This is a genomic window from Noviherbaspirillum autotrophicum (genome assembly GCF_000818395.1).
Lineage (GTDB): Bacteria > Pseudomonadota > Gammaproteobacteria > Burkholderiales > Burkholderiaceae_D > Noviherbaspirillum > Noviherbaspirillum autotrophicum.
In genome coordinates, this window is record NZ_JWJG01000028.1 from 3,138,692 (window position 1) to 3,196,145 (window position 57,454).

Below are 57,454 nucleotides of genomic sequence, written 5' to 3' on the forward strand. Positions count from 1 at the left end.
GGCGATGGTGCCGAGCGCACCGCCCAACGCCAGTGCGCCGACGTCACCCATGAATACCTGCGCCGGATGCGCGTTGTACCAGAGGAAGGCCAAGCCGGCGCCGGCCAGTGCGCCGCAGAAGATCAGCAGCTCGGCCGAACCCGGAATGTAGGGAATGAACAGGTACTTTGCATACACCGCGCTGCCAGTCAGATAGGCGACCAGTCCGAGCGCCGAGCCGACCATCACGGTCGGCATGATGGCGAGCCCGTCCAGGCCATCGGTCAAGTTGACCGCATTGCTGGAGCCGACGATTACGAAGTAGGTCAGCGCGATGAAGCCCCACACACCGAGCGGATAGCTGATGGTTTTGAAGAAGGGCACGATCAGGTCGGCCTTCGGCGGCAAATCGAGGCTGAAGCCGGACTGCACCCAGGCGACGAACAGCTGCCACACCTTGGTGTTGGTCGGCGCCGACACCGAGAACGCGAGATATACCGCGGCGATCAGGCCGATCAGCGACTGCCAGAAATACTTTTCGCGCGAGCGCATGCCTTCCGGGTCCTTGTAGACCACTTTGCGGTAGTCGTCGACCCAGCCGATGGCGCCGTAGCCGAGCGTGACCACCAGCACGATCCAGATGAAGCGGTTGCTCCAGTCGGCCCACAGCAGCGTGGAAATGCCGATCGAGAGCAGGATCAGCGCACCGCCCATGGTCGGCGTGCCGGTCTTGATCAAGTGGGTCTGCGGGCCATCGGTGCGCACCGCCTGGCCCACCTTCAGGCGGGTCAGCATGCGAATGACGGCCGGTCCGGAAATCAGGCCGATCGCCAGCGCGGTCAGCGTTGCGAAGACGGCGCGAAAGGTAATGAAGTTAAAGACCCGCAGCGCACCGAGATCCTGGTGAAAATATTGTGCTAGCCAGAGCAGCATGTCAGTGAGCTTCCTGTACTGATGATTCTTGATTGACGAGGTGCTGAACCACGCGCTCCATCTCCATGAAGCGCGAGCCTTTCACCAATACCGTGGAGCCGGCGCTCGCCAGCTTGTCGACGGCCGCATTGAGCGTGGCGACATCGGCGAAGTGCTCCGCATCCGCGCCGAAGGCCTCGACGCTATGGCGCGCCAGGTCGCCCAGCGCCAGCATGTGCTCGATGCCGCGGCTTTTCGCGTAGGCGCCGACCTCGGCGTGGTATTGCGGTCCTTCGTTGCCGACCTCGCCCATGTCGCCCAACACCAAAAGGCGCGGTTTCGCCGCGTTGGCAAGCACATCGATCGCCGCGCGCACCGAATCCGGATTGGCGTTATAGGTATCGTCGATCACCAGTGCGCCGCAGCGGGCAGCCTTGCGTTGTAGGCGGCCGTTGACCGGGGCGAATGCCTCCAGTCCGCGAATCACCGCATCGACCGGGACGCCGACAGCCAGCGTGCAGGCGGTGGCGGCCAATGCGTTGCACACGTTGTGCTCGCCGGCTGCGGCCAGCTTCACTTGAAAGGTAGCGGTGCCAGCCCGGATCGAGAGATCGCTGCCAAAGTCGTTCGCCTGCCACGCGCAGGTAACGTCGGCGTCGTCTGACAGGCCGAAGGTCTTCACCTTCCGCCCCGCCGCGAAGTCGCGCCACAGCGGCGTGTACTCGTCATCTGCCGGGAACACCGCAGTACCGTTTTCCGGCAGCGAGCGCAGCACGGCGCCGTTTTCGCGGGCGACCGCTTCGACGCTTTCCATGAATTCCTGGTGTTCGCGCTGCGCGTTGTTGACCAGTCCTACGGTGGGCTGCGCAATCGCTGCCAGCTGCGCGATCTCGCCCGGATGGTTCATGCCCAGTTCAATCACTGCCGCTTGATAGGAAGCATTGAGACGAAACACGGTGAGCGGCACACCGATATCGTTGTTGAGATTGCCGCGGGTGGCCATGCAGCGCTCGGCGCCGAAGGCGGCAGCCAGAATCGATGCGATCATTTCCTTGACCGTGGTCTTGCCGTTGCTGCCGGTGACGCCGATGACCGGCAAGGCAAACTGGCGACGCCAGTAGGCAGCGATTTCACCCAGAGCGACGCGCGTATCCGGCACCACCAGCGCCGGGATAGCGAGCCCTTCCGGCACGCGCTCCACCACCATGGCGGCGACGCCCTTAGCCGCCACTTCGTTCAAAAAGTCATGCGCATCGAAACGCTCGCCGCGCAAAGCGACGAACAAATTACCAATAGATACAGCTCGGCTGTCGGTCGACACGCCGTCGAACTTTGCATCCGCCGCAGAATCGCTGACATTCGCGATCGCGGCGCGCGAAATCCATGGCTGAAGTGCAGCCAATGATGATTTCATTAATGATTCCCCTTCATCGTTACTCGTGCAGCCAACGCCAGAGCGGTATGGTCTGCATCCAAAAAAGGCAATCTCTTGCCCTTTATTTCCTGATACGGTTCGTGGCCCTTACCGGCCAGCAGAACCACATCGTTTTTCCCTGCATGCCGCACCGCCCACAAAATCGCGGAGGCGCGGTCCTCGATCACGTGCAATGCATCCGTTGCCAGAGCCTGCGTGTCGATGCCTTGGACAATCTGCGACAGAATAGTTGCCGGCTCCTCGCTGCGCGGGTTGTCGCTGGTGACGACGATATGGTTCGCGGCTTGCGCCACACGCCCCATCTGCGGGCGCTTGCCCGGGTCGCGGTCACCGCCGCAGCCGAACACGCACCACAGTTCGCCGTTCCGCTGCTGCGCCACCTGGCGCAAGGTCGCCAGCGTCTTTTCCAGCGCATCCGGCGTGTGTGCGTAATCGATCACGACCAGCGGTGCATCGTCGCCGCCCAGCTGCTCCATGCGGCCCGGGACCGCAGTCAGTGCTTCGAGCGTCTCGGCCGCTGCCTTGAAGACAACGCCCCTGGCCAGCAGCACGCCGAAAATGCCGAGGACGTTACTGACATTAAATTGGCCGACAAGTTGCGTCTTTATTTGAGTGGAGCCATCCGCACAATCCAGCTTGAATGTGGTACCGCCATGGCTGGTGCGGATCTCGCTCGCGCGCAGAACCGCGATGCCGTCGATCTCCCGCTCCGCGACTGTATAACCGGTGACTGGCAGTTGCGGCCTTGTCTTCTTCAGGTGGTCGACCAGGCGCAGGCCCATGTCGTCGTCAAGATTGATCACCGCATGTTTCAATCCCGGCCAGTCGAACAGCATTTTCTTGGCCGCTTCGTAGGCCGCCATGTCGCCGTGATAATCGAGGTGATCCCGCGTGAAATTGGTGAACAAGGCGACGTCGACATGCATGCCGTCCAGGCGTCCCTGCTCGAGGCCGATCGACGATGCTTCGATTACAAGCGCCGTAGCGCCCGCATCGCGCAGGTCCGCCAGCTTGCGCTGCAACAGCACGGCGTCCGGCGTCGTATAGCCGGTATTGGCGAGCCCGTCGTGAGCGCCGCGTCGGTACAGTCCGACGCCGAGCGTTCCGATCACGGCAGTCGGCTCGCCCAGCCGGGACAAGGCGTTGCCGAGCCATTGGCTGCACGAAGTCTTGCCGTTGGTTCCGGTTACGGCAACGGTAAACATGGCGGCATCGGGCTTGCCATAATATGTATTTGCAACCGGGCCGGCGACCTTCTTCAGGTTGCGCACCGCCATGTGCGGCACATTCCAGGCATCGTTCCACTGGAAGCCGTCAGCTTCGAAAATGACCGCCTTGGCGCCCCGCTGGATGGCGCTTTCAATGTAACGCCGGCCATCGGCAGCGTCACCCGGATAGGCGAAGAAGACGTCGCCAGCCCGGATGGTGCGCGAATCGGACGACAGTTGCGCCGCCGGCGCCTCGATGTCGAGCCAAGTGAGGATATTGGTTACGGAAGCAGTCACAGCCAGCATCACAGGCTCTCCTTCACGCTCTCGGCGGGAATGATGATGTCGGTTACCGACGAATCGGGCGCAACGTTCATTGCACGTAACGCGTTTGCTGCAATCGCGGAAAATACCGGCGCGGCCACATCGCCGCCGTAATGCTGTCCGTTCGACGGCTCGTCCACCATCACCGCGATGACGATGCGCGGGTTGGACACCGGCGCGAAGCCGACGAAGGAAGCGACATATTTGTTCACGTAGCGCCCGCCGGCCAGCTTGTAAGCGGTGCCGGTCTTGCCGGCGACGCGGTATCCCGGCACCTGCGCTTTCGGCGCTGTTCCGCCCGGACCGGTCACGCTTTCCATCATGGCGCGCATGTCGCGTGCCGTTTTTTCGCTGATCACGCGCTGTCCGGCGGACGGCTGGTCCATTTTTTGAAACGACACCGGAATCAGGTCGCCGTCGCGCGCGAAGATCATGTACGAATGCGCCATCTGGATCAGCGACACGGAAATGCCGTGGCCATAGCTCATGGTGGCTTGCTCGATGGGTCGCCACGATTTATAAGGCCGCACGCGGCCTGCCACTGCGCCGGGAAAGCCCAGCTTCGGCTGCTGCCCGAAACCGACCGTGGTAAACAAATCCCACATTTCCTGCGGCTGCATTTGCAGCGCGAGCTTGGCGGTGCCGACGTTGGAGGATTTTTCGATGATCTGGGACACGGTCAGCGGCCCATGCGGGTGCGCGTCGCCGATGGTGGCGGTACCGATGGTCATCTTGCCGGGCGCGGTCTGCACGACGGTATTGGGAGTCACGCGCCTCGTTTCCAGCGCCAGCGCGACCGTAAACGGCTTCATCGTCGAGCCCGGCTCGAAGGTGTCGGTCAGCACGCGGTTGCGCAGCTGCGCACCGGTCAGGTGAGCGCGGTCGTTCGGGTTGTAGGTCGGCATATTGACCAACGCCAGCACCTCGCCGGTCTGCACGTCAAGCACCACGGCGCCTGCGGCTTTCGCATTGTGCTTTTCAACCGCCGCCTTCAGCTGCGAGTAGGCGATGTACTGGATCTTGCTGTCGATTGACAGCGTCAGGTTCTTGCCGTCGTGCGGCTCGCGGATCGCCTCGATGTCCTCGACGATGTGGCCGAGACGGTCCTTGATCACGCGGCGGCTGCCGGTCACGCCTGCCAGGCTCTTCTGAAAGGCCAGTTCCATGCCTTCCTGCCCTGCATCCTCGACGTTGGTGAAACCGACCACATGCGCCATCACCTCGCCTTCCGGGTAGAAGCGCTTGTATTCCTTGCGGGTTGCGATGCCGGAAATGCCGAGCTTGAGAATCTTGTCGGCCGTGTCCTGCTCGACCTGGCGCTTCAGGTAGACGAATGTGCGGTCGGAATCGAGCTTCTTGTTCAGTTCCTGGTCGCTCATCTCAAGCAGGCGGGCCAGCTCGCGCAGCTTTTCCCTGGGCGCGTCCTGCACGTCCTCGGGAATGGCCCAGATCGCCTTGACCGGCACCGAGGATGCGAGCACATGGCCGTCGCGGTCGGTGATCTTGCCGCGCGTGGCGGGCAACTCCAGCGTGCGCGCATAGCGCGACTCGCCCTGTTTCTGCAGGAAATCGGTGGAAACGCCTTGCAGATAGAGCGCCCGGCCGGCCAGGGCGGCAAAGCCGGCGAATAGCGCGAACAACACGACGCGCGAACGCCAGACCGGCAGCTTGACGGCCAATACCGGGCTGGCGGCGAACGGAACTCCCTTGGCGGCGGCGGCGCGCGTCATTTGCCCCCCGTCGTCAGGTACTGGGTACGATCCGGCGAGACTGCCACCATGTGCAGGTCGCGCCGAGCGTTAGCTTCGATGCGAGCGTGCTTGCCGAGCGTGGATTGATCGAGCTGAAGCTGCGCCCACTCGATATCGAGCTGCCTGGCGGCGGCTTGGGCACGCTCCAGTTCGATGAACTGGCGCCGCGCCTGGTACTGCGAATTCACCAGCGACAGTGCGCACAGGACGACTGCGAACGTGAGAATGAACGTAATGCGCCCGCTCATCGCGCGCCTCCGGCTGGCAGGCGTTCCGCGACGCGCATGATGGCCGAGCGGGCGCGCGGGTTTTCCGCGACTTCGGCCTCGTCAGGCTTCATCTTGGACAAGAGCTTCAGATCGGGCTGCGGCAGGTCCACCGCACGAATCGGCAGGCGACGGTCCGGCTGCGGCGCGTTGGCTTTGGATGCCATGAAGCGCTTGACGATGCGATCTTCCAGCGAATGAAAGCTGATCACAGCCAGTCTCCCCTGCGGGCCCAGTTTTTGAAATGCGGCCTCTAGTCCTATTTCGAGTTCTTCAAGCTCTTTATTGATGAAAATCCGGACAGCTTGAAAGGTACGAGTGGCCGGGTCCTTACCCTTCTCGCGGGTTTTAACGGCGCGTGCCACGATCTCGGCAAGCTGTCGTGTGGTTGAAATTGGCTCGATTGCCCGGCGAGCTGCAATCGCCTTTGCAATCTGAAGAGCATACCGTTCTTCCCCATAATCTCTGATCACCTTTCCGATCGTCTGTTCGGTTTCCGTCGCCAGCCACTGTGCTGCCGATATGCCGCGCGTGGTATCCATGCGCATGTCGAGCGGACCGTCAAAGCGAAAACTGAAGCCCCGCGCCGCGTCGTCTACCTGCGGCGAAGAGATTCCCAAATCCAGCAAAATCCCATCCACCCGCGCGATGCCGCGCGCTTCCAGCGCCTCGCCCATCGTCGCGAAACTGTCATGCACGATCTCGAAGCGCCTATCCGAGATCTTTTCCGCCGTCGCAATCGCGTACGGATCCTTGTCGAACGCGATCAGACGGCCCTTCTCACCGAGGCGCTGCAAAATCAGCCGGCTGTGTCCGCCGCGGCCAAAGGTGCCGTCGACATACACGCCGTCGGTTCGCGCGCCCTCGATCGCTAGCGCATCGACCGCTTGTTCCAGCAGCACCGTACGGTGCTGCATTTCCGGCACCGCTTGTTGATTACTCATATCGGGCCGTCAGAACGAAAAATCGCTCAATACATCAGGCATGCCGTTGGCCACCGCCTGCGCCTCGTTCTCGGCGAGCTTTTCGGCATCCCAGATCTCGAAATGACTACCCATGCCAAGCAGCATCACGTCGCGCTTCAAGCCGACGGCTGCGCGCAGCTCCGGCGAAATCAAGATGCGGCCGGCCGTATCCATTTCGACATCACATGCATTACCCAGGAAAATCCGCTGCCAGGCGCGAGCCGACATCGGCCATGCGGCGATTTGCTCGCGATGGTTTTCCCAGACCGGACGCGGGAAAAACAGCAAACAACCATGCGGGTGCTTGGTCAGCGTGACGCGTCCTTCGCATTGAACCGTCAAGGCGTCACGATGCCTGGCCGGAATCGTCATCCGTCCTTTCGCATCGAGATTCAACGCTGAAGCGCCTTGAAACACCCTGATTACCCTCGTGGTTGTTGTCTGTTATTTATCTTCTTGCATCATGGTCTTACAAGGCTTTGGATTGTCGCCCCACAAAACCACACTTTTTCACACTGTCGCCCACTTTAGAGTATGGTTTTTTTGCGGTCAAGTAATTTCAGATTACGGAAATCTGATTTTTCCCAATGAAGTCAATGACTTAGCGCGTTTCATTCGAGCAATACCACCACTGATTTCCTCAAATAATTAAGCACTTAGCGTAGATACTGAAGGTAGTGCGTTAGATGTACACATGTGTTTGTCTAAGCGACAACAGTTGCGTAAAAGCAAAACTGCTTTGGAAGTCGAGGATGGGATCTTGAAATTGCCTTGAGGCATTAGGATTCGGAACCGGGGGGTTAGTTCAATCGGTCCAGCGGGTTTGCTATTGGCAATGACAAGGAGCCACGACGGCCCAGCCCGGCATCAGCAAAAGATGTGAAGTTGATATGCGAATCAGGAATGCGGCGGAGTTGGTCGAACCTTCCGCACTCTAGATTGCTCAGTGCAATCACTCAGTACGATGTGTCCTTTGTGCAATTATTCAGATCGCATCGACCGGAATTTTTAAATAGCGGATGTCGTTGCCCTCCGGTTCTGGCAGTTGCCCGGCGCGCATGTTGATCTGCACCGAGGGCAGTAGCAATACCGGCATGTCCAGCGTGGCGTCCCGCGCAGTACGCATGGCGACGAATTCGTCTTCACTGATCCCGTCGCGTACATGGATGTTGGCAGCGCGCTCGTCGGCAACGGTGCAAACGAACTGCACATCCCGCCCGCCAGGCTGATAGTCGTGGCACATGTAGAGCTTGGTGTGCGGCGCCAGGCTGAGCACCTTGTTGATGGAGCGGTAGAGCGTACGCGCATCACCGCCCGGGAAATCGCAACGCGCCGTGCCATAGTCAGGCATGAACAGCGTGTCGCCGACGAAGGCAGCGATCTGGTCGCCGTCATTGACCACATAGGTCATGCATGCCGGCGTATGGCCGGGGGTATGCATCGCGCGGCACCACAGGCGGCCGATCGCGAACGTCTCGCCGTCGGCGAACAGATGATCGAACTGGGCACCGTCACATGCAAAGCAGGGGCCGGCGTTGAACAGCTTGCCGAATACCTGCTGGACTTCGGTGACATGACGGCCGATACCGACCTTGCCGCCAAGGCGCCGCTTCAGATAAGGCGCCGCCGACAAGTGGTCCGCATGCACATGCGTTTCAAGTACCCATTGCACCTTCGCCTGCAGTTCGCGCACGCGCGCAACCAGCCTGTCGGCGCTGGCGGTACCGGTGCGACCCGACTTCGGGTCGTAGTCCAGCACGCTGTCGACCAGCGCGCACTGCCCGCTGCTGCGGTCGAGCACGATGTAGCTGACGGTCGAGGTTGTCGGGTCGAAGAATCCTTCGACATGCAAGGCGCGCACGGGGCTCATTGCAGGTCTCCTTTATGTGAATGCGGGGCTGCCGGAAAATGTATTTGCAAGACGCGTACCACACGAAACAGGCCCGAAACCGCCGGATTACGGCACCGCAGCACCTGTTTTGCTGCGGTGCCGCTGACAGTGACAGTGATTCTTGACAGTATTGGCAGTTGGCGGCAGAGTGGGACGAAAGGAGCTGTCATGAATACCGAACCGTCCCTGCCGGTTGTCGCCGGCCCCGCGCTGCGCTCGGCGCCACAGGTGCAGGCCCTGATTTCCTATCTCGAGCAGGAGGCGCAGCCGATGATCGTACTCGACACCGAGTACAACATCCTTGCCGCCAACACGGCCTACCAGCGCCAGTTCGGCACCGCCGACAAGCCCTACATCGGGCACAAGTGCTACCGCGTCTCGCATCACTACCACGTGCCCTGCGACCAGGCGGGCGAACATTGCCCGATGAAGAAGGCGTTCGAAAAGCGTGGCCCGGACCGGGTCCTGCACATCCATCACACGCCGCGCGGGCCGGAGCATGTCGACGTCGAGCTGCGCCCCATCCTCGATGAGCAGCGCGAGGTGGTCGCCTACGTGGAGCGGCTGGCGGTGGTGCGCAACGCGTCGGCGCGCCCCAGCGCCGAAGGCCTGGTCGGGCGTTCGGCCGCGTTCAACGCGGCGCTGTCGGCATTGCAGCGAGTGGCGCCGTCGATGCTGCCGGTACTGTTGCAGGGCGAATCGGGCACCGGCAAGGAATTGTTCGCGCGTGCGGTACATGAAGCGAGCGAACGCGCGCATGGTCCGTTCGTGGTGGTGGACTGCTCGGGCCTGACCGAAACGCTGTTCGAAAGCGAATTGTTCGGCCACGAGAAAGGTTCTTTTACCGGCGCCAATGCGCGCAAGCACGGCTTGGTCGAAATGGCGCAGGGCGGTACCCTGTTCCTCGACGAAATTGGCGACGTGCCGCTGGCGATGCAGGTCAAGCTGCTGCGCCTGATCGAATCCGGCACGTTCCGCCGCGTGGGCGGGCTGGAGACGCTGCACGCCGACTTCCGCCTGGTGTCGGCCACGCACAAGCCGCTCAAGGCGATGATGGCCGATGGCCGCTTCCGGCAAGACCTGTACTACCGCATCAGCGCCTTTCCCATCCATCTGCCGGCCCTGCGCGAACGTAATGACGACATCCCGCTGCTGGTGAACTCGATGCTTCAGCGTAGCGCCGCCGGCAAGGGAAAAATCACGCTCGACCCGGCCGCGATGCGGCGCCTGCAGGCGTACGACTGGCCGGGGAATATCCGCGAGCTGCGCAACGTGCTGGAGCGCGCGCTGCTGTTTGCCGACGACCGCGTGATACGGCTCGAACATCTGCCCACTGACTTGCATCCGACGGTGGGCGCGCCTCCCACTGCCACCTTGCAGGGCATGACGACCGCCGGGGCACCGGCGGACGAGACGTTGAGGCAGGCGTTGAGGAGCTTTAGCGGAACACGCCGCGAGCTGGCCGCGCATCTGGGCATGAGCGAACGTACGCTGTACCGGCGAATGAAGGCACTCGGGCTGGCGTAGATCGCGCCTTCCGCACGGCGCATCGGCTACACCGCGCCGAATAACGCGATCATTGCGGACGACACCATGCCCAAGATCAGCGGCGCCAGGGCAGCCGGTCCTGCCATGCTGGCAGTGCTGGCAGCATGGCAGATCGCGCTGGCAGGCCCGTATACCGCATCGGCTGCCGGATGGCGACGCCTGCCCCGCAAAACAAAGGCTTGCACGCTGCCGGAGCGGGCAACTGGATGTGGCACGCATGTTGCCTATAGCCATAAAGGAATAGGATTTCGATGACAGGAGCAACATGAACGACACCACACAACCCGATCGCGGGCGGCGCGCGCTGCTTATCGCCACCGGCGCGGCCGCCGGCATCCCCGCACTGGGCGGCGCCGGCGCGATGATTAGCACGCTGCAGCCGTCGGAACGCGCAAAGGCGGCAGGCGCACCGGTTGAAGTCGACATCGCCGACCTCGCGCCCGGCCAGATGAAAACGGTCGAGTGGCGCGGCAAGCCGGTGTGGATACTGCGGCGTACGCCGGACATGCTGGCTTCATTGAATAGCACCGTCGCCCAGTTGGCCGATCCCGGCTCCACGCGCAACCCGGACGAAATGACGCCGGCGTACGCACGCAATGCGCACCGCTCGATCAAGCCGGAAATCCTGGTCGCCATCGGCATCTGCACCCACCTCGGCTGCTCGCCGACGGAAAAGTTTTCCCCGGGCGCGCAACCATCGCTGCCAAATGACTGGGCCGGCGGCTTCCTGTGCCCCTGCCACGGCTCGACCTTCGACCTGGCCGGGCGCGTGTTCAAGAACAAGCCGGCGCCGGACAATCTACCGGTGCCGCGCCACATGTATGCAAGCGAAACCAAGATCGTGATCGGCAAGGACGAGCTCGGCGAAGCGTGAGGACCTGACGGGAGCAAAACATGACAACCAAAGAACTCAAATCGATTCCGATCCACCCGGCCGAGGCGGCGGTGGTCGAGCGCAGCCTGTACGAAGTGCGCAGGAAAATCTATCCGCGTGCGGTGCACGGCTGGTTCGCGCACTGGCGTTGGGCCATGGTGGGGTTCACGCAGCTGATTTTCTACGGCCTGCCCTGGCTGACGTGGAATGGCCGCCAGGCAGTGCTGTTCGACCTGCAGGCACGCAAATTCCATATCTTCGGCCTGATCCTGTGGCCGCAGGATTTCATCTACCTGTCGGCGCTGCTGGTGCTTTCCGCACTGTCGCTGTTCTTGTTTACCGCGGTCGCCGGCCGGCTGTTCTGTGGCTACGCCTGTCCGCAAACGGTCTATACCGAAATCTTCATGTGGATCGAGCGCAAGATCGAAGGCGATCGCTCGGCCCGCATCCGGCTCGATGGCGAGTCGTTCTCGTTGCGCAAGCTCGGGCTGAAATCGGCCAAGCACGCATCCTGGCTGGCAGTGGCCGGCTGGACCGGGTTTACCTTCGTCGGCTACTTCACGCCGATCCGCACGCTGGCGCTGCAGGTCGCCGCGTTCTCGCTGGGGCCGTGGCAGACTTTCTGGATATTCTTCTACAGCTTCGCCACCTACGGCCAGGCAGGCTTCATGCGCGAGCAGGTGTGCAAGTACATGTGCCCCTACGCGCGCTTCCAAAGCTCGATGTTCGATAAGGACACGCTGATCATCACTTACGACGCCGAACGCGGCGAGCCGCGCGGCGCACGCGGCAAGAAAGCCGACCCCAAGGCACTCGGGTTGGGCGCCTGCATCGACTGCAATGTCTGCGTGCACGTGTGCCCGACCGGCATCGACATCCGCAATGGCCTTCAGTATGAATGCATCGCCTGCGCAGCCTGCGTCGACAGCTGCAATGAGGTGATGGAAAAGATGGGCTATGAAAAGGGCCTGATCCGCTACACCACGCAGAATGCGATGGCCAATAAATGGAGCCAGCGCGCGATCTGGCGCCATGTGCTGCGCCCCCGCACGCTGGTCTATACCTCCATCCTGCTGAGCATTCTGTTCGCGGCCGGCCTGTCGCTGGCGCTGCGCACGCCGCTCAAGGTGGACGTCATCCGCGATCGCGGCATGCCGCGCATGATGGATGACGGCGCGATCGAAAACGTGTACCGCTTGCAAGTGATGAACACCGACGAACAGCCGCACCGGTTCGTCATCACAGTCAACGGGCCAACCGGGATTACGGTTTCCTCCGAGCCGACGTTCGAGATGCCGGCCGCCGCTACCCGCGCCGTACCAGTGCGCGTCACGCTGCAGCCGAGCGCCACCGAAGCCGGCTCCACGCCGATCCGCTTCACGGTGCGCGACATGGAGCGCGCCGACGTGTCGGTCACGGAGAAAGCGGTATTTTTGGTGCCGAGGTAAACCGGAGCGCGGCCGGCAAGGTAACCGGCCGGCCGCGCCTTGCTACACGAGCTTGTGGCGGTCGCCGATCTGCGCCTCGTAGGTCAGGTTCTGCAGTGCCATCTCCTGCGTGGCATCCAGCGCGACGAACTGCACGCCGCATACATGAACGTCAGACTTGCCAGGCGCTGCCTTGCGCACCCCGGTGTTACGGATCCGGGCTTGCGCACTGATCGGCACTTCGTGATTGCCCGGCTGGATCTGCAGCGCGAACGACAGGACGACCATATCGTCCTTCTGCCCGACTTCCTTGGCCGCTTCCAGCAGCGCGCCGGTGATGCTGAGATTGTCGATACGGACCGGCAATTTCCCTGCACTTTCCCCTCCGGTGCCGCTTGTGCCCGGCGTGATCGTTGCCGGAAGATCGACCTTGACCCGCATGGCCATGCGCAGGCTGGCAGCACGCACCGCTTTCGGGAAGGAGAGGTGCGCATAAAAATACGGATGCATGAATACCCGCTCGACAAACGTGTTGAACGAGCAGACCTTAACCCCGGTAAATACCCGGATCGTCAGCTTCTCGCCCTCATGGAATGACATGAGGACGCTGTGCTCGGTGGGGATCTTCACCAAAATGTATTCGTCTTTCACATAGCCGATGAGCGTCGTGAAGTACTGTGCCGGCTTCTGGTCGCGCACCACCAAGATCTGCAGCCGGGTGCCGACCTGCAGGTTCATCTCTTCAAATGCGATAGAAGAAAAGTTATTCGTCGCGAAATTATTCATGTCGTCGGCTCCCTTCCTGCATTCCGTTCAATCCGTTCTTGCATCTACGCGCCGGCACATTCCACCCGGTTGCCTCCCGCAGCCTTCGCCGCATGCAGCGCCTTCTGTGCATGCGCAAGCAGATCCGGGATCGATTCACCCTCGCGCAACACGGCCAGGCCGATGCTGATGGTGCACGCCGGCGCCCCTCCGGGACCCGACGCGAACCCGGCCGGTGCGGCCGTTTTTGCTACTCTCGCCCTCAATCGTTGCGCGATTTTCAACGCCGCCGCCGGTCCGGTTTGCGGCAGCAGCGCGGCGAACTCCGCAGCGCCCATGCGCGCAAAGCAATCCGTGGACCGGAATACCCCGTCGGCCAGCAGGGCGACATTGACCTTGACTTGGTCGCCGGCAGCGTTGCCGAATGCCGCTCTGAGTGCTTGCATGCGGTCGACTTCGATCATCAACATGCTCAGCTTTCTTCCCGTGCTCCTGCACCGTACCCATTCGCGCTCGAGTCGTTCGAGGAAGATCTCCCGCGTCAGCGCCCCGGTCAGGAAATCCCGGCTGGCCGCATTTGCGGCATGGATGAGCATTCGGTCGTGCACCATCATCATCGAGCCAAAGGTTAGAGTCGGCAAGACCAGCGCGCCGGCCGAGATAAAAAAAACACTCCATGGCGAAGGTTGCAACAGCGACGACACCGCTCCCGATTGCGCCACATGGACTACCGCCCGAACAGCATTACCGAGCGCAAATATCGTCGCAGCGCTGACCGTAAAAAGATAGGGATAGCGAGAATGTCCCGCGCCCTTTGCTTGAAAAACCGTACCGGCTATCGAGGCGAGTACGACGGTCTGGAACGTCGAAACAGCGATGGTCCTGAGCGCGAACGAATCGTACTTATAATGGAACAGCGCAATTGCGACAGTGAAGAGGACGAGCGACACAGCGTATACGGTCATCGACGCGGGAGGGCCGCTGAAACGCCGGAAGCCAGCCAGCGTGGCCAGTGTAGCTAACGCATAAGTCGCGTTTGCCGCCTCGTAGGCGAGCAGCGGCGGCAACTGGCGCCCCAAGGCATACAGGATGAATGAGGCAAAGCCCACCGCATTGGCCATCATCCATTCCGCCACGCCCGGTTCATCCCGCCGGTCAAGTGCGGAAAGGACGACCAGCATCAGGATGCACAGGCACGCGGAAACCAGGAAGATGCCTGACAAGACGGTCATGGCGGCGCCCTACGCAACGTTCTGTTTCATTGCGTCCAGCAGCTCCATGAAGCGTTCGGCCGGCACCGGTCGGCCGAACAGGAAGCCCTGGAAATGCTTACAGCGGTTAGCGAGCAGGAATTCGAGCTGATCATCCGTTTCGACGCCCTCGGCAATCACCTGCAAATCGAGCGTATGGCTCATGTTGATGATAGTCTGGACGATTGCCGCATCTCCGGTGTCGATGACCAGGTCGCGCACGAAGGACTGATCGATCTTGACCTGATCCACCGGCAGGCGCTTCAGGTAGGACAAAGACGAATACCCGGTGCCGAAGTCATCGAGTGCGAAGGTCACGCCCAGTTCGCGCAGCTCATGCATCTTGCTGATCGTGTCGTCGATGTCACCGATGATCATCGTCTCGGTCATCTCCAGCTTGAGCCGGGCCGGGTTCGCGCCGCTTTCGGACAGCGCGGCGCGCACCATCGGCACGAAGCCGGGCTGGCGGAACTGCTTGGCGCTGACGTTGATCGCAATTCCCAGGTGGCTGGTTTCCGCCTTGCTGCCCCAGGCCGCAAGTTGCGCGCAGGCGGTCTCGAGCACCCATTGACCGATCTGATAAATCAGGCCGGTTTCCTCGGCGATTGCGATGAATTTCCCCGGCAGCACCATCGGTTTCCCCGGGGGGTGCCAGCGCAGCAGCGCTTCCGCGCCGACGATTTCATGCGTTTCGTTAACCTGAGGCTGGTAATACAGCTCGAAAGCCTTGCTCGCGATCGCGTCGCGCAAGCCGGCTTCCATCGCCGCCTTTTCATTCAGTGCCGCCTGCATTTCAGCACTGTAGAACCGGCAGGTATTGCGCCCCGCTTCCTTGGCCTGGTACAGCGCGATGTCGGCCTGCTTGAGCAGGACATCGAACGGCTCCTCGTGGCCACGGAAGCGGCTGATGCCGATACTGGGCGTATTGCGATAGTCGGAGTCCGCACCCTTGAGCGTATACGGGCAATTGAGGGTGGCGAGGATTTTTGCCGCCACCGTGTCGATCTGCGCCGCCGCGATCTTCTCGTCGGCACTCAGGTCGGGCAGCATCACGACAAATTCGTCACCGCCCAGGCGCGCCACCGTGTCGCACTCGCGCACCGAGGCCGACAGGCGCTGCGCCACCTGGATCAGCAACTGGTCGCCGACGTCGTGCCCCATGGTGTCGTTGAGCGTCTTGAAATGATCAAGGTCGATCAGCATGAGCGCCCCATAGTGGCGGCTGCGCGCGCTGGCGGCCAGCACCTGCGAGACGCGATCCATCAGCAGCCTGCGGTTGGGCAGATTGGTGAGCGGATCGAAAAAGGCGAGATTGCGGATCTGCGCCTCTGCATTCTTGCGCATGGTGATGTCGGAAAACGCGCTCACATAATGGGTCACGCGCTCCTGCTGGTCTTTCACTGCGGTGACGACCAGCCACTCGGGATACACCTCGCCGCTCTTCTTGCGGTTCCAGATTTCGCCTTCCCAATGCCCCTTCAGTTCGATGGCGTGCCACATCTGCCGGTAAAATTCCGGCCCCTGGCGCCCGGACCTGAGTATGGCCGGCGTCTTGCCCATCACTTCGGCGGCACTGTAGCCAGTCAGTTCCTCGAAGGCGCGGTTGACGCGCAATATCGTTCCCTGCGCATCGGTCACCATCATCCCCTCCTGGGATTCGAAGGCAACCGCCGCCACACGCAGCTGTTCGTCGGCGATCTTGCGTTCGGTGACGTCGGTAATGGCACCATGCCACAGCAGGCTGCCGTCCTCGAGCCGCTCCGGCCGCGCGTCGCCGAGCAACCAGCGCACGCCGCGCTTGGGCAGTATCACGCGATACTCGTGATGCCAGGGCTCGAGCGTCCTGGCGGAGGCGCGGATCGAGGCAGTGACGCCTTCGGCATCGTCGGGATGGTGACGCGCCGAAATGGCGGAGGCGTCGTCGCGCACTTGTTCCGGGTCGAGCTCGTAGATCTCCCACAAGGCCTGGCTGACAAAAGGCGCCGTCGCGCGGCCGTCCGGATACACGCGGTACTGGAAGATCACGCCCGGCACATGCGACGACAGCTTTGCCAGCAAATCATGGCTTTGCCGCAAGGCGCGTTCAGTATTCTTGCGCGCGGAAATGTCCTGCTTGACACCGACAAAATGCGTGATGCCGCCGGACGCTGACATGACTGGCGCAATCACCAGTTCTTCGTTGTACAGGCTGCCATCCTTGCGCCGGTTGACGAGCTCGCCGCGCCAGGTCTTCCCGCACAGGATGGTTTTCCACATCGCGTTATAAAAGCTGGCGTCCTGCTGCCGCGACGAGACGACCTCGGACACGCGGCGCCCGAATACTTCTTCCCTGCGGTAGCCGCTCAGCTCTTCGAAAGCGCGATTCACCCACTCGATCTCGGCCTTGGTATTGGTGACCACTACCGCGTTGCCGACCGCTTCCAATGCTACGACGCGCAGGCGGTTGCGCTCTTCGCTGGATCGGATGGCTGCGGTGGCGCTTGCCCGCTGTCGCATCCCCATGATCAAGAAGTAGGTGAACAAGCCGAGCAGTACCGAGCCTGCCATCCCGACAACGACAAGCATGTCCCGTTGCTGGTAATACGGCGCGAGTATGGCGTCCACTGCCGCACCAACGGTCACAACTAGGCCAAAATCGCGGAGGTGGCGCCAGGCGAAAATTCGCTCGATGCCATCGGTCTTCGCCTTGATCTGAAAGCTGCCGCTCTCGGCCGCGCCGGGAGCCAGAAAGGGCCGGCCAGCCAAGGTCTTGCCCATGCCGATTTCGGGATGCGGCGACCTGGCAAGTATTTCTCCCGACGACCTGACCAGCGCGATCACGTCGCCCTGACGCGTGGCGAGCGTATCGTAGAAACGCCCGAAGTACTCGGGCGCAATGGACATGACGATGACACCCCGGAAGCGGTTGCCCGGCCCAAGGATCGGCCGGGTGAACTGGATCGACCAGCGGTTGGACACGCGCCCCAGCACCGGCTTGCTGATGAACAGCTGGTCCGTGCGCCGCTCCTGATGCACGCGGAAATGCTCGCGGTCGGCCAGCGAAACGGGTTTACTCTGAGTGTCGAGACTGCTGTAGACCAGCATGCCGGCAGCGTCGATCACCGCGACCTGAAAGCTGATTTCCCGGACAAAGTAATTTTGCTGACGATGCACCGCGTCATGGAATTCGCCGGGATTATGGGTCCAGGTCTCGCGCAGCGACAACAGGGACAGGTCGATGCCGCGCACCGACGCCTTGATCTGCTCTGCGAACGCACGTGACAGGTTGGTTGTATCGCTCCTGGCGACTTGCGTGATCTGAGCGCGGGTGGACTGGAGCTGGAGGTAAATCGCGCCCCAGATGCAAACCAGCAGCAGCCCGAACAAGGCCAGCAACTGATTGACGGGATTCGATAATAGACCGATGTACCCCGGTGATCCCTGAGCGGCGTTGGGTTTCGGTTCGACAGTCATCTATGGCGCATTTTCTTTAACGTTGTCCGCGCCGGCAATGATTCGTCGTATTCACATACTAACGATCACAAAATTGAGAATACTTATGGTGCGGTGCGCTTTTATCCTATAGACAACAAGAAATAATAAAATTGACTCAAGTCAAAACATCCCGAAGAAATTCCGGTTAGCACAAGGCGAAATCACGGTGCCCGCCAGGCACGTATTCCCGGCCTTCACTGCGCTTCAGTCAGCTGCACATACAGGCGCGGTAAGACTTCCGGCAGCATCGCGGCATCCCTGACCACGACATAGCCGCTGGCGCCGAACAGGTGCGGCAGATAGTCGCCGGCCTGCTCGTCGATGGTCACGCAGAACGGCGTCAGTCCGAGGCGGCGCGCTTCCTGGATCGCCACGCGCGTATCTTCCACGCCATAGCGGCCCTCGTACTTGTCGAGGTCGTTGGGCTTGCCGTCGGTGAGGATCAGCAGCAGCCGGCGCGCCGACTTCTGCTTGGACAGGATCGCGGCCGAATGGCGGATCGCCGCGCCCATGCGGGTATAGAAGCCGGGCTTGAGTGCGGCCAGCCGCCCGCGGATGGTGCCGTTGTAGCGTTCGTCGAAACCCTTGAGCAGGTGGTAGCGCACGTTCTGCCGCCGCACCGAGGAAAAGCCGTACAGTGCGAAGCGGTCGCCGGTCGCCGACAGCGCCTCGCCGAACAGCAGCAGGCTGTCGCGGATCACGTCGATCACGCGCGCCGAATTGTTGATCCAGGCGTCGGTCGACAGCGACAGGTCCGCCAGCAACAGGCAGGACATGTCGCGCGACTGGTTGCGGCTGTCGATGTACAAGCCGGGCTCGCCGACAGGTACGCCGCTGGCCTTTTCCGCCGCATAGCGCACGCAGGCATCCATGTCGAGGTCGCTGCCGCTGGCTTGGGCACGCAGGCGCGAACGCTGCGGCGCGAGCGCCTGGAACTGGTTGCGCAGGCGCTTGGCCGTGCCGCGCAGTGCCTGTGGCAGGTCGCACGGCTCGGCATCGCGCGCCACCAGCATTTGCAGGCTGCAGTGCGCCGGCTGCATCTGCTGCTTGCGGAAATCCCATTCCGGCAGCGGGATGCCGTCGGCCAGCACCAGATCGTCGTCCGCTTCGGCCGGCAGGTCGAGATCGAAACGGATGCGGCTGGACGTGGTCTTGCCGTCGTTGGCTACGCTGAGGAAATCGAGGTCATTGGCCGCCCGCGCGGCATCCTCGTTGTCGTCCTCGTCGAGCGCGCGGTCGACCTTGACGTATTCGGCCCAGGAAAACAGGCTTTCGGCGCGGAACAGCAGCATGAACGGGCTCTTGTTTTCGGGCACGTCCACCGATTGCGCGCGGCGCTTGCGCGCCTCGGCGTCCTTCTGCACCTTGCTGCCCTCGGGTTGCTGCGGCTCGCCCTGGCCTGCCTTGCGCGGCTCGCCGCCTGCCGTCGGCGGTTCCGGATGCAGCCAGAGCGGCACCGGTGCGGGCTGCTCCCTGCCAAGAATGAAGGTGTCGATCGAGCCGGGTTCGCGCAGCGCGGCGCGGATGGTGTTTTCAGCAGCGGCAGTGGCCAGCTCCATGCCAGCCGGGTCGGGCCGCCGCGCGATTTCTGCGTCGACCAGCTTGCGATAGCGCACCGCCAGGCCGGGCAGCGCCTGCAGCGTTGCCAGCGTCGCCTGCTGGTTGCGCACGATCCAGCTCGCGTGGGGCGCCACGTCGTGCGCCGCCAGTGCGATCAGCCACAGGTAGAGTTCGCGGTTGAGCGCGCGCTCCGGGAATACGTCGATCGACAGCGGCAGATACAGCGTCGCCTCGTCAGCCCAAGCCAGTTCCACCTTGTCGCCGATGCCGGCGATGCGCTCCAGCCAGCTGCGGCGCGCGCCCTGCGTGGTAGCCGTGCCGGCGCGGATGCTCAGGCCGGCGTCGCCGCCGAGCGCGCGGAAGAAGATCGGCGCAATGCGCTCCATTTCCTTCAATTCGACGCGCTCCTTCGGAAAGCCGCGGTAGGCGGTGCGCGTGATCAGCTTGTCCCACAAGCCTCCGACGAATTCTTCCATGTCAGTGCTCCTTGTCCGTTGAGGCCGCGTCGGCCGGAACGCTCTTGAGCATGATCCGGCGCGCCGCGCCTACGTTGAATGCGGCTTCCGATTCGGCGCGCATGTCATGCACCCAGTTCAGCAGCGTACCGGAAGGGTTTTCTTCCTGCGTGTGCTCGCAGGCGTCGACGCACTGGCCGCACTGCACGCACGCAAACATCATGCGCTTGACGTTGCGCGGATTGAGCCGCATCGGGCAGACGTGGTCGCAGGCGGAAAAGCAGGTGGAGCAATCCTTGGCGCGCTCGCGCTTGAAGCCGACCACCATCGCCTTGTCGTTGGCCATCCATGCCAGGCTCTGGAACAGGCCGATGGCGCAGGCGTAGCGGCAGAACAGGTGGCGCGCGAACATGAATTCGATGAAGAACGCGATGCTTGCCGCGGACAGGAAAATGGTCTGGTTGCGCGTCGGCGTGCCGTGCCACAGGTTGCCGTAGATTTCAGCCGGCGGCAGCAGGTAGGTCAACAGCACCACCGCCCACAGCATCGCGCACAGGATCACCAGCGGCAGCACGGCAAACCACCAGATCGCATCCGGCTTGGTTTCGCTGCCGTCGGGATTGCGGGCCGGTACTTGCTTCTTGTCCCACAGGCTTTGCTTGCCGATAGCCCGGCGCAGGGTCTGGTTGATGGTTTCGACGATCGAAAAGTGCGGGCAGAGCCAGCCGCAATACAGCCGTCCCCATTTCCAGCTGACGTAAATCAGCGTGCCGCCGATGCCCAGCAACGGCAGGAAGCCCCGCAGCACCAGGTTCAACGCCGCCTGCGCGGGACTGGCGCGTCCGGCGACGAAGTCGTCCAGCCCGAGCGTCCAGTCGAGGCCGAAAAAAATGAAATGCTTGACGTTCAGGTCGAGCCGGAAAATGTCGAAGATCGGCGCAAAAATGAACAGCAGGAAAAAACCGGCCTGCGTGATCTGGCGCCAGCGCTGCACCGGCAGGCCCAGCCAGCCGGCCTTTCTGGTGCCGACGTGCGGGGCAACAGCAGGGCCGGTGGACGGCAGCGGGCGTGCGGCAGTCGGTTTCATCGCCCGAACGTGGCCTTGATGACTTCGAGCAGCGCCGTCGCGGTATCGGCATCGTCGGTCAGCGGCTCGACCAGCGCTGCCTCGCAGGCTTCCACCGGATCGCATCCGGCCTGCATCAGGCTTGCGGCGTAGACCAGCAGGCGCGTCGATGCCGCCTCTTCGAGGTCGTGGTCCTTCAGCTGGCGGAAGTGCCCGACCAGCGTCACCAGCTGCTTGGCGCGCATCGCGTCGATGCCGGTTTCTGCCATCACGATCTTCTGTTCCAGATCGGCCGGCGGGAAGCCGAAATTGATTGCGACGAAGCGCTGGCGGGTGGACGGCTTCAGGCTTTTCAGCAGGTTCTGGTAGCCCGGGTTGTAGGACACCACCAGCATGAAGTCGTCGGGCGCCTGCAATTCCTCGCCGGTGCGTTCGATGGGGAGGATGCGGCGGTCATCGGTCAGCGGATGCAGCACCACGGTCGTGTCCTTGCGCGCCTCGACCACTTCATCCAGATAGCAGATGCCGCCCTGGCGCACGGCGCGCGTGAGCGGGCCATCCGACCAGATGGTCTGCCCATCGCCGATCAGGTGGCGGCCGACGAGGTCGGCGGCGGTCAGGTCATCGTGGCAGGCCACCGTGATCAGCGGGCGCGCCAGGCGCGCCGCCATGTGCGCAACGAAGCGCGTCTTGCCACAGCCCGTCGGCCCCTTGATCAGGAGCGGCAGGCGATTGCGGAATGCATATTCGAACAACGCGCATTCATTGCCGACCGGCTGGTAAAACGGGATATCCAGCACGGCCTGCAGTCCGGGAGCGGTGATGTCGTTCATGTCATTTCTCCGATAGTCAATTGAGTGCGGCGCGCGGCATGTTGAACCGGCATTAGCGGAAGGCATAGGTAATGGAGCCTACCACGACGACCAGCCAGCCGAGCACCAGCCAGCGCCATGGTCCGGCGATGCCCTGCAGGGCCATGAAGCGATCGATCACGATTCGCCCCTTGACCAGCGTTGCCGCCAGCACGGGAAGGATGATGGCGCGCCCGGACATGCCGAACTCCGCCAGGCCGAATGTCACTGCAGTCAATGCCAGCAACATCATCCACTGCAAGGTCGCTGCTTTTTGTGCGTTCATGATGAGCTCAGTGCAATACGTAAATCAACGGGAACAGGATGATCCAGACCAGATCGACCATGTGCCAATAGGCGGCGCCGGTTTCGACGCCGGCATGCTCGCTCGCGCTATAGCCGCCGTTGCGCGCCTTCAGGGCGATGGCGGCGAGAATCACCATGCCGAGAATGACATGCATGAAATGGAAGAAGGCGAGTCCGAGGTAGAACATGTAAAAGGTATTGGTCGACATCGTGATGCCTGCCTCGACCTTGGCGGCGAATTCGATCACTTTCAGCACCACGAAAATACTGCCGCATCCCAGCGCGGCGGCCAGCCAGCGCGCGCAGATTCGGCCATCATTGTTGCGGATCGCGGCGGATGCGCGTACCACGAAATAGCTGCTGGTGATTAACACCACGGTATTGATTGCGCCGCTCACCCGGTCCAGCTCCAGCTGGGATGCGTTGAACAGCTCGACGTTGCGCGCTCGCGCAAACGCATAAGCAAGGAAGAAAATGCCAAATACAAGCAGTTCGGCAAGGATGAAGCACCACATCGCCAAGTCGCCCGGCAATGCGCGGTCCCGCGCATGTGGTGCAGAAGGTAAGGCAGTCGTAGTCATTTTTTGAAACCCGCCCGGTTGGTTCCGGGCGGGTTGAGAGGATCAGAGAGGATTAGGCCGCAGCCGCGTCCTTGCCCTTGATGAAGAAGCTAGCGATGTACAGCAGCAGACCGGCGAAGAACACGAGACCGGAGAATTCACGCAGCCAGTAGAAGATCGACAACTGGTCCTGCGTTGCCATGAACGACATCGGCGTCGAGGCCACGCGCTGCAGCCAGACTTGCAGGATACCTGCGGCGGTCAGGAACAGCGTGATCAGCACCATCGCGATGGTCATCATCCAGAATGCGGCCATTTCAACTACCTGTGCGGCACGGCTGTTGGCGGCACGGCCACGCAGCAACGGCATGACATAGCTGATCATGGTCAACACTACCATCGCATAGGCGCCGTAGAACGCCATGTGGCCGTGGGCAGCGGTGATCTGCGTGCCGTGGGTGTAGTAGTTCACCGGAGCGAGCGTATGCAGGAAGCCCCACACGCCTGCGCCGAGGAAGGCCATCACGCCGGTACCAAGCGCCCACAGAACGGCAGCCTTGTTCGGATGCTCGCGGCGGCGACGGTTCACCATGTTGAATGCGAATACGGTCATCATGAAGAACGGAATCGGTTCCAGAGCGGAGAACACGCTACCCCACCATTGCCAGTATTCCGGTGCGCCGATCCAGAAGTAGTGGTGGCCGGTGCCGAGCAAGCCGGAGATCAGCGACATCGCGATGATCACGTACAGCCACTTTTCGATCACTTCGCGGTCCACGCCGGTTACCTTCACCAGCACGAAAGCCAGCAACGAACCCAGGATCAGTTCCCACACGCCTTCCACCCAGAGGTGAACGACCCACCACCAGTAGTACTTGTCCTTGACCAGATTGGTCGGGTTGTAGAACGAGAACAGGAAGAAGATCGCCAAGCCCCACAGGCCAACCATCAAAACCAGGCTGATGCTGGTCTTGCGGCCGCGCAGCACGGTCATGGAGAGGTTGTACAGGAAGCCCAGCGCGACGATGACGATGCCCACCTTGGTCGGCAGCGGCTGCTCGAGGAACTCGCGTCCCATCGTTTCCAGCAGATCGTTACCGGTAAGTTTAGCCAGCGTTGCGTACGGCACGGCCAGGTAGCCGACGATGGTCAGCGCGCCGGCGACGAGGAAGATCCAGAACAGCGCCAGTGCCAGCTTCGGGCTGTGCAGCTCGCGCTCCGTTTCCTCCGGGATCAGGTAATACGCGGAACCCATGAAGCCGAACAGCAGCCACACGATCAGCAGATTGGTGTGCACCATCCGCGCCACGTTGAACGGTATGGCCGGGAACAAGAAGTCTCCGACGACATACTGCAGGCCCATGATGAGGCCGAACACGATCTGCCCAAGGAAGAGGCCGATCGCCGCGATGAAATAAGGCTTCGCGACTGCCTGAGATTTATATTGCATACGATTCTCCTGCTGTGTGCATTTTTTGACTTGATCCTTTGATTAACCCTCGATATTCGGCGGCCACTTGGCGGTATTGATCTCGGAGGTGTACTTCAGGAAGTTCACCATGTCGTCGAGTTCCGCGTCGGTCAGGTGGAATTGCGGCATCTGACGGCGGCCAGGAGCCCCGGTCGGTTGCGACTTGATCCAGGCCTTGATGAATTCCGGGCCGCGGCGCTTGTAGACGTTGCCAAGTTCCGGCGCAAAGTAGGCGCCCTCGCCCAGCAGGGTGTGGCAGCCGATGCAGTTACGCGTTTCCCAGATGTGCTTGCCGCGCGCTACAGAGTCGGTCAGATTGGCGCGGTTATCCCGCTTGGGCAGCGTATTCATCGTGTCGAACGTCATGGCGACGAACAACAGGAAGAAGAACACCGCACCGCCGTAGAAAATATTTCTGGCGGTCGATTTGGTGAAGGCTGAGCTCATTTGGTTTGATTCCTTTCGTCATGGTCCGCGATTGATGCCTGCGGTGGTGTACCTCTGCAGCTGGCGATGCTCGGTCGTGCGCTGCACCCTAAATAAAACATCTATTTAAAATGAATTATATATTTCAAATGCATCTTTTTCCAAGCGCTGAATGGGCATTTGCTTTCTCCTTTTGTTAAATAAACTTGTTGAAGTGCTGTAGGTGTGCGCGATGCACGGATCCGAATCAGGCAGTCACCGATATTCGGCAGACCGCACACCAGCCTTGCGGCGCATGTTCATTCAGGAGGGCCAAGTCCCGCGATGCGCAACGCTGCGAATACAGCGCTGCGGTCCTACGATCGACCTTTCTGCCTAGCTTGTTTTTTGCCTGGTCCATGTTCTCCTTCCCTGTAATGAATGCCATCGAGGTTAACGATTGCATGGCAGGCAATATTCATAAGATGTATTGTTGATGCACATTATGACTGCCTGCCTGCATGAAAAAACATGATCTAGATCAATTTAATCCGGGTGCCTCAGAATCCCGCCCAGAATCACGGTTTCATCAGGTTCGAATTTTTGATCCGACGCGCCCCACGCGCCGGCAATCACGCCCGCCCGTGTGGCCCGCCTGTGCTGCCCGCCCTCAGTGGCTGGTTCCCGCCGAGCGCGTGATCTTGTTGTACACGTTGTATTTGCCGGATGGTTTTTTCATCGGGATGCGCTTGACTTCCTTGAGCGTGCGCGCATCGTAGATCACCAGTTCGCCATCCATCTCCCAGATGCTGACCAATGCATATTTGCCATCGCGGGTGAATTCGGTATGGGCGGCCACCTTGCCGGGGCTGGGACGCAGCTGCGCGACGACTTCGAGCTTTTGCTTGTCGATGATCTGAATGACATCGCGGTCCTTGCTGCCGTTGAATACGTCGACCCAGGCGTATGGTGTGTTCTCATGGCTGCGCATGAAAAAGCCGGGCCCGAGGGTCTTGATGTGCTTGACGGTTTGCCAGGTCTTCATGTCGATGACGGTGACCTCGCCTTCCTTCAGGTTGGGCGTCGCCATCACCGGATGTCCCTGGTATTCCCAGGTGATGCCGGAACCCAGGTGCGGCATGCCGGGCAGATCGATGTTGGCAATCTTGCGGCGCACATTCAGGTTCACCACCTGGCTGTGTCCCTCGCGCGAGGAGCCGATCATGTTGTCGTAGCCGGCATCGAAGAAGAAGTCGTCGAGATAATCGTCGAGCATGATGCGGCGCACCGGAAACGGACCGGGCACCGCCAGGCCTTCGGCCATCTTGTAGTCGTGCACCAGGCCGTTGTAGACGGGCGCGGCATGTTCGTCATAGGTCAGTTCCCATACCTCGGGAATATCCTTGAGCGCGGCGACGAAGCTCTTGCGCGGCCCGGCATCGTACACGGCAGACACGCGTGACGACTTGCCGTTCTCATCCTTCACGTCGATCACCTTGATCGGCGACAGGTCGCGCGTATCGAGCACCACCAGCGTATGCGGCAGGTAGTTGGCCACCATCGCGAAGCGCCCGTCGCTCGACACCGCCAGGTTGCGCGCATTGATCCCGGCGCGCACCTCCGCCACCAGCTTGAGATTCCAGATATCGTATTTGGCGATCCAGCCGTCGCGCGAGGCGAAATACACATAGCGCCCATCCGGCGAGAACTTCGGCCCGCCGTGCAGCGCGTAGCGCGTGGGGAAGCGCGTGATCGGCTCGAGCTTGTCGCCGTCGAAAATCGTGGCGTGATGATCGCCCAGCTCGACCACGACGAACAGGTTGAGCGGATCGGCCTTGAATACCGGCTTGTCCGGCAGGCTGCCCGGCTTGACATGCTCGATGCGCGATGCACGGATCTGTTCCAGCCCCCACACCGGCGTTACGGCCGGCGGCGTATAGATCAGCTCGGCAAGCTGCTTGATCTCGTCGGCGCTGAGCTTGGCCGAAAACGCCGGCATCTGGGTCGCCATGCGGCCGTCGCTGATGGTCTTGAGCGCGTCGGGGCGACGCAGACGTTCCAGGTTGCCCGGCAAAAGCGCGGGACCCGCGCCGCCCAGGCGGTCGGCGCCATGGCAGGATGCGCAATGGGTCTGGTACAAGGCGTTGGCATCCGTTGCGGCCCAGGCGCCGCCATAGCGCAGCGACAGCAATGCGGTGGCGGCGGTCAGAATAATGCGCCAGTTCATGCAGCCTCCGCCGGCCGGATCTTGAAATACGGCTTGAGCTGCACCCTTTCGCGCTCGCCCGACACGCCGATCTCTTCATCGGTCAGGTAGCAGGCTGGGTCTTCCTGCCACGGATCGCCGGTCAGCTGCATCGCGCGCACGCGGGTATTGCCGCCGCAAACGTCGAAGTAGGTGCATTCGCTGCAGCGTCCCTTTATGCTGCGCGGGCTGGCTTTCAAGCCGGCCATCACCGGGTCGGAAGTATCCATCCAGATCTCGGAGAACTTGCGTTCGCGTACATTGCCGAGGTTATGGTTCCACCACATCGTGTCCGGGTGCACGTTGCCGAGGTTGTCGATGTTGGCTACGTTGACACCGGAAGAATTGCCGCCCCATTGCGCAAGTTTGGCGCGCAGGTGCGCTTCCCGTTCCGGCATGTGCTTGCGCACCCAGTGCAGCAGATAAACACCGTCGGCGTCGTTGTTCCCGGTCACGAACTCCTTTTGCGCGCCGCGCTGCAGATCGGCCCAGCAGGTGTCGAACAGCAGGTTCATCGCGTTGCGCGTGGTTTCCAGGAAGGCGTCGCGCGCGCGGTTGGTATTGCCGCGGCCGGCATAGTTTAGGTGCGACAGGTAGAACTTGTGGATGCCTTCATCGTCGATCAGCTTGAGCAGCGCCGGCAGGTCGTGCGCATTGCCTTGCGTGAGCGTGAAGCGCACACCGACCTTGATGCCCTGGTCACGGCACAGCCGCACGCCTTCCAGCGACGCGTCGAACGCGCCCTTCTTGCGGCGAAACATGTCGTGCGTACCCTTGATGCCGTCCAGGCTGATGCCGACGTAGTCGAAGCCGACTTCGGCGATCTTGTCGATGTTGCTGCGGTCGATCAGCGTGCCGTTGGACGACAGGCCGACATAGAATCCCATTGCCTTGGCGCGCTTGGCCACGTCGAAAATGTCGGGGCGCAGCAGCGGCTCACCGCCGGACAGAATCAGCACCGGTACGCGGAAGGCGCGCAAGTCGTCCATCACCGCGAATACTTCGTCGGTGGAGAGTTCGCCGGCGAAGTCGGTATCGGCCGACAGCGAATAGCAATGCTTGCAGGTCAGGTTGCAGCGGCGGATCAGGTTCCAGATCACTACCGGACCGGGCGGGTTGCGCTTCGGGCCGAGCGGCGTCGGATTGGCGATTTCATTCATGTATTGGGTGATGCGGAACATGATTTTTCCTTTATCCGGCAGCGGCGATGCGTAAACCGGTTTTCTTGAGAATTCGGGTGCTGTACAGGATCTGGTGGTCGCGCACATGCTCGCCCAGCAGTTCGGCGATCTTCGCAACCTTTTCTTCCACTTCGTCGCGCGTCTTGCCATGGACCATCGCGAACATGTTGTAGCGCCAGTGCGGCAGGCGGCGCGGGCGGCGGTAGCAGTGGCTGACGAATTCCAGCTGGCCGACGCGCTCGCCGAGCGCATCGATGACCTCGTCGGGCACGTCCCACACCGACATGCCGTTGGCGCGGTAGCCGATGGCGTAATGGTTCGGCACCACGCCGATGCGGCGGATCACGCCCAGCTCCAGCAGGCGGCGCATACGCGTCATGACGTCTTGCGGATCGAGCTTGAGCTGCTCGGCGATGGCGTGGTACGGGCGCGCCACCAGCGGCAAGCCCTGCTGAGTCGCGACGATGAGCGCGCGATCGACGGCATCGATTTGGGGCCGCTCGTTCATGGCGCCACCTTCAGTTTCAGTTCGACAAAATACTCGCGCGACTTCGGGAAGTTGAAGACTTCGCATCCCGTTTCCCGTTCGATCTGTTCGATGACGGCATCGATCTGCTGCGGCGTTTCGGTGGCCACCACGAACCACATGTTGAGCGCATGCTCGCGCGCATAGTTGTGCGCCACTTCGGGCAAGGCGTTGACCTTTTCCGCGATCTGGTCGTATGTCGCCTGCGGTGCGCTCAGCGCCGCCAGCGTGAACGCGCCGCCCATGCGCTCGATCTGGTACAGCGGGCCGATACGGGTCAGGACCTTGCGTTCCAGCAGGCTGGTCAGGCGCGCCAGCAATTCATCCTCGCCAATGCCGATGCGCTGTGCGGCTTCCAGGTAGGGACGCTCGCAGACAGGCAGGTCGCCCTGCAGAGTATTGATGATCGCGCGGTCAATCGCGTCCATGGGTAGCCTCGGATAATGCGGCGTAATGCGCGCCGCGCTGCTTGAAGCGGCGGCAGCTGAACAGCACGTTGCTGGGATAGGCGTCGAGTTCGCAGGCGGCGGCCAGCGCCTCGACCTGCGCTTCGACATCGGCGCGGTCCTTGCCGTGAATCATGCAAAACAGGTTGTAGCGCCAGTCCGGCAGCTGGCGGATGCGGCGGTAACAGAGGGTGACCCGGCCGCTGGCAGCGATGCGCCGCCCCACTGCACTGACTTCGTCGTCCGGCACATCCCATACCACCATGGCATTGGAGGTATAGCCCAGCTCGTGGTGCCGCACGATGACGCCGAAGCGCTTGATGACGCCTTGTTCCAGCCACTGCGCGATGGTGGCGATGGCCTCGCCTTCCGGCAGTCCGAGGCAGGCGAACGGGCGCTCGACCAGCGGCAAGCCGCCCTGCAATGCGGCCACCAGGATTTTCTCCGATTCACCCAAGGTGACGACCGGCGGTTTGCATGCGCGCGCCGATTCCTGCACGCGGCCTGCATTCGCCGCCGGACCGCTCGCCAGGTCGAATCCGAGATCGATGTGAAAGTCTTCCAGCATCGGCAGAACCAGCAGCGAGCCGCACTGGCACTCTTCCTGGATTTCCGTCATGACCGCGCGCAGGCGCGAGGTTGACGGCGCTGTGGCGACAAACCACAGGTTGAAGCGGTGCTCGCGCTGATAGTTGTGATTGACTTCGGCAAAAGCGCTGACGTAACGCGCCACCTCGTCGAGCCGCTCGGCGGGCACTGACAGCGCAGCCAGGGCACTGGCACCGATCGCGTTCGGCCGGAACACGGCGCCCACGCGCCCGACCGAGCCGCAAGCGTGCAGGCGCTGCAGCGTGTCGATCACCGCCGATTCGTCCATGCGCAATTCGGCAGCCAGCTTTGCAAACGGGCGCGGCACCAGCGGAAAGTCGCGCTGGAAGGAATTGAGCAGTTTGAATTCGTCAGGTGTCAGGCCGCTGTCCATCTTGCCTCCATCAGAATCCGGTGCGCCCGGCACGCGTCGTGAAGAAGATGCCGCTCGGTGCGGCCGCCGGCAGCACGACGCGTTGCGCGAAGCTGACCGTGTCATACACCACGACGCGGTTGTCGTCGCGCGCCGAAATCCATACCGATTCGCCGCGTGGCGTGAACTCCATGTGCAGCACCGCCCTGCCCGGCTCCAGCCGCTTGACGACACTGCGCGTCTCGACGTCGATCACCTGCACGCTGCCATTGTCGGGGAAGGCGAAATTCACCCAGATCTGGCGCCCGTCGGGCCGCGCCATCACGAACACGGGTTGGCCCGCGACGGCAATGCGGCCCGCCTCTTTCCAGGTTTCGGTATCGACCACCAGCACTTCGTGATGGCCGATCGCCGGCACATACGCATATTTCCCGGCCACGGCCCAGCCGCGCAGATGCGGCATCTTGTACACCGGGAGCTTTTCCTGCCCCTTGCCGTAGCCATCGAGGATGCGGCGCACACCTTTTTCCGGATGCCACATGTCGAGCATCGCCATGCCGTCTTCGCCGAACAGGCCGGCCAGATAGTAGCGCCCATCCGGCGTGATCATGCCATCGTACGGCTCGCGCCCGGCGTTCCTGTATTTGTCGATACGCGGCGCGCCCGGATTGCTGAAATCGCCGACCCAGATTTCGCCGGCATCGAACAGGCTCCAGACGAAGCAGTTGCCCGGCGCATCGGCCAGCCCGACCACCTTTGAACGCTGTCCCTGGGTGCCGAATTCAGCCGGGACATCGGCCAGCAGTTCCAGCGTATCGGCCTTGAATACCTTGACGCCGCCCGGCGCATAGTTTTGCGCGGCGATCAGGCTGCCGTCCTGCGACACGGCGCCGCCGATGCTGTTGCCGGCCTGAATGATGCGGCGTTCCACCACGCCCTTGAGCAGGTCGACCTTGGACAGGCCGCCGTCGCGCCCGAATACATAGGCGTAGCGCCCGTCGCGCGAATAGACCAGCGACGCATGGGACAGGTCGCCCAAGCCCGGCACGGTCGCAATCGACTTCAGCTGCGTGGTGTCGACGATCTGTACCGTGCCCGAGGCGCGCTCGATCACCACGCCGAGGTCGCCCGTGCCGCGCAAGGCCGGCGCCGCGCAGCCGGCAAGCGCGAGTGTTGCGCCCAGCAGCGCAGTCGTTACGAATTGCGACGGCTTAATCACTTGGAAATCCTTTCTGCAGATTGGTCACGATCCATTCGGCCTCGGCTTCATTCATGAAGCGCTGCCACGGCGGCATGGCCGTTCCGGGTCGGCCCTGGAGGATAGTGGCCTTGAGGCTGTCTGCAGGCTTGTCCTGCAGCGCCTGCGGCAACAGGGCCGGGCCGAGCCCGCCCTTGAGAGTCAGGCCGTGGCAGGAGCCGCAATCCTGGCGCACCAGGTTAATCAGTTCGCTGCGGCGTGCAGCGTTGGGTTGTGCGACCGGCTCCGACGCCGATACATAATCGGCAGCGCTAGCGCCGGCCAGCATGAATAGGGCCGCAATGATGCGGGAAGAAATGCGATTGAAGCGCCGCGCCTGGGGCGGTGTTGCCCGTCTCGTGTTTGCACCGGGTGCCGGGTTCATGTTGCGGCTCTTCCGTAGAAGTTGAGAAAAACGAATCGAGCGTTACTGCGTTTTTCGGTGCCGGGGCAGGTCCGGCCTTGCGGCTTGTTCCTGCCCCGTTTCCGATCAATAAATGTCGTGCTGCGTGTTGTTGACGTTGAACTTGCCTGTCGGCGTGACCAGCTTCGGATCCTTGATCACGGTCTTCAGCTTGCGGGTCTTGTCATCCACGACCACGACTGCCGAGGTCTTGTCCTTGGCATTCCACACCGAGAACCAGACTTCGTCGCCAGCCTTGTTGTACTCCGGCTGCACGACGCGCTTGGCGCCTTCGCCCAGGTTAGCCCATTCGGCGATCGGCAGGACTTCAAAGCCCTTGTCGAGGTTGTTGATGTCATACACCGCGACCGACTGGCTGACCTTCGCATCCGGGTTCAACGGAGTGTCGACCCACAGGTTCTTCGACTTCGGATGGGTCTTGATGAACAGCGAACCACCGCCCTGTCCCTTCACCGTTGCGACGACCTTCCATGCCTGTGCCTTATGCTTGACAGGGTCGGTGCCGATCATCGAGATCGAATCGTCGCCCAGGTGGCTGGTAGCCCAGACCGGACCGAACTTCGGATGCACGAAGTTGGCGCCGCGTCCCGGGTGCGGGGTCTTGCCCACATCCACCAGCGCTGCCAGCTTGTCTTCCTTGGTGTCGACCACGGCGATCTTGTTCGATGCGTTGGCAGCGACGAGGAAGTAACGGCCGGTCGAGTCGAAGCCGCCGTCATGCAGGAACTTGGCAGCGTCCAGCGTCGTCGTCTTCAGGTTGTTCAAGTCCTTGTAGTTGACGATGTAGATCTTGCCGGTTTCCTTGGCGTTGACCACGAATTCCGGGTTGTAGTGCGAAGCCACGATCGAGGCTACGCGCGGTTCCGGGTGGTACTCGTTATCCACGGTCATGCCGCGGGTCGAGACGATCTTCAGCGGCTTGAGCGTGTCGCCTTCCATCATCACGAATTGCGGCGGCCAGTAGGTGCCGGCAACGGCGTACTTGTCTTCGTAGCCCTTGAACTTCGAGGTTTCGACCGAACGCGCTTCCAGGCCGACCTTGATTTCGGCGACGTTGTCCGGCTTCTCCATCCACAAGTCGATCAGGTTGATACGCGCATCGCGGCCGATCACGTACAGGTAGCGGCCGGAAGCCGACATGCGGGAGATGTGCACCGCATAGCCGGTCTTGACGATGTTGATGATCTTCTTGGTGTCGCCGTCGATCAGCGCCACTTCGCCGGAGTCACGCAGGGTGGTCGAGAAGATGTTGGCAATGTTGTAATTGTTCATCTTCTTGGTCGGACGCTTGGCAACCGGGATGTACTCCTTCCAGGTCGACTGCATGTCCTTGATGCCGTATTCCGGCGGGGTCGGCGGCTCCTGCTGCACGTAGCGCGCCATCATGTCGACTTCCTTCTCGGTCAAGTCGCCCGAAGTCTGCCAGTTCGGCATGCCGGCCGGCGAGCCGTAGGCGATGAAGACTTTCAGATAGTCGGTGCCCTTGGCGAGCGTGATGTCCGGGGTCAGCGGCTTGCCGGTGGCGCCCTTGCGCAGCACGCCGTGGCAGCCGGCGCAGCGCTCGAAATAGATTTGCTTGGCGCGCTCGAACTCCGCCTTGGTCATCGGCGGCGCCTTCGGATTGATATTCTGGTGCATTTCTTCAGCGGCCAGTGGCGATGCTCCGGCCTGGTACTTCAGTTCTGCGCCCTGGTGCGGCTTATCTTCAGCATAAGCAACCCCTACTGCAAGCGGCAATGCGGCGAGCATTGCTGCCATGGGCTTGAGGAACGGTGTGTTCAACTTCATTTTTTTCTCCCGTAACGAGGATGGCGACTGCAATTTGATTCGAATGATTTCGAACCGAACCTAATAACGCTCACAAAGGGCGGTACTTATTGACCGCTATATTTCTCGATGCTCGCTAGAGTGCGCTTTTGCAAATTTCAAATCCTTAACTCGAATCAATTTTTTTCCGACTTGCAAGTTATAAATTGGGACCCATTCCAAACAACAGGACTCCGGCGATCAATTTCGCGGACACCAGGTGCACCTATGAGCAATCGGCCTCCCTTTCTGCAATCGCTGGACCTGGACCAACCCGGCACACGCACCGGCACTGTCTACCTGGTCGGCGCCGGCCCGGGCGATCCCGAACTTCTGACGCTGCGCGCGGCGCGCCTGCTGGGCATGGCCGACGTGGTGGTGTATGACAATTTGGTGGGCAAGGGGATACTCGACATGGCCCGTCCCGACGCCGAGCGCGTCTACGTCGGCAAGCAGAAAGACAACCACACGCTGCCGCAGCAAGAAATCAATGCCTTGCTGGCGCGTCTGGCGAAACAGGGGAAGCAGGTGGTCCGGCTCAAGGGCGGCGATCCCTTCATCTTCGGGCGCGGCGGCGAAGAGCTGGAAGTGCTGGCCGAAGAAGGCATCCGTTACGAAGTCGTGCCCGGCATTACGGCGGCCAGCGGCGTATCGTGCTATACCGGCATTCCGCTCACGCACCGCGACTACGCGCAATCCTGCCTGTTCACCACCGGCCACCTGAAGGATGGCAGCCTGAACCTGGACTGGGAAATCCTCGCGCATCCGCGCCAGACCGTGGTGATCTACATGGGGCTCGGCGCACTGCCGGAAATCAGCAGCAAACTGGTTGAGCAAGGCCGCGCCGCAAGCACGCCGGTGGCGGTCGTCGAACAGGGAACGACACGCCGCCAGCGCGTAGCCACGGGCACGCTGGCGACGATTGCGGAACGTGTCGCCGAGCAGAAGTTCAAGTCTCCCTGCCTGATCATCGTGGGCGAAGTGACTCAGCTGCACGACAAGCTGCAGTGGTTCGCGGGGTCAGTGCCGCAACTGGCGACAGCGGTCGCCTGAAAAACGACAGGCCCGCAGCCAGGGCCTGCGTTTACCATCGGAGACGAGCGCGCCCCTGGCGGGCTCTTCACATCACTTGGGCGGATAAATGCCCTTGTCCCGCGCCTGCTGGATCGGCTGCCACGGACCGTATTTATGCTGCTCCGCCGAGAAACCCGGCGTGTATGGCGGAAAAGCGGCGTCGAGCGGCTTGTTTTTACGCGCCGGGAAATCGGCTTCCAGGTTCGCCTTGGCCGGCCTGGGTTGGCTATTGATGTAAGCAGCGACGTCGAACGCCTGCTCATCGGTCAACACCGTGTTGGCATGTGTGGTCCCGCTCGGCATATTGCCCTTGATGAAGCCAGCCGCCAGCATGCCGCGCGCCATGCCTGCACCATTGTTATAGCTGTCCGCTCCCCACAACGGCGGGAACTGGTAACCCTCGCCATCACCTACCGCGCCACGCCGTAAACCCTGTCCGTTCTCGCCATGGCAGGCGACGCAGTAACCCATGTAAACCTGCTTGCCCAAGGCCGGATCGGCGGCACGTTCCAGCACTTTTATACGCAACACCCCGCCGCCGTCGAGCTTGTCTCCGACGGCGCGGCCGGTAGACAGGAAATGCAGATAGGTGACCATCGCCTTCATGTCGTCGCCCTCGAGAGGCAGCTTGCGCCCATTCATGCTGCGTTCCATGCAGCCGTTGATGCGCTCCTCGATGGTCGACACCGCGTCCTCACGCCCGCGGTACTGCGGAAAACCGACGTAGGTGCCGACCCAGGGATTGCCGAACTTGCGCATGCCGGAGTCGACGTGGCAAGACACGCATGCAAGGTTGTTGCCGGCGTAGCGCCTGGCTGGATCTTTCGCCTCCGGCCCGAGGTACTTGTAGGTTTGATCCATGAGCAGCTTGCCCTGCCTGACCATCTGGCCATACTTGTCATTCGGTAGCTTGTCGATGTCGGGCGTCTTCCAGTCGGCTTGCGCCAGCGCGCCCTCCGTTATCGCCATGCCGACGACGAGTCCGAGAAGCGTTCTTCGTATTGTTTTCATCGCCTTTCTCCCATAAAAAACATGACCACGGGACCGCATGGTGCCGTGCGCTGCGGTTCTGTGCTCAAAACCGTCCTAGGTCAGCAGTACGCCATACACCGTCGATGTTGAGAATCACGCGGATGTCGGCGTCGAAAATTTCCGTGATCGCCCCTTAAAACTTTCCAATGAGCAATTCAATAACCACTATATGTATGCGGTTATTCAGTACCAATGACATAGGTCAAAAATTCCAGAGGCTTTGTTTTTCCATCAATTATTTCAGAAACAGAAATGATGTCTTTCTAAATACCCTATTTTTTGCATCACTTGCACCAAATACACTGTGCTTCATCGATGAGGGCACCTCGTACTCACCGACGCAGGGTCGAAGCGGCAGATGCAGCTGCATGATCCCGAGTCAGCCACTTAATTTTTTGGAGAATGAAAATGAATGCGAAACAATTGATTGCTGCTGTTGCCGTGTTTGCCGCTACCGGGTCCACCTTTGCCGCCGATACTACAGAGTACGTCGACTTCAACGGTGTTCAGTCGACCAAAACCCGCGCCGAAGTCCGCTCTGCAATCCAGCAAGGCCCGGCCGCGCAAAGCAAGGAGTATGTGGAATTCATCAATGTCGCTTCGACCCGGTCGCGCGACGAAGTGCGCAAGGAAGCAGTCCAAGCTGCGCGCAGTTCGCGTGCAGACAACACCTACTTCGGCAGCTGATTGAGCCGTGCCACCTAAAGCGCCGCTACGATAGCGGCGTTTTTTTTAAGTCCGGCATGAGAACAGGCATCACGAGGCAGTGGCTGCTCCGTTCTGCGCAACGATGAAACAGTATGCAGACACACGGAGCGAAAGCACTTGCGCATGACGTTGGCCACGGCAATGACGACTTACCGCTGCATGGGCAGAGTTGGGAAGGCCACGCGCTATCGAGGCGAGAAACTGTTTTGGGACGAGAGCCTGTTGGTCGTGGGATGAAGCCAGGCAGACGGGATGACGGTTCCGGTTGCACCAGATTGAAACTACTTGGCGGCCGCCAGAATTCTTGGTCCACCGGAAGCCATCCTTCGCGATTTGCGATTGTCCATCCCACGGCCAACAAGCTCTGGAGTTGGAAGTGTACTGAGCCCGCCGGGTGGCGCGTTGAGTTCAGTCAAGCGGCAGCTAGCGGCAAACGCCGCAATCGATTGCGCGCAATGGACGTTACCAAGGAAGAAGTGTGAAGCAAGCCGATAGGCCGGATTCTGTTACGGCAGGTTGCCCTGCTATGACAGCCATTCCTCTAGGCCGTGGATTACTCCACGGCTCAAGCTTCCTACCCGCACGCTCCGCGAGCAGCCTCAATGCGTGCCTATTTGGAATTGCTCCGGGTGGAGGTTACCGCGTTTCACCGTAACTTAATACGCTCGTCTCTGTGGCCCTATTCCTCACCTTATACCGCCCCGGCTTGCGCCGGGTAGGCTTTCAGCGTACGGCCGTTAGCCGTCACCCTGCTCTATGGAGTCCGGACCTTCCTCCCGCTATCTTGCGATAGCCAGCGGCTGTCTGGCCTGCTTCACACCGCATTGTACCGTAGCGACACGTGGACCGTGGCAACCTTTTCCGCGCTCGAAGCACTGTGGATACGGTTCCCGTTAAAGATGGGACGATGAACATGCGGAATTGCCTACGACGTATCGTTGCCGCAGGAGAGTCGGCGACATGCCGGCATTACGACATCAAGCGCAAATCAAGTTGCCTCAACATCATTTCCAACTAACAAATTTTGAACTTTGCCGCCGCCGGTCGAATTTTTTCGCGCAAATATTGTCAAGGAATACGTCATCGCGCGATCATCTGATTCAGACCGAGGATTCTCTTCAGGCATATGGCACTGGTTTCCATCACCGAGGCTGCGAAACTTGTTCGCAGAAACCGCTCGACCCTTTATCGCGACATCGAGAAAGGGCGCCTGAGCAAGACTGTCACGCCGGAGGGCGAAACGCAGATCGAAACTTCCGAGCTGCTGCGCACCTACGGACGGCTTCATCCCAGCGAAGACGATGATCCGGATGATCGTACCCGGGAAAGAACGCGTATCGCCATACTGGAAGAGAGAACCCGTTCGCTGGAACGCGCGCTCGCGCTGGAAGCGGAATTGCGAAAGGTAAAAGACCAGGTCACCAATGAATTGCGCGCGCGGCTCGCCGACAAGGACAATGTGATCAAGGCGCTGGAGAGCAAGGTGCTCTTTCTGGAATACGACAAGCAAGTCGAGTCATTGTCGCCGGATCAGCTCCCGGAACAGGTCGCGAAACCGGATAAACCGAAAACCGCGGAACATGTGATGCCCAAGAAGGGATGGTGGGCACGATTTCTCACGAAGCGGTAAACCCCGCCTCACACAAGGCCGCCGCCGGGTTAAGGCCGCGGCTCCGCCATTGAAGGCGCCAGGCGCCGGCATCGCCACGCGCCTGGCGCACAGCTGCACCTGTCACACAGTGTTCACGGCGCTGGTGACGCGAATTGTTGCAGCAGTTGCTGCGCCTGCGCCAGGTGCCCGCTCAACACCGGCAATACCCCTTGGGCAAAACTCTGGATATCCGCGTTGCTGGCATTCTGCGCTTGCGCTGTTGCCAGCGCCACCGCCGTCCGGTGGTTCTGCACATTGAGATCCATGTATGCGCGGTCGAAATCTATCCCGGATTTTCCCAGCAAGTCGATCAAGGCACGCAACTGCTCCGGCGGCAGCTCCAATGGCAAAACGAGACTACGCGTCTGAGCCAGCTGGATGATCTGCTTGTTGGCGGCAGTGTGGTCATCGATCACCTGTTGCGCAAACGCTTTCACTTGTTCGTTCGCGCTCTGCTGCAACGCGAGACGAGCGAGTTGTATTTCCATCCTTCCGCTCTGGAATGCGCTATACAAAAAACTTGGCTCGATGCCACGGTCGATAGCGAGCGCCGCCACCAAGTGCAATGCCAGCACCGGCAAGGCCTTCTGCGCCAGGTTCTTCACGTCGGGGTCGCGCCCCTGGTCCGACTGCTGCCGTGCCTGCCGCACATCCATCACATGCGCAACGACATTCTTGTCCATGTAGGCCTTGTCGAAATCCGCGCCTGACAGCTGCGCGAATGCGTCGGCGACAACCTGCTGCTCGGATGATAGCGCCGTCGGCAGCGTTACACCCTTTTGCTGTGCTAGTGCCGCAAGCTGGTTGTTTGCCTGTGTGTGGTCGTCGATCATGCGCTGTGCAAAGCGCTTGACGGCGTCGCTCGTTGTGCGCTCCAGTGCCAGTTGGGACAGTTGGATCTCGGCCAGCCCGTCGCGGTAGGCACTGACCAGGAAAGCCGACGGGTCAAGCAGGTTGTTGATTTCTTCTGCCAGCGCGAGGTGGATTTTCAGTATCGGCAGGCTGGCGTCCGCGAGCGCCTGCACATCAGCATCATTTCCTTGCAGTGCCTGCAGCCTGGCAGCGGCCACATCCTTGTCATGCGCAGCGACATTTGCGGCCATGTAAGCGCGGTCGAATTCATCGCCCGACAAGGCAGCCAGCCGGTCGGCCAGAGCTTTCTGTTCAGGCGAGAGATCAGTCGGCAAGGCAATGTTCTTGCTTTGCGCGAGTTGTGTCATTTCGTTGTTCATCCGCGTGTGGTCGTCGATCATGCGCTGCGCGAAATTCCTCACCTCGTTATTCCCGGCTTTTTGCAGTGCAAGCTGTGACAACTGGATTTCCGCCAAACCATCCTGATACGCATCCATCAAGAACTGAGTGCTATTGAGGGCGGTGTCCGCGACAACTGAGTTAGCCAGCATCGCGGCGGGTGCCGCCGACGCGCCAGCCACGCTTCCGGTTCCACTTCCCCCACCGCAACCGGCGAGTGCGAGCATCACAAGAACTAAAGAAAGCTTTTTCTTTTTCATTGCAGGACTCCAATACAGGAAATACCGCACCAAGGTCTGATGTTTCAGCGGATAAGGAAGATGAAACGAGGCACGATAAACATGCACCGAACTTGAACGACGTGTCCGGAGGTGAATTGAAAACAAGCCGGAAGCCGTGGCTTGAGCGTGGCGTCCGACCGAGGAGAATTCAATGTAGGCGCCAGATGCGGGAAACACCAGAATTAGATCGACGGTCGCATGCGAAAGAGCATTGCACTCTTTCCGTCACTCATATGAGGGACGCCACAGGGTAGGCCCGTCGCATTGAATTTCGGCCATAAAAAAAACCCCGCTGAACAAATCAGCGGGGTTTCATGCGCGAGGTCGTTGATGGGAACAGCATTTGTTGCTGCGATAAAAACCGAATGGCGACCTTCAGCGCATGGTGCGCTTGATGCGGCAACCGGCAGTTATGCAAACTTGGTGAAGTCAGGGCGCCGTTTCTCGAAGAATGCGGTAAATGCTTCTTTTGCTTCCTTCGCAATCAGCATTTCGCCGAAATGCTTGTTTTCGTCCATCATGCGTGCGTCAACAACAGCAGCTTGCGCGCCTTTCATCAAGCGCTTGGTCACACGCAGCGACGACGCCGGCAAGGCAACCAGTTTAGCCGCCTGCCCATGCGCAAATGGCACCAGGTCGTCGATTGGCAACACGCGGCTGACCAGTCCCATCTCATACGCTTCCTGCGCCGAAAAAGCTTCACCGAGCATCAATTTTTCCGCCGCCCGCTGATAGCCGACCATTTGCGGGAACAGCATGCTGGAAGCGAACTCCGGACACAAGCCAAGCTGCGTGAACGGCATCGCGAATTTCGCGTTTTCCGCCGCATACACCAGGTCACAATGCATCAGTAGCGTCGTACCGATCCCCACCGCATTGCCGGCCACGGCGGCAACCACCGGCTTGCTCGCTGAACTCAGCGCGCGCATGAATTGCGCTACCGGCCGATCGCCGACCTCGGCTGATTCATTCTTCAAAAAGTCGTCAAGATCGTTCCCGGCAGTGAATACTTCCGGCTTGCCGATAATAAGAATGGCGCGTACGGCGGCGTCGCCTTCCGCATTCCTGATCGCATCGGCCATCATCTGATACATCGCGGCGGTAATCGCGTTTTTCTTCTCCGGCCGATTGAACTCAATCGTCAGGATGCCATTCGCCTTGCTGGTCAAAATATCCATGAACTCTCCTATGAAAAAGCCGCACGGCTTGCGGCCGTACGGCTTTTAACTGATGCCCCGAATTGGTCCGGCATATCCCACTTCTAAGTTATGCCATGGCGCAACATATCTTACACGCGTTCGAAAATACCCGCAGCGCCCATGCCGGTGCCGACGCACATGGTGACCATGCCGTACTTCAGGTTCTTGCGGCGCAGTGCGTGAATCACAGTCGCGGAGCGGATCGCGCCGGTCGCGCCCAGCGGGTGGCCCAACGCAATCGCGCCGCCCATCGGGTTGACCTTGGACGGATCAAGGCCGAGGTCCTGCACCACTGCCAGCGATTGCGCAGCGAATGCTTCGTTCAGCTCGAACCAGTCGATCTGGTCTTGCGTGATGCCAGCGGCGCGGCATGCAGCAGGAATTGCTTCCTTCGGACCGATACCCATGATTTCCGGCGGCACGCCGCGCACGGCGAACGACGAGAACTTGGCCAGCGGGGTCAGGTTGAACTGCTTCAGGATTCTTTCGGAAACCAGGATCAGCGCGCCTGCGCCGTCGGAAGTCTGCGAGCTGTTACCGGCAGTGACCGAACCCTTGGCAGCGAACACCGGCTTCAGGCGAGCCAGGCCTTCCATGCTGGTATCCGGGCGGGCGCCTTCGTCCATGTTGACGGTGCGGGTCTTGATGTCGATCTGGCCGGTTGCCAGGTTCGGGATGCGCTCGATGATTTCAACTGAAGTCATTTCGTCGTTGAACTCGCCGGCTTGTTGTGCGGCGATGGCGCGACGGTGCGATTCCACCGCAAACTGGTCCTGCGCTTCGCGCGAGACCTTCCACTGCTGAGCGACCTTCTCAGCGGTCAGGCCCATGCCGTAGGCCATGCCGATGTTTTCATCCTTGAAGGTGTTCATGTTGATCGACGGATGGTGGCCCATCATCGGCACCATCGACATCGACTCCGCGCCGGCGGCGATCATCACGTCGGCCTGGCCGACCTTGATACGGTCGGCAGCCATCGCGACGGCGGTGATGCCGGATGCGCAGTAACGGTTGATGGTGACGCCGCCGATGGTGTTCGGCAGGCCGGCCAGCAGGATGGCGTTACGTGCCATGTTCAGGCCCTGCTCCGCTTCCGGGAACGAGCAGCCGACGATCGCGTCTTCGATCAGTTTCGGATCCAGGCCCGGCACTTGCGCAATCGCGGACTGGATCGCACGCACCAGCAGGTCGTCCGGACGCACGTTCTTGAACATGCCGCGCGGCGCCTTGCCGATCGGGGTGCGGGTAGCGGCGACAACGTAAGCTTCTTGAAGTTGTTTAGTCATTTTGTATGCTCCAAATCCGTGTAAATGCGCGATTAGTTACGGACGGGTTTACCGGTCTGCATCATGCCCATGATGCGCTCTTGCGTCTTCGGATTGTTCAGCAATTCCACGAAGGCCTTGCGCTCGAGGTCGAGCAGCCACTGTTCGCTCACCAGGCTGCCCTGGTTGATATCGCCACCGGAAACAACTTCTGCAATCATCGCGCCCAGCTTGAAGTCGTGCGCGGAGATGAAGCCGCCGTCCCGCATGTTGACCAGCTGCGCCATGATGGTGCCCAGGCCGTAGCGACCCGCGACCGGAATCAGCTTCTGTGCCGGAGCGCGATAGCCTGCGTCGAACATGGCGCGTGCTTCCACCTTCGCTACGTGCAGCAGCTCGTACGAATTGAACACGATGGTGTCGGTTTGCTTCAGGTAGCCCATCTGCTGCGCTTCCAGTGCGGACTTCGACACGTTCGCGGTCGCCGCGTTGGTGAAGTAGACCTTCAGGAATTGCAGCAGGTCGTTGCCCTTCGCATCGTTGGCCGCACGCACAGCTGCTTCCTTCAGGCCGCCGCCCGCCGGTACCAGGCCCACCCCCACTTCCACGAGGCCGATGTAGGATTCGATCGACGCAACACGCTTGGCAGCGTGCAGCATCAGTTCGCAACCACCGCCCAGCGCCAGGCCGGCAACAGCAGCCACCACCGGGATATTCGCGTACTTCAGGCGCATGAATGCGTTCTGCAGTTTGGACACTTCCGGGTCGATTGCTTTTGCGCCACCAGCCATGAATGCCGGCAGCATCGACTGCAGGTCGGCACCGGCGGAGAATGCTCCGCCTTCCGCCGCATCGGCATTCCACAGCACCAGGCCCTTGAAGTTCTTCTCGGCTTCTTCGACCGCCTTGTTGATACCGGCAACCACGCCCGGCCCGATGACGTGCATCTTGGTCTTGGTCGACAGGATCAGCACGTCGTCGTTCTGGTGCCACAGGCGTACGGAATCGTCTTCGAAGACGGTGGTGCCAGCGGTGGAACCATCAGCTGAGCCTTCGCCCAGGACCGGTGCACGGAATGCCTGGCGCTGATAGACCAGCAGGTTCGAACGCGGCACGTAGGCCTTCTTGGCTGGCGACCAGGATCCTTCAGCGGTATGTACACCGGTGCGGCCGTCAAACACCCACTGCGGCAGCGGCGTGTTGCAGATTGCCTTGCCAGCGTCGATGTCTTCCTGCACCCAGGTCGCGATCTGCTGCCAGCCAGCTGCCTGCCAGGTTTCGAACGGGCCGGTCTTCCAGCCAAAGCCCCAGCGCAGCGCGAAGTCGACGTCGCGTGCATTGTCGGCGATCGATTCAAGATGGATAGCGATGTAGTGGAATGCGTCGCGGAAGATCGCCCACAGGAACTGGCCTTGCGGGTTGGTCGATTCGCGCAGCGCCTTCATCTTCTTGGCCGGATCCTTTTCCTTCAGGATGCGCGCGATGATGTCATCAGCCTTGGCGCCGCCCGGCACGTAGTCATTCTTGGCGGAGTCGAAGCGCAGGATGTCCTTGCCAACCTTCTTGTAGAAACCGGCGCCGCTCTTCTGGCCCAGTGCACCGGCACCGATCAGCTTGGCGACCACGTCCGGGGTCTTGTAGAGTGCAGCGAACGGATCGTTCTTCAGGTTGTCTTCCATGGTCTTGATCACGTGACCCATGGTGTCCAGGCCGACCACGTCGGCGGTACGGAAGGTGCCCGATTTGGCGCGGCCCAGCTTGGAGCCCGTCAGATCGTCGACCACGTCGCAGGAAAGGCCGAACTTCTCGGCTTCATGGATGGTGGCCAGCATGCCGAAGATGCCGACGCGGTTGGCGACGAAGTTCGGGGTGTCGAAGCAGCGGACCACGCCCTTGCCCAGCGTGGAAGCGAGGAAGCCTTCGAGCTGGTCGAGGATTTCCGGACGGGTGGACACGGTCGGGATCAGTTCGACTAGGTGCATGTAGCGCGGCGGGTTGAAGAAGTGCACGCCGCAGAAACGCGCTTTGAGTTCGGCGTCGAAACCTTCGGACAGCGCAGTGATCGACAGGCCGGACGTGTTGGAAGCGAAGATGGCGTTCGGAGCGATGTGCGGAGCGACCTTCTTGTACAGGTCGTGTTTCCAGTCCATGCGCTCGGCGATCGCTTCGATGATCAGGTCGCAGCCCGCGAGCACGTCGAGGTTGTCTTCGTAGTTGGCGACCTGGATCAGCGCAGCGTCTTCCTTGTTGCCCAGCGGCGCCGGGCTGAGCTTTTTCAGGTTTTCGATGGCGCGCAGCACGATGCCGTTCTTCGGGCCTTCCTTGGCAGGCAGGTCGAACAGCACGACAGGCACTTTAGCATTGACGCAGTGGGCGGCAATCTGCGCACCCATCACGCCTGCGCCGAGCACGGCGACTTTTTTGACGATGAAATTTGACATGATTTAACCTTTATTTGCTGCCATTAAGGTGACGGAGCCCGAGGAGAGTCGGAACTGACTATCCAAGGAGCTCCGTGGCTATTTTTTTCTTAGAACAGGTCTGCTTCGAGAGCCATCAGGTTGGCGGAACCGGCGCGTGCCTGGCGGATCAACATGGCGGTTTCAGGCAGCAGACGGGCAAAATAGAAGCGCGCGGTTGCCAGTTTCGCCTTGTAGAAGTTGTCGCCGGAGTCCTGCTTTTCCAGCGCGATCTTCGCCATTTGCGCAAAGAAGTAGGCGAAAACCATGTGGCCGACGACGCGCAGGTAAGGCACTGCGGCTGCGCCGACTTCGTCCGGGTTCTGGAAGGCCTTCATGCCGATTTCCATCGTCAGCTTGCCGACCTTGTCGCCAATGTCGCCCAGCGGGGTGATGAATTCGGACAGAGCCTCATTGGTGCCGTTCTCTTCGACGAACGCCTTGACCTTGTCGCCGAACTTGCGCAGCTTAGCACCGTTATCCATCAGGATCTTGCGGCCCAACAAATCGAGCGATTGAATCGTGTTGGTGCCTTCGTAGATCATGTTGATGCGAGCATCGCGCACATACTGCTCCATGCCCCACTCGGAGATGAAACCATGGCCGCCATAGACCTGCATCGCTTCAGACGTGGCGATCCAGCCGTTATCGGTCAGGAAGGCCTTGATGATCGGGGTCAGCAGTGCGACTTCGTCAGCGGCATCCTTGCGCACCTGCTCATCCGGGTGATTGAGTTCACGGTCGATCTGCAGCGCGACATACGAGGAGAATGCGCGACCGCCTTCTGCGTATGCACGAGCAGTCAACAGCATGCGGCGCACATCCGGGTGCACGATGATCGGGTCAGCCGCCTTTTCCGGCGCCTTCGGGCCGGTCAGGCTGCGCATCTGCAGACGGTCTTTGGCGTACGTCACGGCGTTCTGGTACGCGACTTCGGTCAGGCCGAGCGACTGCATGCCGACGCCCAGACGTGCAGCGTTCATCATCACGAACATTGCGTTCAGGCCCTTGTTCGGCTCGCCGATCAGCCAGCCGGTTGCGCCATCCAGGTTCATCTGGCAGGTGGAGTTGCCGTGGATGCCCATCTTCTCTTCGATTGCGCCGCAGAAGATGTTGTTGCGCGGGCCGACCGAACCGTCCGCATTCGGAATGTACTTCGGCACCAGGAACAGCGAGATACCCTTGGTGCCCGACGGTGCTTCCGGCAAGCGTGCCAACACCAGGTGAAGGATGTTGGACGACATTTCATGCTCGCCTGCGGAAATGAAGATCTTGCCGCCAGTGATCTTGTAAGAGCCGTCAGCCTGCGGCTCAGCCTTGGTGCGCAAGAGACCCAAGTCGGTGCCGCAGTGCGGTTCGGTCAGGCACATGGTGCCGGTCCATTCGCCGGACACCAGCTTCGGCAGGTACATCGCCTTCTGTTCCGGAGTGCCGTGCTCGTGCAGGCACTCGTACGCGCCGTGCGACAGGCCGGGGTACATGGTCCATGCCTGGTTGGACGAGTTCAGCATTTCGTAGAACGAATTGTTGATCACGATCGGCAGGCCCTGGCCGCCGAATTCCGGATCGCAGGACAGCGCAGGCCAGCCCGCTTCCACGTACTGCTGGTAGGCTTCCTTGAACCCAGTCGGTGTCTTCACGACGTGGGTTTCCTTGTCCAGCTGGCAGCCTTCGCGGTCGCCCGAGTGGTTCAGCGGGAACAGCACTTGGGAAGTGAACTTGCCCCCCTCTTCCAGCACCTGGTTGATGATGTCCTTGTCAATCTCTGCGTGCTTCGGCAGTTGTTTGAACTCATCTTCCACCTTGAGCAGCTCGTGCAACACGAACTGCATATCACGCAATGGAGCGACGTATTGACCCATGGTTTTTCTCCTGACGGCTAATTGGATTTAAGCTGACTTTCTGGCAGCGGTTTTGGGGTTCTGTTTTGCAGCCGGCTTGGTGCTTCCGGAAGGCTGCGGGTTTTGGTAACTCTCTATCAAACGTTCGAACCCGACTTCGGCGCGATTCACGCTGCCGGGCAACTTCAGGAAACGTGCGTCGTGATGCAGGGCCAGAATCAAACCGTACATCTCGAAGACCAGCTGGTCGGGATCTGTTTCTTCGGACAGGTGCCCCATTTCGATGGTCTGTACCACACAGCGCCGCAATGCGTTTTTCCAAGCGCGCACCATGCCGGCGAGTTCTTCGCGGATGGCCCCCGGACGATCGTCATATTCCACCGCGCCGCTGATATAAATGCAGCCGGAGGCGATTTCGACCGATACTCGCTTAACCCAGCGCGCAAACATCGTTTGCAGGCGAGGCAAGCCGCGCGGCTCTTTCATGCTTGGATAGAACACTTCCTGTTCGAAGTGATGGTGGTACAGTTTGACGACCTCGATCTGCAAGTCTTCGCGGGAACCGAAGTGCGCAAATACCCCCGACTTGCTCATGTTCATCTTGTCTGCAAGCAGACCGATGGTCAATCCTTCCAGTCCATCACGGCTGGCCAGATCAAGAGCCACATCGAGAATCGCGGCGCGAGTAAGCTCACCTTTGCGCATGAATTTGGTCGGCGAGTCAGTCGAGTTGGTAGCCAAGGTAGTGCCCTATCAAAGTTTCAAAATTCGCACGGCATTACTGAAGCGAACGCTCGTACTATTATCCACCGCAGTATAAATGTCAAACGAGAACTTAGAGGGGCGATTCTAGTCGTGAGGTACAGCAAAGACGCTGCAAACTCGCGTGTTTTTGTGGCTTTTCTGTCAGTACGACGACTTGTCGATCTGTCGTCTGTCGCGCTTGGTTGGCCGTCCCTTGATTGCCTCGCCGGGCTCTCTGAAAAATTTTCGTTGTTCTGCTTTGGCTTGCCGTCGAGCGATGCTTGCTTCAGTTTCTGTATAGAGAGTTTGCGCAACCGTTGCCGATCCGCGTTTTTCGGCGAGGTCCTGCACGACTACTTCCCATTCGGTCGAACCGTTGTCGATATCGAGCGTGTCACCGATCTTCAGGCTGCGCGCCGGTTTCACGCGCTCTCCGTTCAGGCGCACCTTGCCGCCGTCGACGGCATCAGTGGCAAGCGTGCGCGTTTTGAAGAAACGCGCAGCCCATAACCACTTGTCAATACGCAGGGAATCGGAAGGGGCGGCCATGGAGAGGATCAAGCGGGAGGTAGCGGTGAATGCATCTGTCTATTTCTACAATACCCTCTATTTTATAGTCTGACCGTGCTTTTTCTACCATTGGCGTAATAAAACTGCGTTGACTCCTTTGAGGGGCAAAGGCAGCAGTACATTGTCGCAGTGGAGAACATTAACGTTTCAACAAGAATCAAAAGAAAATTTATAGATAACACAACAGAACTGGGAGTGGGTGTGCGGAGCGCCGCGCTGGCGCACTCCTGACTGCGCCCGCCCGGACAGATCAACGGGCGGGGCCAGGCATGCTCAATGTATTTGCGAGGGATTGGCGTCGCCGATGTCGTCGATGCTGGCACCGGCCGATATCGCCTTGCCGATCGTCGCTTCCTCGAACCACTGCTGCACGCGCTGCAAGTGAGTGCGCTCTTCGGCCAGCGCGACATTGAAATCGGTGACCATTGCACTCTGGTTATGGTCCTGTGCCAATGCGATCAGCATTTCCCATCCGGCCTGGTCGGCCAACTCAGCCACCAGGATCGCATGCAGCGACTGCGCAATCGTGGTGCGCGGATCGCACACGGCCTGCATCAGGCCCATCGATTCCACGCCCACCAGGTCGGCGCACGGCGTCTGCGAGGTCGGATCGCCGCCGATCGATTCGATCGCCTCGCCCACGATGGCGAAATGCCGCGCCTCGTCCTGCCGGATCTGCTGCAAGTCGGCCAGCGTCATACTGGTCGATTCATCCTGCGTCGCTTCGAACTTGGTGATCAGCGCGTCGTACAGGCGCGTGCCGGTACGCTCGAATGCCAGCCGCTCGCCCAGTTTGTCGAGCAACAGCTGCGGCTGGTGGCCGCTCAGCGCCGATATGCCCGTGGCGATCGCACCCTTGATGGTGCCGGGGATGGGCACTGATCCGAGCGGCTCGGCGCTGGTGATATAGGTGCTGCGCATTTCCGCCAGCGCCGTATCGTCGCCGGGGGTCGCTGGCGTCATCGATGCCGGCACCGGCGATTGCATCGAACCGGCATCGAACGGCGACATGTGCAAGCCGGTACGGTTCATGCCAATGTGAGTCTGCTCTTTCATAACTGCTCCTTGTCCTTGTCCATGCCTCAAACGGCGACGGCGACCTTGCGGTTCAGCTCGGTACCCGGCGACCAGATATAGCCAGCCGCGACCGTTTCGCTCGGCGATCCGTCGGAATTGAGATGGGTGCGATAGTCGATCGATGCCTGGCTTTCCTGCGCCTGGTCGACGAACTTGGTGCCGTTGGCGCGCAGGTTGACTTCCTGCGCCAGCACCTGCCGCACGAAGTCGCGCTGGCTGGCAAACTGGATCGGCTCGGGCAAGTCGCCCGGGAACAGTTCGGCCGGATCGCGCTTTTCATGCTGCTTGAACAGTTCGGCCACATGATGGAAATGGCCCAGCTCGTAATCGAGGAAGCGTTCCCAGATCGCCTTGACGCGCGGGTTGGTCTCCTGCTGCACGCAACTGTAGTAGTTGTAGACTTCCATCGCTTCATGCAGCAGCCATTGCTCCAGCAGCGATTCTTCCGGATTGATCAGCGAGCCGTACTGGGTGACATGCTGTTCCTCGATGGACGCGATTTCCGCATAGAGCTGGCGGGCGACCGGATCGGCGAACTGCGGGCCGATATTCATGTAATAGTCGTGCGTCTGGAATTCGCTGGCCGTGATCGTCAATGCATGCAGCTTGGTCAGCGGCGCCGCGTCGCGGCCATAGGGGTCGCGCAGATCGTCCTGCGGTGCGCGGTGCTCCTCGACCGTCGGACGCCCCGGCAAGATATCGGTGTAGCTCTGCAGGATGTTATTGGCATCCTTGCCTTCCAGCCGGTCGAGCAGCGCCGAATAGCGGTACAAGTGATCGAAGTCTTCCAGCAAGCCGAAGCGGTAGGTCTGTGCAATATAGGGATCGGGCTCGCGCTGCGCCACTGCCGCAGTCACTTCGATCGCAACCTGTTCATATGCAATGGTAGTTTCCAGAGGTGAATGATCGGAACCGAGCAGCCAGTTGATCATGGTTGCCTGGTGCTGCTCGGTGCGCCGGATTTGCGCCAGCGACAGGCGCAGTTCGCGGCTCATGCGGGCGGCGAGATGCTGGAAGCGCAATGCATCGTTTTCGAGTCCATTCATCAGGATGATGCGCACGCGGGTAAATGCATCATCGTCGAGTTTGCTGATGGGCTTGCCGACCATGTCGCGCCAGGTGAATCGCTGCTGGTCGGGCGAGTAGCCCTTCGCGCTGAATAAGTTCAGGGACATTGGGTGCTCCTTTTCATCGAACCAAGATTGGTCCGCGCAACGTCAGGAGGGGAATACCGGCAATGCGTCCAAGAACAAATGCAAAGCCCCGCCGGCTGACGCAACGCGAAGCTGGCGACTGTCGCAACTTCTGTGCCGAGCACGCCATGCCTGGATGCATTGCGGGGCAAACCAAAACCGCCTGCGGGAACGATGCGGGAAGATAATGACGAGGTGCGCGCGGCGCGCAGTTTTTACAATGCCGGGCGTAAGGCTTACAGCCGTGCGCAGGATCACATGCTGCCTGCCGGCGCTGGTTCGGGCATCAGCATGTTGGCGTCGCGTACGATGACCCAGTTGCCGCCGGCTTGTTTTTGAAGGAAGGAAAGTGCATCGCCCGAGCGGCGCATCGGCAAGCCTGTTTTGGTGGGCGTGATGGTCACCGTCAGATGCGTCCAGCAGTAGGCGGAATCGCCGACCACGCGCACTTCCCTGACCTCGCTGCGGGCATCGATACGGTAATGCTGCAGCCCCTTTTCAAATACCGCCATGAAGGCATCCCGGCCGCGCAGCGGCGCCTGGCACGGCGTCAGGAAAACGACGTCGTCGGCCATCAGCAGGCGCAAGCGCTCGACGTCGCCGTCGGCGGAGGCTTCGATCCAGCTTGCGATCAGGTTGCGGATGGCTTGTTCATCATCGTGCATCGCTCAGGCTCCCTCTCCGTTTCCCGGCCATGCCGCGCACAGCAGTTGCGGCACGATGTCGCCAGCCTTGCCGCGCAAGACATGGCGCGCGAATCCGTCATGCATGGTGGCTTCCGGATTGATCTGGATGACAACCCGCCCGCACGACTGCGCATAGCGCGGCAGGCTGGCGGCCGGCTCGACCAGGCTGGACGTGCCGATGCAGAAGAAAACATCCGCATGCTCGGACAGGTCCGCCGCGCGGTGCCATGCCGGCGCCGTCAGGGATTCGCCGAACCAGACCACGCCCGGGCGCAGCATCCCGTCGCAATGGGCGCAGCGCGGCGGAATATCTGAGGTTGGCGTCGTCAGGACGGCCGGCTTCCGGCATTGGAAGCAGAAGTTGTTCCAGATATTGCCATGCAATTCGATGACATCAGTGCTGCCAGCCCGGTGATGCAAGCCGTCGACGTTCTGGGTAATCATGGTAACGCGCGGGACCAGCCGCTCGAGCGCGGCGATAGCCAGATGTGCCGCATTGGGCTGCAGGTTGCGCATGAGGTCGCGGCGCCATTCGTACCATTTCCAGACGGTGGCGGGGTCGCGCCGGAACGCTTCCGGCGTGGCCAGGTCTTCGGCCCGGAAGTTGGCCCACAATCCAGTCTGCGCATCACGAAAGGTTGGAATGCCGCTCTCGGCAGAGACGCCTGCGCCAGTAAATACGGCAATGTGACGTGCGCCACGCAGCTTGTCCAGCAAGTCAGGATCAAAATGCATCGCCGCACCGGGAAGGAAATGTGGAGTTATCCAGTATAACGCCAGAGTTCCGCCGCCGGAACGGCAAGGGCGTGCCCTATTCGGCGCAGGCGCCGGCCGGTGTAGCTGCCGGCTCGTTGCCCGCCTGCGCGCGCGGGCGCTGCGCCAGCATGACGACCGCCAGCAATACCATGGCACCGCCGACGAGCTGATTGAGGCTGACCGATTCGCCCAGAAAGGCGACACCGAGACAGATCGTGATCACCGGCTCCAGTGTCGAAATGATCGATGCCTTGGACGCCCCGATGTACTTGATGCCGATGAGGAAAGTCCCGATCGCGATTACCGTGGAAAACAGCGCAATCGCGCCCACGGCCAGCCATGCGGCAACGCCGCCGGGCAGCGCCGAATTCCCGGCCGCCGCGAACATGCCATTACCGACGGCCGCCGATGCCATCACGACCAGCGTTGCCGCCAGCGGGTCGGCGTGTTGCGTCAGGCGCCCGCCGATCACGATATACACTGAATAAATGCAGGCAGCCAGGATGCCGAGCGCAATTCCGAATGGCTGTCCCTGGAGATCGCCGCCCAGCGTGATGGCCAGGCCAGCGATCGCCAGCACCAGCAGGGTCAAGGTGCGACGGTCCAGTTTCTCCCAGCCAAACGCCACTGCGAACAAGGTCACCAATACCGGGTAGATATACAAAAGCAAGCCGACCAGGCCGCTGCTGGCATACACGAGCGCCGTGAAATAGCTTTGCGACTGCGCCGTGTAAAGCGCGCCCATGAGCACAAAGCCGGCCAGCGCCCGTCCGCGCGGCAACGGCAGCCGCTTGAACCAGACCAGCGGCGCCAGGATCGCCACCGCCAGCAGGAAGCGCAAGGCCAGCAGCATGGAGGGCGTGACGCCGGCCGCATAGGCAATCTTGGCAAACAGGGCGATGCTGCCAAAACCGAGGGCGGACAGCAGGACGAGGACGACGGCAAATTGGCGGGACATGGTCAGGTCGGATCAAGAGCAAATCAAATTGGGGGTAACCCAGTGTATTTGACTTGTCTTCGCAAGAACAAACCAATATTCTTGCTGGATAGCCCCAAATATTTTAGGCCTTCCATTTTCCCCCATGCTCAGCCGCCTGCCTCCCCTGCCCGCCGTGCGCGCTTTCGAAGCAGCCGCCCGCCTCGGCGGCTTTCAAAGCGCAGGAGAAGAACTGCATGTTTCCGCCGGCGCTGTCGCCCACCAAGTGAAACAATTGGAAAGCTGGCTGGGCGTGTCGCTGTTTCAGCGCCTGCCGCGCGGCGTGACGCTCACGCCGGCCGGCCGGCAATATGCGGCAGCGCTGCAACCGCTGCTGACGAGCCTGGCCGAAGTCTCGGATGCCGTCAGGCGCCAGGGCGACGAACGGGTGGTGACGGTCACCTCGGTGCCGTCGCTGGTGGCGCGCTGGCTGATGCCGCGCCTGGGGCGCCTGCGCGAACAGCACCCGGAGATCGACATGCGCGTGCTCGCCTCGCTGCATCCGGTCGATTTTGTGCGCGAAGGCGTGGATGTCGCCATCCGCCTTGGGCGCGGCCCCTACCCGGGCTTGCAGGCGGACCTGCTGCTGGAAGAATGGTTTTCGGCGGTATGCAGCCCGGCTTTCAAGGCGACGGCGCCCGAGCTGCGCACGCCGGCCGACCTGCTGCGCTATCCGCTGCTGCACGACGAAGTGGAAATGCGCATTCCGGACGAAATCTCCTGGGCGCGCTGGTTCAAGGAATTCGGTATTACGTATACCGGCGGCACCCGGCCGAGCTTTTCGCATACCTACCTGACGCTGGAAGCGGTGGCCAACGGCCAGGGTGTGGCGATCGCGGCCGAGCCATTCATCGCCGAGGATCTGCGCAGCGGCAAACTGGTGCGTCTGTTCGAGCAGCGCGTGCCGGGGCCTTACCGCTTTCATCTGCTGCGCCTGCCCGAGGCCGAAGCGCGGCCGGCGGTCAAGGCGTTCTGCGACTGGATCAAGGCGGAAGCGCAGGCCGAGCGCGGCTGATAGATCAGTCCTCGTATTTGCCGGCGGCGATGATGCGCAACACGCTGCGGTAAAACAGATAGGCGGCGCCGTACCACATGCGCTTGTACCAGGGGATGTTCGCGTAATCCTTGAGGCGGACCTCGATGCCGTCGGCCACGCCGTGCTCGATATGGCTGCGCAAGTTGTGCACAAAGCCTGCATCGCGGATCACCACGTTGGCCTCCTGGTTCACCAGCAAACTGAGCCCATCCCAGTTGCTGGAACCGACCGTCGCCCAGTCGTCGTCGACAACGGCGACCTTGCCGTGCAATTGCGTCTTGCGGTATTCGACCACCTTCACGCCGCTCTTGAGCAGCTTTGGATAGAGCGAGTGCGCCACGGCGTCCTGGATGCGGAACTGGCCGACGCCCAGCAGCAAGGTCACCTCCACGCCGCGCAACGCGGCCTGGGCCAGCGCGCGCCGCAGTTTGCGGCCCGGCGCGAAATACGGCGTGACTAGGAACGCGCTCTTGCGCGCGCCGCCGAGCGCCTTCAGGTAAGACTTCTGGATCGTGTGCCGGTTGCGCAGGTTGTCGCGCACCACGAGCGCGGCCACCATCGGATTTTCGTGGCGCTGCATGGCGATGAGCCACTTGTCGCGAAACTTTTCCCAGCGATAGCGCAGGTTCAGGCCGCCCAGCAGCATCCACTGCATCTCGACTTCCAAGTGGATGTGCGCGACCAGCGGCCCGGCAATCTGCACTGCGAAGTCCCAGCGCGGCGCGGGCAGGATCACGTCATAGTCGAAATCGCAGCGCAAGTCATAGTTGATATTGAGGCCCCCGAGGAAAGCCAGCTCGCGGTCGACGACGCAAATCTTGCGGTGCAGCCGCGTGATGCCGCGGCGGAACCAGGAATTGAAGATGCGGTGATTGACATGCCCCAGCCGGAATTCCTGGTTCAGCAGAACGCACTGGCGGTGTCCCGTGCCGAGCCAGTCGGTGATCACGTTGACCGTCACGCCGCGGGCGGCTGCGCGCATGAGCGCAGCCTTGACCTCGTCGCCGGTTTCATCGGCGGCGAAGATATAGGTTTCCAGGTAGATTTCAGTTTTTGCCGCATCGACCGCGGCGATCAGCGCGGGGAAAAATTCGGCGCCGGAATGCAGCAGGGTGATGTTGTTATCGCCGGTAAAGAGTACCGAATGCATAGAACCTGACAAGGACGACGTTGCCATTCATTCTACATCGTCAGGTCGGCATACCCGTCACTTAAGCTCCAGGGAAGCGACGATCGGCGCATGATCGGACAGTTTCGCCCACAGCGGGCCGTGCAGCACTTGTGCCGCCTGCACCCTGAAACCGCGCACATAAATGCGGTCCAGCCGCAGCCAGGGCAAGGCCGCCGGAAAGGTGCGCGCCGGCTTGGTCATCACACCGCGCCCGCTGAGCATGCGCAGATAGGTGCCGAATCCACGGCTGGGCAAATCCTGGTCGAACACTTCGGTCACGCCGAGCCGGGCGCGCAGCGAATCGCTTAGCTGGTTAGTCCAGTCGTTGAAGTCGCCGGCGATGATGAGCGGCGCATCGGGCGGCGACGACGCCTCCACGGCGTCGATCAGCGCCGCGGTCTGCCGCTTTCTGCTGCGCGCGAACAGGCCGAGATGGATCACGTAGCAATGCACGTCGCACTGCTCCGTCTTGACCACACAATGCAGGATGCCGCGCGCCTCGAACGCGTGATCGGAGACATCCTGGTTGGTGGCGGTCACCAACGGGAAGCGGCTCAGCAGCGCATTGCCGTGATGACCATGATCATAGACGGCATTCATGCCATATGCCGCATAGTGCGAATCACCGGCGAGGAACTGATGCTGCCCTTGGTCCGGCCACAGCGCCGCATGCCGGGTCGCATACTTGTCGTGGCGCCCCTGGACTTCCTGCAAAAACAGAATGTCCGCCTCCATCGACACCAGTGCCTGCTTCAGCCCATGAATGCGCGGCATGCTGCCCAGGGTGCTGACCCCCTTATGGATGTTGTACGTCGCAATGCGAAGTTTCATGGCCTGATTTTAGACGCTATGCAACGAGGATAAAAGGAAGGATTTCAGCTCAGGAACGGCGGCTTCCCAAAACTTATCCTCAGACAATTTCAATAGCTGCATACATGTCGCGGCAACTGCAGGATGGCTTCCGCATTGGATGGCGAGAAACAATGATCAGCCGCCGCCCGGTACGGCAGCCACATATGATTAAGATGTTCGCGCGGTGCCAGTGTGATCGGGATATCGCGCGGCACCTGCAAGCCGAACACATGCTCCACGTTCCTGGTCACGCCCGGCGCGTAACGATGGCGCCAGACTGGATAGATTTCATAGACATTGGAAAGTTGCCAGTCGCGCAAATTATCCAGGGCGACTTCCGTCGGCTTCAGCGTCGCATCGGGAGGACATTCGACAACCCGAATCCCGGTTTCCTCGAACACCTCGCGCCTTGCGGTTTGCGGCAAGGGTTCATCCAAGGCATCCTTGGAACCGGTCACCGATTGCCAGTAGCCGGGCTTGTCGGCGCGCTCGATCAGCAACACGTCGAGCGCCGGGCTATAAATGACGACCAGGACGGATTCAGGAATCTTGAAAGGCTTGTTCATTCGTCATGCATGCAATGGCTAAAACCTCGGGAACCAAGCCATGATCATACCTGCTCAAAAGCAAAAAGGCGCCGGAAGCGCCTTTTTGCTTTGTCGGGAACGGCGAGCTTACGCCTTGGCTGCCGGTTCCACGTTACGCAAGCGGATGTGCAGCTCGCGCAACTGCTTCTCGTCGACTTCCGACGGAGCCTGGGTCAGCAGGCACTGTGCACGCTGCGTCTTCGGGAACGCAATCACGTCGCGGATCGACTCGGCGCCGGTCATCATGGTGACGATGCGGTCCAGGCCGAATGCGAGGCCGCCGTGCGGCGGCGCGCCGTATTGCAGCGCGTCGAGCAGGAAGCCGAACTTGAGCTGCGCTTCTTCGGCATCGATCTTGAGCGCACGGAACACCTTGCTCTGCACTTCTGCGCGATGAATACGGACCGAGCCGCCACCCAGCTCCCAGCCGTTCAGCACCATGTCGTACGCCTTGGCCAGCGCCTTGCCCGGATCGGATTCCAGCAAGTCTTCATGACCGTCCTTCGGCGACGTGAACGGATGGTGCGCGGCGACGTAACGCTGGCCGTCTTCGTCATATTCGAACATCGGGAAGTCGATCACCCACAGCGGCTTCCAGCTGTCCTCGAACAAGCCGTTCTTCTTGCCGAAGTCGCTGTGGCCGATCTTCACGCGCAAGGCGCCGATCGCATCGTTGACAACCTTGGACTTGTCGGCGCCGAAGAAAATCAGATCGCCGTCCTGCGCACCGGTCTTCTCGATGATCGCCGCCAGCGCCGCGTCGTGGAGGTTCTTGACGATCGGGGACTGCAGGCCGTCACGGCCCTTGGCCTTTTCATTGACCTTGATGTAAGCCAGCCCCTTGGCGCCGTAGATCGCGACAAACTGGGTGTAGGCATCGATCTCGGAGCGCGGCATCGCGCCGCCGCCCGGCACGCGCAGGCCGACCACGCGTCCGCCTTCCATGGTGGCCGCTGCCGAGAACACCTTGAAGTCGACATCCTTCATCACGTCGGTCAGTTCGGTGAACTGCAGCTTGACCCGCATGTCGGGCTTGTCGGAGCCGTACAGGCCCATCGCTTCCGAATATTGCATGACCGGGAACGGATTCGGCAGGTCGATGTCGAGCGTGTTCTTGAACACGCCGCGGATCATGCCTTCGAACAGGTCACGGATTTCCTGCTCGCCCATGAACGAGGTTTCGCAGTCGATCTGCGTGAATTCCGGCTGGCGGTCGGCGCGCAAGTCTTCGTCGCGGAAGCACTTGGTGATCTGGTAGTAACGGTCGAAGTTGGCGACCATCAGCAACTGCTTGAACAGCTGCGGCGACTGCGGCAGCGCAAAGAAGTTGCCCGGGTTGACGCGCGACGGCACTAGGTAGTCGCGTGCACCTTCCGGCGTCGACTTGGTCAGCATCGGCGTTTCGATGTCGATGAAGCCGTTCGCGTCGAGGAACTTGCGCACTTCCATCGTCACCTTGTAGCGCAGGCGCAGGTT

General features: G+C 61.1%; 51 protein-coding genes and 1 other RNA gene (2 of these 52 cut by a window edge). 7 read left to right on the forward strand and 45 right to left on the reverse strand.

Going from position 1 to position 57,454, the window contains the following annotated elements; translation table 11 throughout:
- The 8 genes from mraY to TSA66_RS15785 all read right to left on the reverse strand — a co-directional run.
- Positions 1-912, reverse strand: partial view of a phospho-N-acetylmuramoyl-pentapeptide-transferase gene (gene mraY, locus TSA66_RS15750; RefSeq protein ID WP_040040681.1) — the 5' portion only. The gene continues 258 nt to the left of window position 1, outside the view; only the first 912 of its 1,170 coding nucleotides appear in the window; its start codon is at positions 910-912; its stop codon lies beyond the left edge, outside the window.
- 1 nt (position 913) lies between these two features.
- On the reverse strand, positions 914-2,305 hold the full coding sequence (locus TSA66_RS15755) for a UDP-N-acetylmuramoyl-tripeptide--D-alanyl-D-alanine ligase (RefSeq protein WP_040040682.1): 1,392 nt from the start codon (positions 2,303-2,305) through the stop codon (positions 914-916).
- On the reverse strand, positions 2,305-3,840 hold the full coding sequence (locus TSA66_RS15760; RefSeq protein ID WP_040040683.1) for a UDP-N-acetylmuramoyl-L-alanyl-D-glutamate--2,6-diaminopimelate ligase: 1,536 nt from the start codon (positions 3,838-3,840) through the stop codon (positions 2,305-2,307). The genes TSA66_RS15755 and TSA66_RS15760 overlap by 1 nt, the downstream gene beginning before the upstream one ends.
- On the reverse strand, positions 3,840-5,588 hold the full coding sequence (locus tag TSA66_RS15765) for a peptidoglycan D,D-transpeptidase FtsI family protein (protein WP_040040684.1): 1,749 nt from the start codon (positions 5,586-5,588) through the stop codon (positions 3,840-3,842). The genes TSA66_RS15760 and TSA66_RS15765 overlap by 1 nt, the downstream gene beginning before the upstream one ends.
- The gene (ftsL, locus tag TSA66_RS15770) at positions 5,585-5,857 is read right to left on the reverse strand and encodes a cell division protein FtsL (RefSeq protein WP_040040685.1); all 273 of its coding nucleotides are present in this window, start codon (positions 5,855-5,857) and stop codon (positions 5,585-5,587) included. The genes TSA66_RS15765 and ftsL overlap by 4 nt, the downstream gene beginning before the upstream one ends.
- Positions 5,854-6,819, reverse strand: a complete 966-nt coding sequence (gene rsmH / locus TSA66_RS15775) for a 16S rRNA (cytosine(1402)-N(4))-methyltransferase RsmH (RefSeq protein ID WP_040040686.1) — start codon at positions 6,817-6,819, stop codon at positions 5,854-5,856. Before rsmH ends, ftsL begins: the two co-directional genes overlap by 4 nt.
- Positions 6,820-6,828: 9 nt before the next feature.
- Positions 6,829-7,257: a division/cell wall cluster transcriptional repressor MraZ gene (gene mraZ, locus TSA66_RS15780; RefSeq protein WP_040040687.1), complete on the reverse strand. Its 429-nt coding sequence runs from the start codon at positions 7,255-7,257 to the stop codon at positions 6,829-6,831.
- A gap of 568 nt (positions 7,258-7,825) precedes the next feature.
- Positions 7,826-8,710 (reverse strand): MBL fold metallo-hydrolase, encoded by an 885-nt coding sequence (locus tag TSA66_RS15785; RefSeq protein WP_040040688.1) that lies wholly within the window; start codon positions 8,708-8,710, stop codon positions 7,826-7,828.
- 189 nt (positions 8,711-8,899) lie between these two features.
- Here TSA66_RS15785 and TSA66_RS15790 point away from each other — a divergent pair, with 189 nt between their 5' ends.
- Positions 8,900-10,258: a sigma-54 interaction domain-containing protein gene (locus TSA66_RS15790; RefSeq protein WP_052452371.1), complete on the forward strand. Its 1,359-nt coding sequence runs from the start codon at positions 8,900-8,902 to the stop codon at positions 10,256-10,258.
- Between the two features lie 26 nt (positions 10,259-10,284).
- On the opposite strand, the gene TSA66_RS15795 is transcribed toward TSA66_RS15790, so the two are convergent.
- Entirely contained in the window at positions 10,285-10,494 is a 210-nt protein-coding gene (locus TSA66_RS15795; RefSeq protein WP_040040689.1) for a hypothetical protein, read from the reverse strand.
- 50 nt (positions 10,495-10,544) lie between these two features.
- Between TSA66_RS15795 and petA the strand changes: the two genes are divergently transcribed.
- Entirely contained in the window at positions 10,545-11,153 is a 609-nt protein-coding gene (gene petA, locus TSA66_RS15800; protein ID WP_040040690.1) for a ubiquinol-cytochrome c reductase iron-sulfur subunit, read from the forward strand.
- 20 nt (positions 11,154-11,173) lie between these two features.
- Positions 11,174-12,601 carry a cytochrome c oxidase accessory protein CcoG gene (ccoG, locus tag TSA66_RS15805; protein WP_040040691.1) on the forward strand — a complete coding sequence of 476 codons (1,428 nt, stop codon included), beginning with the start codon at positions 11,174-11,176 and terminating at the stop codon, positions 12,599-12,601.
- Between the two features lie 42 nt (positions 12,602-12,643).
- Here the strand turns inward: ccoG and TSA66_RS15810 are convergent, their stop codons facing one another.
- The 18 genes from TSA66_RS15810 to TSA66_RS15895 form a co-directional block, all read right to left on the reverse strand.
- On the reverse strand, positions 12,644-13,366 hold the full coding sequence (locus tag TSA66_RS15810; RefSeq protein ID WP_052452372.1) for a flagellar brake protein: 723 nt from the start codon (positions 13,364-13,366) through the stop codon (positions 12,644-12,646).
- 44 nt (positions 13,367-13,410) lie between these two features.
- On the reverse strand, positions 13,411-14,577 hold the full coding sequence (locus TSA66_RS15815) for a GGDEF domain-containing protein (protein ID WP_040040692.1): 1,167 nt from the start codon (positions 14,575-14,577) through the stop codon (positions 13,411-13,413).
- A gap of 9 nt (positions 14,578-14,586) precedes the next feature.
- Complete coding sequence (locus TSA66_RS15820) at positions 14,587-18,048, reverse strand: bifunctional diguanylate cyclase/phosphodiesterase (RefSeq protein WP_084199652.1); 3,462 nt, start codon at positions 18,046-18,048, stop codon at positions 14,587-14,589.
- Between the two features lie 215 nt (positions 18,049-18,263).
- Entirely contained in the window at positions 18,264-20,105 is a 1,842-nt protein-coding gene (locus TSA66_RS15825) for a nitric oxide reductase activation protein NorD (RefSeq protein WP_040040693.1), read from the reverse strand.
- 1 nt (position 20,106) lies between these two features.
- Positions 20,107-21,171 (reverse strand): 4Fe-4S binding protein, encoded by a 1,065-nt coding sequence (locus TSA66_RS15830; RefSeq protein WP_084199654.1) that lies wholly within the window; start codon positions 21,169-21,171, stop codon positions 20,107-20,109.
- Entirely contained in the window at positions 21,168-21,983 is an 816-nt protein-coding gene (locus TSA66_RS15835; RefSeq protein ID WP_040040694.1) for a CbbQ/NirQ/NorQ/GpvN family protein, read from the reverse strand. Before TSA66_RS15835 ends, TSA66_RS15830 begins: the two co-directional genes overlap by 4 nt.
- A gap of 52 nt (positions 21,984-22,035) precedes the next feature.
- Entirely contained in the window at positions 22,036-22,287 is a 252-nt protein-coding gene (locus TSA66_RS15840; protein ID WP_040040695.1) for a cytochrome C oxidase subunit IV family protein, read from the reverse strand.
- Between the two features lie 7 nt (positions 22,288-22,294).
- On the reverse strand, positions 22,295-22,888 hold the full coding sequence (locus TSA66_RS15845; RefSeq protein ID WP_040040696.1) for a cytochrome c oxidase subunit 3 family protein: 594 nt from the start codon (positions 22,886-22,888) through the stop codon (positions 22,295-22,297).
- Between the two features lie 52 nt (positions 22,889-22,940).
- A complete protein-coding gene (locus TSA66_RS15850) occupies positions 22,941-24,317 on the reverse strand; it encodes a cbb3-type cytochrome c oxidase subunit I (protein WP_040040697.1) in 1,377 nt (458 codons plus the stop codon).
- 42 nt (positions 24,318-24,359) lie between these two features.
- The gene (locus TSA66_RS15855) at positions 24,360-24,785 is read right to left on the reverse strand and encodes a c-type cytochrome (RefSeq protein ID WP_040040698.1); all 426 of its coding nucleotides are present in this window, start codon (positions 24,783-24,785) and stop codon (positions 24,360-24,362) included.
- A 628-nt stretch (positions 24,786-25,413) separates the two neighbouring features.
- Positions 25,414-26,970: a nitrite reductase gene (locus tag TSA66_RS15860; RefSeq protein ID WP_040040699.1), complete on the reverse strand. Its 1,557-nt coding sequence runs from the start codon at positions 26,968-26,970 to the stop codon at positions 25,414-25,416.
- Positions 26,967-28,169, reverse strand: coding sequence for a heme d1 biosynthesis radical SAM protein NirJ (gene nirJ / locus TSA66_RS15865; protein WP_040040700.1), 1,203 nt, complete (start codon positions 28,167-28,169; stop codon positions 26,967-26,969). The genes TSA66_RS15860 and nirJ overlap by 4 nt, the downstream gene beginning before the upstream one ends.
- A 10-nt stretch (positions 28,170-28,179) precedes the next feature.
- Positions 28,180-28,677, reverse strand: coding sequence for a siroheme decarboxylase subunit beta (gene ahbB / locus TSA66_RS27365; protein ID WP_040040701.1), 498 nt, complete (start codon positions 28,675-28,677; stop codon positions 28,180-28,182).
- The gene (locus TSA66_RS27370) at positions 28,674-29,123 is read right to left on the reverse strand and encodes an Lrp/AsnC family transcriptional regulator (RefSeq protein WP_040040702.1); all 450 of its coding nucleotides are present in this window, start codon (positions 29,121-29,123) and stop codon (positions 28,674-28,676) included. Before TSA66_RS27370 ends, ahbB (TSA66_RS27365) begins: the two co-directional genes overlap by 4 nt.
- On the reverse strand, positions 29,110-30,123 hold the full coding sequence (gene ahbB / locus TSA66_RS15880; protein ID WP_040040703.1) for a siroheme decarboxylase subunit beta: 1,014 nt from the start codon (positions 30,121-30,123) through the stop codon (positions 29,110-29,112). Before ahbB (TSA66_RS15880) ends, TSA66_RS27370 begins: the two co-directional genes overlap by 14 nt.
- A 10-nt stretch (positions 30,124-30,133) precedes the next feature.
- On the reverse strand, positions 30,134-31,318 hold the full coding sequence (locus TSA66_RS15885; RefSeq protein WP_094299070.1) for a cytochrome D1 domain-containing protein: 1,185 nt from the start codon (positions 31,316-31,318) through the stop codon (positions 30,134-30,136).
- On the reverse strand, positions 31,314-31,724 hold the full coding sequence (locus TSA66_RS15890) for a c-type cytochrome (RefSeq protein WP_332309944.1): 411 nt from the start codon (positions 31,722-31,724) through the stop codon (positions 31,314-31,316). Before TSA66_RS15890 ends, TSA66_RS15885 begins: the two co-directional genes overlap by 5 nt.
- Positions 31,725-31,829: 105 nt before the next feature.
- Complete coding sequence (locus tag TSA66_RS15895) at positions 31,830-33,521, reverse strand: nitrite reductase (protein ID WP_040042666.1); 1,692 nt, start codon at positions 33,519-33,521, stop codon at positions 31,830-31,832.
- A gap of 276 nt (positions 33,522-33,797) precedes the next feature.
- On the opposite strand from TSA66_RS15895, the gene cobA reads away from it, so the two are divergent.
- On the forward strand, positions 33,798-34,622 hold the full coding sequence (gene cobA, locus TSA66_RS15900) for a uroporphyrinogen-III C-methyltransferase (protein ID WP_052452375.1): 825 nt from the start codon (positions 33,798-33,800) through the stop codon (positions 34,620-34,622).
- A gap of 72 nt (positions 34,623-34,694) precedes the next feature.
- Here cobA and TSA66_RS15905 read toward each other — a convergent pair whose 3' ends face one another.
- Entirely contained in the window at positions 34,695-35,654 is a 960-nt protein-coding gene (locus tag TSA66_RS15905) for a c-type cytochrome (protein WP_040040705.1), read from the reverse strand.
- A 429-nt stretch (positions 35,655-36,083) separates the two neighbouring features.
- Between TSA66_RS15905 and TSA66_RS15910 the strand changes: the two genes are divergently transcribed.
- Positions 36,084-36,362 (forward strand): DUF4148 domain-containing protein, encoded by a 279-nt coding sequence (locus tag TSA66_RS15910; RefSeq protein ID WP_040040706.1) that lies wholly within the window; start codon positions 36,084-36,086, stop codon positions 36,360-36,362.
- A gap of 497 nt (positions 36,363-36,859) precedes the next feature.
- Here the strand turns inward: TSA66_RS15910 and rnpB are convergent.
- An RNA gene (gene rnpB, locus TSA66_RS25885) (RNase P RNA component class A) lies at positions 36,860-37,199 on the reverse strand.
- Positions 37,200-37,509: 310 nt separating this feature from the next.
- Between rnpB and TSA66_RS25665 the strand changes: the two genes are divergently transcribed.
- Positions 37,510-38,013, forward strand: a complete 504-nt coding sequence (locus TSA66_RS25665) for a hypothetical protein (protein WP_052452376.1) — start codon at positions 37,510-37,512, stop codon at positions 38,011-38,013.
- Positions 38,014-38,126: 113 nt separating this feature from the next.
- Here the strand turns inward: TSA66_RS25665 and TSA66_RS25670 are convergent, their stop codons facing one another.
- From TSA66_RS25670 to TSA66_RS15980, 12 genes are all read right to left on the reverse strand, one after another.
- Complete coding sequence (locus TSA66_RS25670) at positions 38,127-39,545, reverse strand: DUF4142 domain-containing protein (protein WP_084199658.1); 1,419 nt, start codon at positions 39,543-39,545, stop codon at positions 38,127-38,129.
- A 431-nt stretch (positions 39,546-39,976) separates the two neighbouring features.
- Positions 39,977-40,744, reverse strand: a complete 768-nt coding sequence (locus TSA66_RS15930) for an enoyl-CoA hydratase (RefSeq protein WP_040040707.1) — start codon at positions 40,742-40,744, stop codon at positions 39,977-39,979.
- A gap of 110 nt (positions 40,745-40,854) precedes the next feature.
- Entirely contained in the window at positions 40,855-42,051 is a 1,197-nt protein-coding gene (locus TSA66_RS15935) for an acetyl-CoA C-acyltransferase (RefSeq protein ID WP_040040708.1), read from the reverse strand.
- A gap of 32 nt (positions 42,052-42,083) precedes the next feature.
- Positions 42,084-44,471, reverse strand: a complete 2,388-nt coding sequence (locus TSA66_RS15940) for a 3-hydroxyacyl-CoA dehydrogenase/enoyl-CoA hydratase family protein (RefSeq protein ID WP_040040709.1) — start codon at positions 44,469-44,471, stop codon at positions 42,084-42,086.
- Between the two features lie 89 nt (positions 44,472-44,560).
- A complete protein-coding gene (locus tag TSA66_RS15945; protein ID WP_040040710.1) occupies positions 44,561-46,351 on the reverse strand; it encodes an acyl-CoA dehydrogenase C-terminal domain-containing protein in 1,791 nt (596 codons plus the stop codon).
- Positions 46,352-46,378: 27 nt separating this feature from the next.
- A complete protein-coding gene (locus TSA66_RS15950) occupies positions 46,379-47,035 on the reverse strand; it encodes a TetR/AcrR family transcriptional regulator (RefSeq protein WP_040042671.1) in 657 nt (218 codons plus the stop codon).
- Between the two features lie 201 nt (positions 47,036-47,236).
- Positions 47,237-47,623, reverse strand: coding sequence for an RNA-binding S4 domain-containing protein (locus TSA66_RS15955; RefSeq protein ID WP_040040711.1), 387 nt, complete (start codon positions 47,621-47,623; stop codon positions 47,237-47,239).
- 294 nt (positions 47,624-47,917) lie between these two features.
- Positions 47,918-48,700, reverse strand: coding sequence for a ferritin-like domain-containing protein (locus tag TSA66_RS15960; RefSeq protein ID WP_232429483.1), 783 nt, complete (start codon positions 48,698-48,700; stop codon positions 47,918-47,920).
- Between the two features lie 26 nt (positions 48,701-48,726).
- A complete protein-coding gene (locus tag TSA66_RS15965) occupies positions 48,727-49,896 on the reverse strand; it encodes a hypothetical protein (RefSeq protein WP_040040712.1) in 1,170 nt (389 codons plus the stop codon).
- A 272-nt stretch (positions 49,897-50,168) separates the two neighbouring features.
- Complete coding sequence (locus TSA66_RS15970) at positions 50,169-50,579, reverse strand: YybH family protein (protein WP_040040713.1); 411 nt, start codon at positions 50,577-50,579, stop codon at positions 50,169-50,171.
- A gap of 3 nt (positions 50,580-50,582) precedes the next feature.
- Positions 50,583-51,335, reverse strand: coding sequence for an SIR2 family NAD-dependent protein deacylase (locus tag TSA66_RS15975; protein ID WP_040040714.1), 753 nt, complete (start codon positions 51,333-51,335; stop codon positions 50,583-50,585).
- A gap of 76 nt (positions 51,336-51,411) precedes the next feature.
- Positions 51,412-52,314, reverse strand: a complete 903-nt coding sequence (locus tag TSA66_RS15980; protein ID WP_040040715.1) for a DMT family transporter — start codon at positions 52,312-52,314, stop codon at positions 51,412-51,414.
- 124 nt (positions 52,315-52,438) lie between these two features.
- On the opposite strand from TSA66_RS15980, the gene gcvA reads away from it, so the two are divergent.
- Complete coding sequence (gcvA, locus tag TSA66_RS15985; protein ID WP_040040716.1) at positions 52,439-53,347, forward strand: transcriptional regulator GcvA; 909 nt, start codon at positions 52,439-52,441, stop codon at positions 53,345-53,347.
- Between the two features lie 4 nt (positions 53,348-53,351).
- Here the strand turns inward: gcvA and TSA66_RS15990 are convergent, their stop codons facing one another.
- The 4 genes from TSA66_RS15990 to aspS form a co-directional block, all read right to left on the reverse strand.
- Positions 53,352-54,518, reverse strand: coding sequence for a phospholipase D-like domain-containing protein (locus TSA66_RS15990; protein ID WP_040040717.1), 1,167 nt, complete (start codon positions 54,516-54,518; stop codon positions 53,352-53,354).
- A 57-nt stretch (positions 54,519-54,575) separates the two neighbouring features.
- Positions 54,576-55,370 (reverse strand): endonuclease/exonuclease/phosphatase family protein, encoded by a 795-nt coding sequence (locus TSA66_RS15995; RefSeq protein WP_040040718.1) that lies wholly within the window; start codon positions 55,368-55,370, stop codon positions 54,576-54,578.
- 89 nt (positions 55,371-55,459) lie between these two features.
- Positions 55,460-55,957 (reverse strand): dihydroneopterin triphosphate diphosphatase, encoded by a 498-nt coding sequence (gene nudB / locus TSA66_RS16000; RefSeq protein ID WP_040040719.1) that lies wholly within the window; start codon positions 55,955-55,957, stop codon positions 55,460-55,462.
- Between the two features lie 108 nt (positions 55,958-56,065).
- Positions 56,066-57,454, reverse strand: partial view of an aspartate--tRNA ligase gene (gene aspS / locus TSA66_RS16005; protein WP_040040720.1) — the 3' portion only. 417 nt of this gene lie beyond the right edge of the window; only the last 1,389 of its 1,806 coding nucleotides appear in the window; its start codon lies beyond the right edge, outside the window; it ends in the stop codon at positions 56,066-56,068.

What these genes read in the sequence shown, in the direction of transcription:
- TSA66_RS15950 (WP_040042671.1), bottom strand. Translation starts at nt 47,035, where the DNA reads ATGCGCAAAGGTGAGCTTACTCGCGCCGCGATTCTCGATGTGGCTCTT.
- nudB (WP_040040719.1), bottom strand. Translation starts at nt 55,957, where the DNA reads ATGAACAAGCCTTTCAAGATTCCTGAATCCGTCCTGGTCGTCATTTAT.
- TSA66_RS25670 (WP_084199658.1), bottom strand. Translation starts at nt 39,545, where the DNA reads ATGAAAAAGAAAAAGCTTTCTTTAGTTCTTGTGATGCTCGCACTCGCC.
- TSA66_RS15855 (WP_040040698.1), bottom strand. Translation starts at nt 24,785, where the DNA reads ATGAGCTCAGCCTTCACCAAATCGACCGCCAGAAATATTTTCTACGGC.
- TSA66_RS15765 (WP_040040684.1), bottom strand. Translation starts at nt 5,588, where the DNA reads ATGACGCGCGCCGCCGCCGCCAAGGGAGTTCCGTTCGCCGCCAGCCCG.
- ahbB (WP_040040703.1), bottom strand. Translation starts at nt 30,123, where the DNA reads ATGGACAGCGGCCTGACACCTGACGAATTCAAACTGCTCAATTCCTTC.
- TSA66_RS15835 (WP_040040694.1), bottom strand. Translation starts at nt 21,983, where the DNA reads ATGAACGACATCACCGCTCCCGGACTGCAGGCCGTGCTGGATATCCCG.
- TSA66_RS15815 (WP_040040692.1), bottom strand. Translation starts at nt 14,577, where the DNA reads ATGACCGTCTTGTCAGGCATCTTCCTGGTTTCCGCGTGCCTGTGCATC.
- TSA66_RS15930 (WP_040040707.1), bottom strand. Translation starts at nt 40,744, where the DNA reads ATGGATATTTTGACCAGCAAGGCGAATGGCATCCTGACGATTGAGTTC.
- TSA66_RS15760 (WP_040040683.1), bottom strand. Translation starts at nt 3,840, where the DNA reads ATGCTGGCTGTGACTGCTTCCGTAACCAATATCCTCACTTGGCTCGAC.
- TSA66_RS15965 (WP_040040712.1), bottom strand. Translation starts at nt 49,896, where the DNA reads ATGTCCCTGAACTTATTCAGCGCGAAGGGCTACTCGCCCGACCAGCAG.
- TSA66_RS15860 (WP_040040699.1), bottom strand. Translation starts at nt 26,970, where the DNA reads ATGAACTGGCGCATTATTCTGACCGCCGCCACCGCATTGCTGTCGCTG.
- TSA66_RS15840 (WP_040040695.1), bottom strand. Translation starts at nt 22,287, where the DNA reads ATGAACGCACAAAAAGCAGCGACCTTGCAGTGGATGATGTTGCTGGCA.
- TSA66_RS15845 (WP_040040696.1), bottom strand. Translation starts at nt 22,888, where the DNA reads ATGACTACGACTGCCTTACCTTCTGCACCACATGCGCGGGACCGCGCA.
- TSA66_RS27370 (WP_040040702.1), bottom strand. Translation starts at nt 29,123, where the DNA reads ATGGACGCGATTGACCGCGCGATCATCAATACTCTGCAGGGCGACCTG.
- TSA66_RS15785 (WP_040040688.1), bottom strand. Translation starts at nt 8,710, where the DNA reads ATGAGCCCCGTGCGCGCCTTGCATGTCGAAGGATTCTTCGACCCGACA.
- TSA66_RS15980 (WP_040040715.1), bottom strand. Translation starts at nt 52,314, where the DNA reads ATGTCCCGCCAATTTGCCGTCGTCCTCGTCCTGCTGTCCGCCCTCGGT.
- TSA66_RS15970 (WP_040040713.1), bottom strand. Translation starts at nt 50,579, where the DNA reads ATGCACGATGATGAACAAGCCATCCGCAACCTGATCGCAAGCTGGATC.
- TSA66_RS15955 (WP_040040711.1), bottom strand. Translation starts at nt 47,623, where the DNA reads ATGGCCGCCCCTTCCGATTCCCTGCGTATTGACAAGTGGTTATGGGCT.
- TSA66_RS15995 (WP_040040718.1), bottom strand. Translation starts at nt 55,370, where the DNA reads ATGAAACTTCGCATTGCGACGTACAACATCCATAAGGGGGTCAGCACC.
- TSA66_RS25665 (WP_052452376.1), top strand. Translation starts at nt 37,510, where the DNA reads ATGGCACTGGTTTCCATCACCGAGGCTGCGAAACTTGTTCGCAGAAAC.
- gcvA (WP_040040716.1), top strand. Translation starts at nt 52,439, where the DNA reads ATGCTCAGCCGCCTGCCTCCCCTGCCCGCCGTGCGCGCTTTCGAAGCA.
- TSA66_RS15810 (WP_052452372.1), bottom strand. Translation starts at nt 13,366, where the DNA reads ATGAATAATTTCGCGACGAATAACTTTTCTTCTATCGCATTTGAAGAG.
- TSA66_RS15990 (WP_040040717.1), bottom strand. Translation starts at nt 54,518, where the DNA reads ATGCATTCGGTACTCTTTACCGGCGATAACAACATCACCCTGCTGCAT.
- rsmH (WP_040040686.1), bottom strand. Translation starts at nt 6,819, where the DNA reads ATGAGTAATCAACAAGCGGTGCCGGAAATGCAGCACCGTACGGTGCTG.
- TSA66_RS15830 (WP_084199654.1), bottom strand. Translation starts at nt 21,171, where the DNA reads ATGAAACCGACTGCCGCACGCCCGCTGCCGTCCACCGGCCCTGCTGTT.
- TSA66_RS15755 (WP_040040682.1), bottom strand. Translation starts at nt 2,305, where the DNA reads ATGAAATCATCATTGGCTGCACTTCAGCCATGGATTTCGCGCGCCGCG.
- TSA66_RS15790 (WP_052452371.1), top strand. Translation starts at nt 8,900, where the DNA reads ATGAATACCGAACCGTCCCTGCCGGTTGTCGCCGGCCCCGCGCTGCGC.
- TSA66_RS15960 (WP_232429483.1), bottom strand. Translation starts at nt 48,700, where the DNA reads ATGAAAGAGCAGACTCACATTGGCATGAACCGTACCGGCTTGCACATG.
- TSA66_RS15935 (WP_040040708.1), bottom strand. Translation starts at nt 42,051, where the DNA reads ATGACTAAACAACTTCAAGAAGCTTACGTTGTCGCCGCTACCCGCACC.
- TSA66_RS15820 (WP_084199652.1), bottom strand. Translation starts at nt 18,048, where the DNA reads ATGACTGTCGAACCGAAACCCAACGCCGCTCAGGGATCACCGGGGTAC.
- TSA66_RS15975 (WP_040040714.1), bottom strand. Translation starts at nt 51,335, where the DNA reads ATGCATTTTGATCCTGACTTGCTGGACAAGCTGCGTGGCGCACGTCAC.
- nirJ (WP_040040700.1), bottom strand. Translation starts at nt 28,169, where the DNA reads ATGTTCCGCATCACCCAATACATGAATGAAATCGCCAATCCGACGCCG.
- TSA66_RS15910 (WP_040040706.1), top strand. Translation starts at nt 36,084, where the DNA reads ATGAATGCGAAACAATTGATTGCTGCTGTTGCCGTGTTTGCCGCTACC.
- ahbB (WP_040040701.1), bottom strand. Translation starts at nt 28,677, where the DNA reads ATGAACGAGCGGCCCCAAATCGATGCCGTCGATCGCGCGCTCATCGTC.
- TSA66_RS15895 (WP_040042666.1), bottom strand. Translation starts at nt 33,521, where the DNA reads ATGGCAGCAATGCTCGCCGCATTGCCGCTTGCAGTAGGGGTTGCTTAT.
- TSA66_RS15940 (WP_040040709.1), bottom strand. Translation starts at nt 44,471, where the DNA reads ATGTCAAATTTCATCGTCAAAAAAGTCGCCGTGCTCGGCGCAGGCGTG.
- cobA (WP_052452375.1), top strand. Translation starts at nt 33,798, where the DNA reads ATGAGCAATCGGCCTCCCTTTCTGCAATCGCTGGACCTGGACCAACCC.
- TSA66_RS15850 (WP_040040697.1), bottom strand. Translation starts at nt 24,317, where the DNA reads ATGCAATATAAATCTCAGGCAGTCGCGAAGCCTTATTTCATCGCGGCG.
- ftsL (WP_040040685.1), bottom strand. Translation starts at nt 5,857, where the DNA reads ATGAGCGGGCGCATTACGTTCATTCTCACGTTCGCAGTCGTCCTGTGC.
- TSA66_RS15825 (WP_040040693.1), bottom strand. Translation starts at nt 20,105, where the DNA reads ATGGAAGAATTCGTCGGAGGCTTGTGGGACAAGCTGATCACGCGCACC.
- TSA66_RS15905 (WP_040040705.1), bottom strand. Translation starts at nt 35,654, where the DNA reads ATGAAAACAATACGAAGAACGCTTCTCGGACTCGTCGTCGGCATGGCG.
- petA (WP_040040690.1), top strand. Translation starts at nt 10,545, where the DNA reads ATGAACGACACCACACAACCCGATCGCGGGCGGCGCGCGCTGCTTATC.
- TSA66_RS15945 (WP_040040710.1), bottom strand. Translation starts at nt 46,351, where the DNA reads ATGGGTCAATACGTCGCTCCATTGCGTGATATGCAGTTCGTGTTGCAC.
- ccoG (WP_040040691.1), top strand. Translation starts at nt 11,174, where the DNA reads ATGACAACCAAAGAACTCAAATCGATTCCGATCCACCCGGCCGAGGCG.
- TSA66_RS15890 (WP_332309944.1), bottom strand. Translation starts at nt 31,724, where the DNA reads ATGAACCCGGCACCCGGTGCAAACACGAGACGGGCAACACCGCCCCAG.